Annotated in this window: 49 protein-coding genes and 5 tRNA genes (2 of these 54 only partly in view); 40 read left to right on the top strand and 14 right to left on the bottom strand. The window is 52.4% G+C overall.

Features of this window, described 5'->3' with window-relative positions:
• The 3 genes from ABKA16_RS05380 to ABKA16_RS05370 all read left to right on the top strand — a co-directional run.
• Positions 1-756: the 3' portion of a C69 family dipeptidase gene (locus ABKA16_RS05380; RefSeq protein WP_381000272.1), read on the top strand. 783 nt of this gene lie to the left of the window's left edge; 756 of the gene's 1539 nt are visible here — the last part of the coding sequence; its start codon lies beyond the left edge, outside the window; its stop codon occupies positions 754-756.
• Between the two features lie 168 nt (positions 757-924).
• Positions 925-2784, top strand: coding sequence for a formate--tetrahydrofolate ligase (locus tag ABKA16_RS05375; RefSeq protein WP_381000274.1), 1860 nt, complete (start codon positions 925-927; stop codon positions 2782-2784).
• A gap of 168 nt (positions 2785-2952) precedes the next feature.
• A tRNA-Lys gene (locus ABKA16_RS05370) sits at positions 2953-3026 on the top strand.
• Between the two features lie 1099 nt (positions 3027-4125).
• On the opposite strand, the gene ABKA16_RS05365 is transcribed toward ABKA16_RS05370, so the two are convergent.
• Both ABKA16_RS05365 and ABKA16_RS05360 read right to left on the bottom strand, forming a co-directional pair.
• Entirely contained in the window at positions 4126-5073 is a 948-nt protein-coding gene (locus ABKA16_RS05365) for a hypothetical protein (protein WP_381000276.1), read from the bottom strand.
• A gap of 1 nt (position 5074) precedes the next feature.
• The gene (locus ABKA16_RS05360) at positions 5075-6520 is read right to left on the bottom strand and encodes a DUF4041 domain-containing protein (RefSeq protein WP_381000278.1); all 1446 of its coding nucleotides are present in this window, start codon (positions 6518-6520) and stop codon (positions 5075-5077) included.
• A 1277-nt stretch (positions 6521-7797) separates the two neighbouring features.
• Between ABKA16_RS05360 and ABKA16_RS05355 the strand changes: the two genes are divergently transcribed.
• The 13 genes from ABKA16_RS05355 (at position 7798) to ABKA16_RS05295 (ending at position 25403) form a co-directional block, all read left to right on the top strand.
• Positions 7798-8766, top strand: a complete 969-nt coding sequence (locus ABKA16_RS05355) for a TetR/AcrR family transcriptional regulator (RefSeq protein WP_381000280.1) — start codon at positions 7798-7800, stop codon at positions 8764-8766.
• A gap of 1 nt (position 8767) precedes the next feature.
• Positions 8768-10696, top strand: coding sequence for an ABC transporter ATP-binding protein (locus ABKA16_RS05350; protein ID WP_381000282.1), 1929 nt, complete (start codon positions 8768-8770; stop codon positions 10694-10696).
• A complete protein-coding gene (locus ABKA16_RS05345) occupies positions 10689-12431 on the top strand; it encodes an ABC transporter ATP-binding protein (protein ID WP_381000284.1) in 1743 nt (580 codons plus the stop codon). Before ABKA16_RS05350 ends, ABKA16_RS05345 begins: the two co-directional genes overlap by 8 nt.
• 195 nt (positions 12432-12626) lie before the next feature.
• A complete protein-coding gene (locus tag ABKA16_RS05340; protein WP_381000286.1) occupies positions 12627-13763 on the top strand; it encodes an alpha/beta hydrolase in 1137 nt (378 codons plus the stop codon).
• A 225-nt stretch (positions 13764-13988) separates the two neighbouring features.
• Positions 13989-14765: a YggS family pyridoxal phosphate-dependent enzyme gene (locus ABKA16_RS05335; protein WP_381000288.1), complete on the top strand. Its 777-nt coding sequence runs from the start codon at positions 13989-13991 to the stop codon at positions 14763-14765.
• A gap of 89 nt (positions 14766-14854) precedes the next feature.
• Positions 14855-15658: a fumarylacetoacetate hydrolase family protein gene (locus ABKA16_RS05330; RefSeq protein WP_381000290.1), complete on the top strand. Its 804-nt coding sequence runs from the start codon at positions 14855-14857 to the stop codon at positions 15656-15658.
• A gap of 37 nt (positions 15659-15695) precedes the next feature.
• Positions 15696-16853 carry a homoserine dehydrogenase gene (locus ABKA16_RS05325; RefSeq protein ID WP_381000292.1) on the top strand — a complete coding sequence of 386 codons (1158 nt, stop codon included), beginning with the start codon at positions 15696-15698 and terminating at the stop codon, positions 16851-16853.
• A gap of 13 nt (positions 16854-16866) precedes the next feature.
• On the top strand, positions 16867-18042 hold the full coding sequence (locus ABKA16_RS05320; RefSeq protein ID WP_381000294.1) for a homoserine kinase: 1176 nt from the start codon (positions 16867-16869) through the stop codon (positions 18040-18042).
• Between the two features lie 131 nt (positions 18043-18173).
• Positions 18174-19592: a Maf family protein gene (locus ABKA16_RS05315; RefSeq protein WP_409349291.1), complete on the top strand. Its 1419-nt coding sequence runs from the start codon at positions 18174-18176 to the stop codon at positions 19590-19592.
• Positions 19589-19933, top strand: a complete 345-nt coding sequence (locus tag ABKA16_RS05310) for an MGMT family protein (RefSeq protein ID WP_007148266.1) — start codon at positions 19589-19591, stop codon at positions 19931-19933. Before ABKA16_RS05315 ends, ABKA16_RS05310 begins: the two co-directional genes overlap by 4 nt.
• A 199-nt stretch (positions 19934-20132) precedes the next feature.
• The gene (gene pulA, locus ABKA16_RS05305) at positions 20133-22229 is read left to right on the top strand and encodes a type I pullulanase (RefSeq protein ID WP_381000298.1); all 2097 of its coding nucleotides are present in this window, start codon (positions 20133-20135) and stop codon (positions 22227-22229) included.
• A gap of 30 nt (positions 22230-22259) precedes the next feature.
• The gene (locus ABKA16_RS05300; protein ID WP_381000300.1) at positions 22260-23345 is read left to right on the top strand and encodes a YdcF family protein; all 1086 of its coding nucleotides are present in this window, start codon (positions 22260-22262) and stop codon (positions 23343-23345) included.
• Between the two features lie 732 nt (positions 23346-24077).
• Complete coding sequence (locus tag ABKA16_RS05295; RefSeq protein ID WP_381000302.1) at positions 24078-25403, top strand: FAD-containing oxidoreductase; 1326 nt, start codon at positions 24078-24080, stop codon at positions 25401-25403.
• 18 nt (positions 25404-25421) lie between these two features.
• Here ABKA16_RS05295 and ABKA16_RS05290 read toward each other — a convergent pair whose 3' ends face one another.
• The 3 genes from ABKA16_RS05290 to ABKA16_RS05280 are packed head-to-tail and all read right to left on the bottom strand — an operon-like array spanning position 25422 to position 27853.
• A complete protein-coding gene (locus tag ABKA16_RS05290) occupies positions 25422-26126 on the bottom strand; it encodes a TetR/AcrR family transcriptional regulator (protein ID WP_381000304.1) in 705 nt (234 codons plus the stop codon).
• A gap of 9 nt (positions 26127-26135) precedes the next feature.
• Positions 26136-26909, bottom strand: a complete 774-nt coding sequence (locus ABKA16_RS05285) for an ABC transporter permease (protein ID WP_381000306.1) — start codon at positions 26907-26909, stop codon at positions 26136-26138.
• Positions 26909-27853 carry an ABC transporter ATP-binding protein gene (locus ABKA16_RS05280; RefSeq protein WP_381000308.1) on the bottom strand — a complete coding sequence of 315 codons (945 nt, stop codon included), beginning with the start codon at positions 27851-27853 and terminating at the stop codon, positions 26909-26911. The genes ABKA16_RS05285 and ABKA16_RS05280 overlap by 1 nt, the downstream gene beginning before the upstream one ends.
• A 221-nt stretch (positions 27854-28074) precedes the next feature.
• Between ABKA16_RS05280 and ABKA16_RS05275 the strand changes: the two genes are divergently transcribed.
• From ABKA16_RS05275 to ABKA16_RS05260, 4 genes are all read left to right on the top strand, one after another.
• Positions 28075-28146, top strand: a tRNA-Lys gene (locus ABKA16_RS05275).
• A 349-nt stretch (positions 28147-28495) separates the two neighbouring features.
• The gene (locus tag ABKA16_RS05270) at positions 28496-29809 is read left to right on the top strand and encodes a cell division protein ZapA (RefSeq protein WP_381000310.1); all 1314 of its coding nucleotides are present in this window, start codon (positions 28496-28498) and stop codon (positions 29807-29809) included.
• Entirely contained in the window at positions 29778-30182 is a 405-nt protein-coding gene (locus ABKA16_RS05265) for a hypothetical protein (RefSeq protein WP_381000312.1), read from the top strand. Before ABKA16_RS05270 ends, ABKA16_RS05265 begins: the two co-directional genes overlap by 32 nt.
• Positions 30183-30437: 255 nt before the next feature.
• Positions 30438-30920, top strand: coding sequence for an Abi family protein (locus tag ABKA16_RS05260; RefSeq protein WP_421672016.1), 483 nt, complete (start codon positions 30438-30440; stop codon positions 30918-30920).
• Between the two features lie 11 nt (positions 30921-30931).
• Here the strand turns inward: ABKA16_RS05260 and ABKA16_RS05255 are convergent, their stop codons facing one another.
• The 4 genes from ABKA16_RS05255 to glf form a co-directional block, all read right to left on the bottom strand.
• Positions 30932-31768, bottom strand: coding sequence for an aminoglycoside N(3)-acetyltransferase (locus ABKA16_RS05255; RefSeq protein ID WP_381000316.1), 837 nt, complete (start codon positions 31766-31768; stop codon positions 30932-30934).
• Positions 31769-31907: 139 nt separating this feature from the next.
• The gene (locus tag ABKA16_RS05250) at positions 31908-32396 is read right to left on the bottom strand and encodes an HIT family protein (protein WP_381000318.1); all 489 of its coding nucleotides are present in this window, start codon (positions 32394-32396) and stop codon (positions 31908-31910) included.
• 227 nt (positions 32397-32623) lie between these two features.
• A tRNA-Ser gene (locus ABKA16_RS05245) sits at positions 32624-32708 on the bottom strand.
• A 282-nt stretch (positions 32709-32990) separates the two neighbouring features.
• Entirely contained in the window at positions 32991-34202 is a 1212-nt protein-coding gene (gene glf, locus ABKA16_RS05240; protein ID WP_381000320.1) for a UDP-galactopyranose mutase, read from the bottom strand.
• Positions 34203-34436: 234 nt separating this feature from the next.
• Here glf and ABKA16_RS05235 point away from each other — a divergent pair, with 234 nt between their 5' ends.
• The 10 genes from ABKA16_RS05235 to ABKA16_RS05190 all read left to right on the top strand — a co-directional run bounded on the left by ABKA16_RS05235 (position 34437) and on the right by ABKA16_RS05190 (position 40990).
• Entirely contained in the window at positions 34437-35186 is a 750-nt protein-coding gene (locus ABKA16_RS05235) for a TMEM175 family protein (protein WP_381000322.1), read from the top strand.
• A complete protein-coding gene (rfbB, locus tag ABKA16_RS05230) occupies positions 35173-36222 on the top strand; it encodes a dTDP-glucose 4,6-dehydratase (RefSeq protein ID WP_381000324.1) in 1050 nt (349 codons plus the stop codon). Before ABKA16_RS05235 ends, rfbB begins: the two co-directional genes overlap by 14 nt.
• A 233-nt stretch (positions 36223-36455) precedes the next feature.
• Entirely contained in the window at positions 36456-36752 is a 297-nt protein-coding gene (gene rpsF, locus ABKA16_RS05225; RefSeq protein WP_007148281.1) for a 30S ribosomal protein S6, read from the top strand.
• Between the two features lie 67 nt (positions 36753-36819).
• Entirely contained in the window at positions 36820-37458 is a 639-nt protein-coding gene (locus tag ABKA16_RS05220; protein WP_381000326.1) for a single-stranded DNA-binding protein, read from the top strand.
• 62 nt (positions 37459-37520) lie between these two features.
• Positions 37521-37778: a 30S ribosomal protein S18 gene (rpsR, locus tag ABKA16_RS05215; protein WP_381000328.1), complete on the top strand. Its 258-nt coding sequence runs from the start codon at positions 37521-37523 to the stop codon at positions 37776-37778.
• 8 nt (positions 37779-37786) lie between these two features.
• Positions 37787-38251 carry a 50S ribosomal protein L9 gene (rplI, locus tag ABKA16_RS05210; RefSeq protein ID WP_381000329.1) on the top strand — a complete coding sequence of 155 codons (465 nt, stop codon included), beginning with the start codon at positions 37787-37789 and terminating at the stop codon, positions 38249-38251.
• 119 nt (positions 38252-38370) lie between these two features.
• Positions 38371-38874: a GtrA family protein gene (locus ABKA16_RS05205; protein WP_381000331.1), complete on the top strand. Its 504-nt coding sequence runs from the start codon at positions 38371-38373 to the stop codon at positions 38872-38874.
• 99 nt (positions 38875-38973) lie between these two features.
• Positions 38974-39324: a phenylpyruvate tautomerase MIF-related protein gene (locus ABKA16_RS05200; protein WP_007148286.1), complete on the top strand. Its 351-nt coding sequence runs from the start codon at positions 38974-38976 to the stop codon at positions 39322-39324.
• A 3-nt stretch (positions 39325-39327) separates the two neighbouring features.
• Positions 39328-39987: a histidine phosphatase family protein gene (locus ABKA16_RS05195; RefSeq protein ID WP_381000333.1), complete on the top strand. Its 660-nt coding sequence runs from the start codon at positions 39328-39330 to the stop codon at positions 39985-39987.
• 112 nt (positions 39988-40099) lie between these two features.
• Positions 40100-40990 carry a hypothetical protein gene (locus tag ABKA16_RS05190; RefSeq protein ID WP_381000335.1) on the top strand — a complete coding sequence of 297 codons (891 nt, stop codon included), beginning with the start codon at positions 40100-40102 and terminating at the stop codon, positions 40988-40990.
• 57 nt (positions 40991-41047) lie between these two features.
• On the opposite strand, the gene ABKA16_RS05185 is transcribed toward ABKA16_RS05190, so the two are convergent.
• The 3 genes from ABKA16_RS05185 to ABKA16_RS05175 form a co-directional block, all read right to left on the bottom strand.
• A complete protein-coding gene (locus tag ABKA16_RS05185; RefSeq protein WP_381000336.1) occupies positions 41048-41854 on the bottom strand; it encodes an ABC transporter permease in 807 nt (268 codons plus the stop codon).
• A 33-nt stretch (positions 41855-41887) separates the two neighbouring features.
• On the bottom strand, positions 41888-43057 hold the full coding sequence (locus ABKA16_RS05180) for a DUF805 domain-containing protein (RefSeq protein WP_381000337.1): 1170 nt from the start codon (positions 43055-43057) through the stop codon (positions 41888-41890).
• Positions 43058-43138: 81 nt separating this feature from the next.
• A complete protein-coding gene (locus ABKA16_RS05175) occupies positions 43139-44377 on the bottom strand; it encodes a DUF805 domain-containing protein (protein WP_381000338.1) in 1239 nt (412 codons plus the stop codon).
• 185 nt (positions 44378-44562) lie between these two features.
• Between ABKA16_RS05175 and gltX the strand changes: the two genes are divergently transcribed.
• From gltX to ABKA16_RS05155, 4 genes are all read left to right on the top strand, one after another.
• Entirely contained in the window at positions 44563-46116 is a 1554-nt protein-coding gene (gene gltX, locus ABKA16_RS05170) for a glutamate--tRNA ligase (protein WP_381000340.1), read from the top strand.
• 68 nt (positions 46117-46184) lie between these two features.
• A tRNA-Glu gene (locus ABKA16_RS05165) sits at positions 46185-46257 on the top strand.
• Between the two features lie 46 nt (positions 46258-46303).
• Positions 46304-46378 (top strand) — tRNA-Gln (locus ABKA16_RS05160).
• Between the two features lie 85 nt (positions 46379-46463).
• On the top strand, positions 46464-47855 hold the full coding sequence (locus ABKA16_RS05155) for a serine/threonine protein phosphatase (protein WP_381000342.1): 1392 nt from the start codon (positions 46464-46466) through the stop codon (positions 47853-47855).
• Positions 47856-47889: 34 nt separating this feature from the next.
• Here the strand turns inward: ABKA16_RS05155 and ABKA16_RS05150 are convergent, their stop codons facing one another.
• Positions 47890-48705: an IclR family transcriptional regulator gene (locus tag ABKA16_RS05150; protein WP_029246289.1), complete on the bottom strand. Its 816-nt coding sequence runs from the start codon at positions 48703-48705 to the stop codon at positions 47890-47892.
• A 728-nt stretch (positions 48706-49433) separates the two neighbouring features.
• Between ABKA16_RS05150 and murA the strand changes: the two genes are divergently transcribed.
• The 4 genes from murA (at position 49434) to ABKA16_RS05130 (ending at position 54269) form a co-directional block, all read left to right on the top strand.
• On the top strand, positions 49434-50765 hold the full coding sequence (gene murA / locus ABKA16_RS05145; RefSeq protein WP_381000344.1) for a UDP-N-acetylglucosamine 1-carboxyvinyltransferase: 1332 nt from the start codon (positions 49434-49436) through the stop codon (positions 50763-50765).
• Between the two features lie 50 nt (positions 50766-50815).
• On the top strand, positions 50816-51760 hold the full coding sequence (locus ABKA16_RS05140) for a lysophospholipid acyltransferase family protein (protein WP_381000345.1): 945 nt from the start codon (positions 50816-50818) through the stop codon (positions 51758-51760).
• A gap of 170 nt (positions 51761-51930) precedes the next feature.
• On the top strand, positions 51931-52929 hold the full coding sequence (locus ABKA16_RS05135) for an NAD(P)H-dependent glycerol-3-phosphate dehydrogenase (protein ID WP_381000347.1): 999 nt from the start codon (positions 51931-51933) through the stop codon (positions 52927-52929).
• A 47-nt stretch (positions 52930-52976) separates the two neighbouring features.
• Complete coding sequence (locus ABKA16_RS05130) at positions 52977-54269, top strand: D-alanine--D-alanine ligase family protein (RefSeq protein WP_381000348.1); 1293 nt, start codon at positions 52977-52979, stop codon at positions 54267-54269.
• Between the two features lie 62 nt (positions 54270-54331).
• Here ABKA16_RS05130 and ABKA16_RS05125 read toward each other — a convergent pair whose 3' ends face one another.
• Entirely contained in the window at positions 54332-55738 is a 1407-nt protein-coding gene (locus ABKA16_RS05125; RefSeq protein ID WP_381000350.1) for a mechanosensitive ion channel family protein, read from the bottom strand.
• A 139-nt stretch (positions 55739-55877) separates the two neighbouring features.
• Between ABKA16_RS05125 and ABKA16_RS05120 the strand changes: the two genes are divergently transcribed.
• Both ABKA16_RS05120 and ABKA16_RS05115 read left to right on the top strand, forming a co-directional pair.
• The gene (locus tag ABKA16_RS05120) at positions 55878-56870 is read left to right on the top strand and encodes a hypothetical protein (RefSeq protein WP_434156660.1); all 993 of its coding nucleotides are present in this window, start codon (positions 55878-55880) and stop codon (positions 56868-56870) included.
• Between the two features lie 370 nt (positions 56871-57240).
• Positions 57241-57671 carry the start of a permease gene (locus ABKA16_RS05115; protein WP_381000353.1) on the top strand. Its footprint extends 703 nt past the window's final position, so 431 of the gene's 1134 nt are visible here — the first part of the coding sequence; its start codon is at positions 57241-57243; its stop codon lies beyond the right edge, outside the window.

Here is a 57671-nt window from a genome sequence, read left to right as displayed (position 1 = left end):
CATGTGTACAATACTCCGCGGGCATGGTATATCCAGCGCTGCTTCAACCCTCTGGATGCCTCCTGGGATGGGGAAGATGCTGATTTTACTCCGCGCAGTGATGATATCCCATGGTGCCGCCAGCCTGAACGCAGGATCACTGTTGAAGACGTCAAGTATGCGCTGAGCTCGCATTTCCAGGGGACTGCTTTTGATCCTTACGGAAAGCTGGGCACCGAGGCTACACGCACACAGTTCCGGCCTATCGGGATCAACCGCACGAACCATCTGTGTGTTATCCAGCTACGGCCTTATGCCCCTGAAATTTCGCGGGCTATCCAGTGGACATGTTTCAGCTCCAATGTGTTCAATGCGATGGTGCCGCTGTATACCAACATCACGGAATCCCCCGAATACTACCGTGGCGCGGGCGAGGCTCCGGATACGGGTAATTTCTACTGGGCGAACCGTATTATTGCAGCGCTTGCTGATGCGCAGTTCAACGATAATACGGCGAATATTGACCGGTATGCGGAAAAGCTTGGCGGGCTATCGCACAGGATGATAGCCGATACAGATGCACTGGTGGGGGAACTTATCGGTTCCGGTGCTGTATCTGCTGATGATATGGCTGACAGAAAGGTCCATAGGATCCTGAATAAGGCGAATGAGGATTTCTCCCATATCGTCAAAACAGAAACTGATGATCTGCTTGCTAAGGTGCTGTACACAACGAGTATGGGCATGAAGAACGGTTTCCACCTGTCGGATCATTAAACCTGCTGAAGGCCGGTGTGCCGGCTGATGCTGGAGGCACTGAAAGAGGTAAAGCGTGTCTGGCCTGACAGGATTGCCGGAGATGCCGGTGTGCTGGATGCGTTAAAATCTGGAGGCATTTAGGGACGCCGGGAATTTTCCGGGCGCTGGAAACGTTAAGGAGTGAAAATGGCTGTATCAGATATGGGGCAGAAGCGGATGGATCCGCTTGGCACCGGGACGGATCCGTTAAATGAGCTGTTGGATGCCGGGGCAAAACTGTCAGGTACTGCGGCGAATCCATTGGATACGCCTGCTTATAGGGCTATCTTTTCCAGCTTCCCTGATTTCGCGCGCTTTGTTGTTCCATACGGGCAGCTGGGGAAAATTGATGCTTTCGGGTACCTGGATTTCCTGCGTTCGTCGGACGGGCATGGCCTCCAGCGCAGACGCAAGCATGGCAAAGTCATCCTTGTAACCGCAGACACCCCGCTGAAAGCCTCGCGCGGCGAAGGCAAAACAACGGCTACTATTGCGCTGATCGATGCACTGCGTGCGCGCGGCGTGGATGCAGCAGCCGTACTGCGGCAGCCAAGCATGGGTATTACGGCAGCGGGATCCAAAGGCGGGGCATCGGGCGGCGGCGAGGCGAGCCTTTCCCATGCTGAACTTGCCGATTGGGGTCTGACGGGGGAAATGGCGCGCATCGCTGATGCGCAGAACCTTATTGCGGCATTCTGCGAGAAGGCAGTGGACGATGGTGTGCTTGATACAGTTATGATCCCGCGCGTATCGGAGACGCCGTCACGCTCCCTGCGCAGCATTGAGGTTGATGGCGGGAAGCTCCCTGAGCGTATGGTCATTACACCTGCGAGCGAGCTCATGCAGATCGTAGTACTCTCGCGCAGCGAGAGTGAGCTGAAAACCCGCATCCGCGCCATGCTTGGCGGAGCCAGGGGCGGCATTCCCGTGCAGGTGGGGGATTTCGTGGATGCGGACCGCATAGTGCGTGTAATCGGGAATGCCGTCCAGCCAGCCTCCATGGAGACAGCACAGGGCAGCCCCGTGTATGTGCACTGCGGTCCGTTTGCTAACGTATCGCTGGGTATCCCGGGGCTGGCTGCCGTTGACCTGGCGTGCGCACTGCACGATGTGGTCGTAGTGGAGGCTGGCTATGGCGCGGATGCGGGTGCCCAGAAGTGGCTTGATATAGCGGCGCGTGAGTACGGCGCACCATGGCCTTCTGCCGCAGTGGTGGTTACGCGCGCAACTACGTGGCGTGATGACCCTGCGCTCCAGTGGCGTTACCCGTTCCACGTCAGCCGTCTTGAATCCCTGGGTATCCCTGCTTTCCCTCTGGTCAATCTGTGGGATGGTGAAGACGGCGAGGTCCCTGCCCTTCGTGAAACGGCGGCAGCTCTTCATTTCCGCGACCCCATCATCGGCAACCTGTTCCGCGATGGGGGCGAGGGGATCGAATCCCAGCTTGGCGGTTTCCTTGATGCGCTTGTAATCCCGGGCGATCCGGCCCAATCGGCCCGGTCCGGCCAGCCCGCCAGCAGCCATGCGCAGAATGATCCTCAGCCTGCGGAGCCTTCCTCGTCCCCTGAGCCGTCTTCTAAACTGTCTCCATCTTCCGGACTTTTTGAGGTATCTAAGTTTTCTGGGAATTCCCAGCTCTCCGAGCCCCGCATCTCTTCCCGGCTTTCTGTGCCCGACCGTTCCAGCCGTAAAGGCATACCGCTGCTGGACAATCTCCGCTGGATCATTTCCCATGCCTACGGTGTCCCTGCAGGCCGGGTGATCCTTAAGGATGGTTTTGAAGATTCCCTTGAATCTGCGCGCAGCCTGTGCGATCGGGCCGGTATTTCTATTGATGACCTTGCGGTGTGTGCGGTGAAATCTCCTGCCACGATGACCGATAATGATTCTCTCCCTGAGGGTCAGCGGACAGTCACCCTCAAAAAAGTAACTGTGAATATGGGCGCCGGCATTGTAAGCGTTAACCTCACTACTTCGCTTACCACTCCTATGCCTAAAATCGTGTAGTGCTTTCCGTCCGCAGCAACCCCGTTCGCGGTAAGCCCTGTCTGTGTCTGGCATATTCCGCCTGTGAGGCTGTGCAACACGCACAACACGTGTGATTTTGCGTATGTCAGGATGTTGAGTATAGTAAGAATTCGGTTCTTGATTGAACTGCTGTGACTGTGTCACATTGCCCCTTTAGCTCAGCTGGCTAGAGCAGCGGACTCTTAATCCGCGTGTCCAGGGTTCGAGTCCCTGAGGGGGCACTTTGATAAGCTGTATGAAATCCTTGGGAACGTTAGTGTTCCGGGGTTTTTCTTTTCCCTGTTCCTGTGGTGCGCCCACGTTTTGCCCGCATTTCCCTAATATTATCGCATTCGGGCATGGGTGACTGTGTCCAGATGTCATCGAACAGATCCGTATACACATCAAGTGTCATGGCAGTACTAGCATACCTAACCGATGTTGTACAGCTTCACGTTTGCTCCGGCAGATACCATTAATAATGCTGTAGTACGCCTAAGACCATGCAATGTCATAGGTTTGATTTGATTGGGAATACATGCAGCATTCCACCATGAATTATGCTTAGCATGAATATAGTTTAATATAACTATCCTTGTACGGGTGTCTGGAAACCAGATCAGCTTTCCAATGGTCTTGGATCAGGCGAGAAAAATAAGGCTGTAATAACCTGGGGTACGTTATGATATGTGTTTCCTATTCTTTGGGGTGATTCAATAGTCTGTGTCTCTACCCAATGGCTGAGTGTTGTATATGGATATGACGCCTGTGCAGGTCTATATTTTCACATTATAACCCATCGCATACCTGTACCCTAGAGTGAGGATGAGCGGCTCATAATAACACAGTAGATGCGTATGCTTCTTGGCTCTTTTAGGGGGTAGCTCTACTCTGTTACAGGGGGTTAGTGATAATCCTGCTATCGTCTACTGCATCATCAAGTATGCCTTTGAGCATGCCAACGGCACAGCGTACCACGGTAGCGCTTTTAGTTGACTTAACTGACCAGCCCATTCCTGAATCTCACTATGCCGGATAGACTTTATGCCCGTGCACTCCATACCAGCTGCATATGCGTTCTGTAGGCGATAAAAATGTATCATAATAGGACGGTTTAGGATATCCGTTTTTTGCTAACCATGCGTCAGCCAGATCTTCTGCACTACTATTACCTCGTGTAGGATCCACATACGTACATCATTAAGCGAAGTAAGGTTATGTGCTGCCCAATCCTATACATCTTTCTTACGTTTAAAACCTCGCTTATCTGTACTCGTATGATCCGGCTTACGATATCTTACACGCCACTGTAACTCGCCCTTCGTTTGATACTGCTCAATACTAGCCATTGTTATGCGAGGTCTGATTCCGTCTTAACTGTGTTATCTTTTTATACTGTTTCACTACTCCTATTGTTGAGAATACTGTGATAGTAACGCAGATAAGAAAGGCAGCGATATTAGTTCCATTGAATTGTGACATTAATACCATAACCCCGCCCAATATACCGAGGGCAAATATGACTGCAATAACCGCATATAGGATCATAAGAATGGTGGGGAGCACTATGGAGTTCAATTTGAATTGTGGCTGTTGGAATGATGGTTTAACAGATGACGGGACAGACTGGATCTGATACTTATTAGCTTCAGGAGTGCTCTGAACAGAAGCTATGCGTACATACTGTGACTGTGAAGATTGTACAACAGGTTCTGGGCGAGGGGATTGTCCTACCATATAGACTGGAGACTGTATAGACGTAGATGATGGTTTCATGGCAGGGGTGGGGCTTACCCTCTCTTGTCGATGGGAATGATCAGCGGTGTCAAGTTGCTGCATATTCAGTTTTTCCTGAAACTTAGGGTTTAAAGGAACATGAACAGTATTAGACTGTTTCGCCGGCGAATTTACTGATGGATACTTTTCCGATACTTGGTTCAAATTAGATATTTCTGATGTCCTTGGCAATTGCACTTTCTTTGCAGCGTTATTTACTTCTGTAGCAAAACGCATTGCAATGTTCATATCTTTATTTTTTACTTCGGTCATCCATGCAAAATCGGGACCTTCAATGCACAGGTATTTCTCTCCATCTTTTTTCTTCTGCATGGCAAATGCAAAAATTCCAAGTAACAACAACCGAGTAAAGGTAACTCGTTTCTCAATATCACTACCATTTTCTACGCGCGCAGATACTCCAATGAGTGGATGAGTTTCTTTCTCGCAAGAAATACTATTATCTCTGAGTTTAATAATCTTAAAATCATTTGTTGCAAACATTTTAAGCATGCTATTTCCTTTCGCTCTCTTTTGTGGTGATGGACTGGCTTATACGATATTCTTCTGCTTCGGGTTCAATTTTGTATTCCATGATAGCGACATCTTTTTCTTTTAATTTGTCCAATACCTCTTGTGGTGTGCAATAGAAGAATTCTTTACGAGTGTTAACCTTGTTGACCCTTTTTGCTTCAAATTCGTGATGAAGCATGGTTTCTAGTGTTACGGCATCTTTGGAGAAGAACAAAGCATGTACGTCGAATTTGAAAGGTACACTTGCATCGGAAAGCTCGCGTATTCTGTCCATCGGTTCAAGCCGGCGTGTCATGCCTATCTTCACCATTCTTTCTCCAAAAGCGCCTATATCAGAAATGACATATACGTATCCGGCTCGAATATTAGCAGCTCGGTAGTCAACGTCATCAATAGATCTATTAATGTCGTTAAGTTTTGATTCAAGTTCAGCGGCTTTTACCGTATCTCCAATTTCTTTCATACGATTAAGAGCGTTCTGGTAGTGTTCCTGTTCTTTGCGGAGCCTTGCCATTTCAGCCTCAAATTCTTTTTGTGCTTTTTGTTCTTCGCGGAGTTCTGCGCGTCGTTCTTTTTCTGCCTCTTTTTCTACTTGAACTTGCTGCATATACAGTGCAGTAAGTGTCAGTTCCTTAATACGCAGTTTTTGATATTCACGACTGATCTGGAGGTTAATCATTTTTCCGAACTTTTCGATGCGGTCAGCGCACCTAGTTAATCTCGTAATACTTATATCGAGATTACCTGCTTTTACACTTTTAACAGCATTTTCTGCCTCAGCATTGTATAAGCTTATTGCCATTTGAGATAAATCACGTATAAATTTTGTTCCTGAACTTGCTGAACCATTAAACGTGAATGCGGTAATAGCACGTGTTGCTGTCTTATCCTTTAGCATTTCCTTTTGTCTAGCTTTTATGTCGTCAAGTTTCCATCTAATATCTATTGAATCCTCAGCAGGATTCTCAAAATCATACAAACCTTGATCCTCTACATCGGCTTTCAGGCGTAAGTTAATGAGATTAGCCTGTATCTTTTCCGATTCTTCCTTTTGACGGGAAATTTCCTCCTTAATTTTAGTAAGTTCATTTTTATCACGCTTTAGTTGTCGGTTAGATGCATCTTCGCGCAATTGTAGTCGTTTATCTTGTTCAGCTAGCTTCTGCTTTATCTCGTTATCAATCTTTTTTGCTTTATTCTCACGCTCAACAAAGCTCATGCCACCTATTCGAGCGAATTCACTTTCTAAGTTTTGTATCTGATCTGTTAGTTCAATATTCTGAGCATTTAGTTGATTGATCTGCGCATAAAGCTGTTCAATCAGCTTTTTACGTCCTAAAAATGGTACTTTGGCATCGGGTGCCATGATTCCCTGTGATTGAATTGGAATATTGGACTGCTGCGCGCTCGTGCTAGGAACTGACATAATAACTCCTTTGTGTATATTTCTGATTAATTTCTGTATCGTTTGCTTGTTATATCGAATTTATTGGTACAAGCATAAATGATTCTTTAACCCAACAAGATCTGTAATCTTCTAATACTTGTTCGGTCACGTCCAGCTCGCACGATATAGAGTATAGCTCTCCCGCGTACATATTTTCGAACATGGCATATTCTGCAGGTGAAATAAGAAGAAGCGGTGTTTCTCTCTGAGCCTGCTATTCGATTTATTACAAATAGCGAGACCAGTACTATTGTCGTGATATTTTCAGTGGATTAGTTCATGAGTAAGAGTACAACGTTTCTGACGATAAGCTAATCGTGCGTCAAGAAAAATAATATTCAAATGTTCATTATATAGACCCATTATGTTCTGAGGCAAATCAGCATAGTCAGTATGCACGCCAAGCTTATCGCAAATATTACACATTAATCATATGCTTGACTGATGCCGCAGAATTGGGTGTTATGTCTGAGCTGCAACGGCATGGAATCTGTATCCTCGGGGATACAGATATTATTGGTTTTGATAATGCTCCGGAAGGGGAGTATTCTACTCCCATTACTTAGAAATATCGATCCGCATGTTGAGGATTATGCTGATAAGGCTGTTAACACGCTCATTGAATGCATTGAAAAGTATGCTGGACTAACCCGTACTGTTGAGAGCAGTTTTACATTTGCTGAACGTGAATCTACGAAGTAAGATTTTCTTTATCTTTTGCCTGCTAAAGGCACATTTAAATGAAATATTTGCGTGGTAATAGTGTGAACCAGTTACGTAATTACTAGCAATCGTACCTGCAAATATGCAACTGATAGTAAAGGCGTACCAGACAAACTTACTCTACTGCCACACAAGTATCGACAGTTATCTCCAGGATTGATGATGGTGGTTACAGGTGTGGCAGCGACCGTACATATTCTGAACAAAATTAAAAAAGATAACAGGAATAGAGCAGCAGCAAAGTTGCTGCTTCCTCCACTCCGCTGGTGGTAAAACACGCAGATACAAAATCCGTTTTGCCGGTTTTTCATATTTCCTGTTTTTATATCTGCGTGTTTTACCACCAGGTGTTTCAGAGTGTTTCGGTTCGGCCCATAATTTCTGTAAAAACCCTTGTGTAAAAAACATAACAGTGTTATGATGTTGTCTGTTTCATAACACTGTTATGGACTATTGCATGGGGACTGGTGCAAATGTCCGTAACAGGCTTGTATGGAAAGGCAAAAGTACAGAGCATAAAGGGGCAGGCAGATATGGCGGAACAGCTGGCTGAAGTATATGGGAGTACGGCAGCTGAGAATACGGCGGATACAGTTGCTAGTAGTACGGCGGATACAGTTGCTGGCACTACGGCAGCTACAGCAGCTGGGAGCACAGTATCTGAGCGCATAGTAACTCAAACGGCTTTGGACGGGAATACAGTAACAGGGAGTACAGCGTCTGGGGACAAGGGTACAGCGTCCGGGGGCGGATGCGCAGCAGCCGGGGGCAGGAATGCAGCAGTCGAGAACACGCTGGCCGAGGGGGCACCCCCCAGAGGGACGGTCGCTGAGGGTACGCTCGCCGATGCGGCACGGGAAGAATTTCTGGCATACGGCTATATGAATGCATCAATGCGCCGGATCGCTGCGGCTGCAGGATGCACAACAGGTACGCTGTATTACAGGTTCAGGGATAAGGGCGAGCTTTTCCGCTACCTGGTTGATGATGCCGCGAATGAATTTATGGAGCTGTATAAAAATGCCAATGAAGAGTTCTCCAAACTGCCCCCGTCAAGCCAGATATCCTGTATGGCAATGTATTCGCATCAGCATCTGGATGAAATGCTCGGTATCATATACCGGAATTTTGATGCGTTCAAACTTATTGTGAGCTGCGGCGCCGGTTCCGGTTATGAGGATTATATCGACAGGCTCGCCCGTATGGAAGAGGAGAGCACGGTAGCCTTCATCGGGACTTTGAAAGATGCAGGCAGGGACGTGCCGGAAATCAGGCAGGAACTGTGCCATATGCTGTCGAATGCTTTATTTAATGGGATATTTGAAACTGTTGTCCACGGTTTCTCCTACACGCAGGCACGGGACTATGTCCACGGACTGGAACGGTTCTTCACTGCAGGGTGGTATGAGCTTCTCGGCATGGCTGTTCCGGAGAGTGGCAGGCAGAAAAGTAACGGGCAGGATAATCAGGACAGACAGGACAGAAAGGATAAAGGGGTCTGATATGGCTGATACATCTATGAAAATAGCCGGGGGCAGCAGCGCAGGCCTTCCGCAGGGTACAGGCCTTCCGCAGGGCAAAAAGTCGGCTGCGGGATGGCTTATGTATTTTGCCGGGAAACATAAAATAATGTATAGCGCTTCTGTTTTTACAGCATTTCTGGGAGCATTGTGCGGACTGGCGCCGTACTTCATCATGGGGACCATGGTAGCTGAGCTGCTGCGCGGCAACCGAAATTATCCGTACTACCTGGCCATGTGCCTGTGGATGCTGGCCTTATGGTTGTGCAGGGTTATTTTCCATGAAATATCAACCGGGCTGTCGCATACAGCAACATTCAGCGTCCTTGCCGAGATCAGGCAGGAACTGTGCGATAAATTATACAGGCTTCCGCTGGGGTTTGTGGTGGAACGTTCGTCAGGCGAGCTCAAGAGCACTATTGTAGAGCGTGTTGACAGTATAGAGACCGCTCTGGCGCATATCCTGCCGGAATTTACGGCCAACCTGGCTGGCCCGCTGTGTGTTGTCATCTATATTTTTACCCTCGACTGGCGTATGGGGCTGGCCAGCCTGCTGACTATCCCTGTTGGGGCTGTGGCGTACGTAACCATGATGTCAGGGTATGAAGAGAAGTATAACAACACCATTGTGAAGACTAAGGCGCTCAATGACATTGCCGTTGAATATATCAATGGTGTCCAGGTCATCAAGGTTTTTGGCAAGGTGAGAAGTTCATACAGTAAGTTTGTACGTGCAGCCAGGGAAGGTGCAGACTGTTTTATCGGCTGGATGCGCAGCTGTATCACTTCTTCCAACATTTTTTATATTGCCCTTCCTGCAACGCTTATAGGCATCCTTCCCATCGGAGGCCTGCTGTACCGGACCGGCACTTTGCCCGCATCTGTTTTTATCCTTATCATTATTATGTCTTTCGGCATTATTACGCCGATCATGGCTTGTGTCGCCCATCTTGAAGATATTGCTAAAGTCGGTACGATAGTCGGTGAGGTGGCAGATATACTGGAACAGCCTGAATTGCAACGGCCGATTGAGCTGGATAAAGACGTAAAGGAAAAGCTGAAAGATGCATCTGTTTCGATAGAGCACGTCCATTTTTCGTACAACGACTGTGAAGTTCTCCATGATGTCAGTGCCCGGATGCCGCGGGGAAGCGTCAATGCCCTTGTAGGCCCTTCAGGAAGCGGGAAGTCAACGATTGCGAAACTTATCGCAGGCCTGTGGGATGTGAAAGACGGATCCATAAAAGTAGGGGGAGCAGATATCCGTGATATCCCGCTGAATGATTATAACAGGCTTATCGCATATGTTTCCCAGGATAATTACCTGTTCAATATGAGCGTCAGGGAGAACCTGCGCCTGGGCGACCCTGCCGCTTCAGATGAGCGCATAGAGCAGATAACACGGCTGTGCGGCTGCCATGATTTTATTATGGGGCTTGAGGACGGCTACGATACTGTTGTCGGGGATGCCGGCGGGCATCTGTCAGGAGGGGAGCGCCAGCGTATCGCCATTGCCAGGGCTATGCTTAAGGATGCGCCTATTGTGATCCTTGACGAAGCTACGGCGTACACCGATCCTGAGAATGAAGCGGTTATCCAGGCGGCGCTTGCCCGCCTTGTCCATGGTAAAACCGTTATTATGATTGCCCATCGGCTGTCGACCATCATGAATGCTGATCAGATATTCGTCGTAGAAGGCGGCCGCATCCGCGCCCAGGGAACCCACAACGAACTTCTGGCGGGCGACAGCCTGTACCGCGCAATGTGGCAGGCGCATATATCTGTCCATGATACCTACGATGACCCGTCTCCGGACGGCGGCGGCACGTCTGCTGCGGATGTCGGTACTGCAGCCGGAGGCAGCCTGCCTGATAATGGTCCGTCTGTTTTGGAAGGTGGTAAAAATGATTAAAACTATGCGTAAATTCTTTGCGTTCTGTTCCCCCGAAAACCGCAGGAAGTTTTATATCTCTATCGTGTACGGTGTCCTTCTATCCCTCCTAGAGGCCATGAAAATACCCGCAGCTTACATTATGATTGATGCGCTTGTTAAGGGCCAGGTCACTATTATTACCTGCCTTGTGAGCGGCGGGATAATACTGGCGAGCATCATCCTGTCGGTACTGGGGAAAAACCGCGACGTCATGCTGCAGTGTGAAGCCGGATACGGTACGTGTGCCGATAAGCGCATAGAGATCGCCGAGCATATGCGCTATATGCCTATGGGGTATTTCAACGATAATACATTGGGATATATTACATCGGTAGCTACGAATACCATGGAAAACCTTGCAGGCATTGCTACAAAAGTCATTATGATCATAACGCAGGGCCTGCTGACAACCGCCCTTATCATTGTGATGACTGTTTTCTTCGACTGGCGTGTGGCGCTTATCGCTGCCGCGGGCCTGCTGGTATTCCTCGCCGTCAATGCTCTTCTCCAGAGAAGTTCCGCCGGTATTGCAGAAGAAAAAGAGGATGCAGATACGCAGCTGGTATCTGAAGTGCTTGAATACGTCCAGGGCATGGGCGAGGTCAAAGCTTACTCGCTGTATACAGGTACGAACAGGAAACTGTCAGGATCCATCCGGAGGGCGCAGAAGGCGAGCGTTGCTATGGAGATGAGGTTCCTGCCTATTATGGGGCTCCAGTCATTCGTTACTAAGGCAACGGGTGTGTGCATGTCTGCAGCATCCGTCTACTGGTATATGAATTCTTCAATGTCATTAAGCATGTGCATTATGATGCTGGTCTGCTCGTTTATGTTCTTCTCCAGCCTGGACTCGGCAGGGAGCATGTCTGCGCTGATGAGAACTGTCAATATTGCGGTCGATAAGGCCAATGCGATACTCGCCGTTGAAACTCTGGATACCCGGGGGGATCAGATAACGCCGCCGGACCACACTATCGATATCAGCCATATACGCTTTGCTTACAGAGACCGCCCTGTTATCAATGATGTATCCCTGCATATCCCGGAAAATACAACGACCGCGATAGTCGGCCCCAGTGGGTCTGGTAAAACTACGCTATGCACGCTTATGGCACGGTTCTGGGATGTCAGCAGTGGGACGGTCACTCTCGGAGGCAGCGATATCAAAGATTATGATATGGATTCCCTGATGGCGAATTTCAGCTTCGTTTTCCAGAATGTATACCTTTTCGAGGATACTGTCGCCAATAATATCCGGTTTGGAAATCCTGATGCCCCGATGGATGAGGTCATTGCCGCAGCAAAGAAAGCCTGCTGCCATGACTTCATCATGGCCCTCCCACAGGGGTACGATACCGTTATAGGTGAAGGAGGCGCGTCACTGTCAGGAGGCGAAAGGCAGAGAGTATCCATTGCCCGGGCAATGATGAAAGATGCCCCTGTTGTGATCCTTGATGAAGCCACAGCCAATGTAGACCCGGAAAATGAGCAGGACCTCGTCCGCGCTGTAGAAGCGCTTACCCGCAACAAGACGATTATTATGATAGCCCACCGCCTTAAAACAGTACGTCATGCAGATAATATCGTTGTCCTTGATAAAGGGGAGGTCGTCCAGCAGGGTACGCATGAGCAGCTTATGGCGCAGGAAGGCGGAAACAATATTTATAAGAGGTTCATTGATGACAGGAAAGAGGCCGTGAACTGGAAGATATAAATATGTAGTGTTTCGGATCCCTGCGGCATTCCTTCTAGTGCCCGGTGCGTTTGTCGGGAAGAGGGAGAGGACAGTATTTAGCGGTTAGCTGTCCGGGCTGTTTTATATTACTGATCGGGCTGCTTTGCGTTACAATGGATATTTACCGTACTTACCGGAACAGCCATGCATCAGTACAGGGATCGGAGGCAGCAGATGAAAATATCATGCGCCCGTCGCTGTGCCCGGGCCGTCCTTGCTGCTGCACTATGCTGTGTGTCGGCTTCCTGCGGCGTGCAGCACAGCGGGCCTGCCCGGCGGGTTGCTTACAGTTCGCAAACCCAGGGGGACCGTTCGGCGAAAGCAGAAGAACGGGCCCGCGCTGCAGCCCGGGCACAGTACAACGCTCAGGCTGCACAGATCAATGGACGCAACCGTAAAAACCTCACAGGGGATATAACCTTCCGAGGGACGCCTTCCGGATATTCGCAGCAGGTGCCTGAAAGCCAGCGGGGGAGTGTAGAAAAGGTATCGTATACAGCGACGTATCAGGGCAAAACATATAACAAATCCGCCCTTGTCTATCTGCCGGCCGGCTATGGCACAAATACATGGCAGAAATATAACGTTATGTACATCCTCCACGGGTATGGCGGGGGCTTTACTGCATATCTCGGGGGCGAGGGGCGCAACGGTACTGCGGAGATCAAACTGCTGCTTGACCATATGGTTGCCGATAAGATTATCAACCCTGCGATCTTTGTGTTCCCTGAATACTATCCAGACCGCAGTTTCAAGACGGACAGCTACATCACTGACGGGCCGCTCGTCAAAGCATTTGTCCGGGATGAATTCACCAAAGCCCTTGTACCCGCTGTGGAAAGCCGTTACCGTACATATTTGCAGGCAACGGGCAGTGCAGCCCTGAAGGCTTCGCGCCCGCACCGCGCGTTCGGCGGGTTTTCTATGGGCGGTGCTGCTGCATGGTATGCATTCCAATATGGCCTCGCCTATATACAGTATTTCCTTCCTGCTGCGCAGAGCAGCTGGGCGTTATATCCGCATGGCGGGCTGACTGATTCTGGCGGGACAGCCCGTGCGCTCAGGGATGCGGCAGCTGCCCAGGGTATCGGGAAAGATGGTTTTACTATCGCAGGCGGCTCGGGGACAGCTGATATCACATCGCTGTATATGCGCCGGCAGGTAGATTCGATGAGGCGGTATCCGGACACTTTCACCGCAGCAAACCTTGAATTTGGTGTGGTTGCCGGTGCCGGGCACACCCGTGAGGCGCTGGTCAATGTGCTGTATAATAATCTGCCGTTCATGTTTGTCAATACGGATCCCAAGTAATAAGTAATATAAGGCTTTCAGGTGAGCTGGGATATGGCTCCAATGATATAAAACCTGCTCCTCGGCGCTCCATCACTGCTGCCGTGCAGCAGCTTTCTCTGTCTTTTTGGTAAGGGCCAGGCATCTGGCTCCCGCCACCCTGTTTGCGCAGCCAACCTCTTTGGAGGGAAGGGCAGGCAGGATCAGGGCTGAAGAAAGGCGCCGGCTGGCAGTAAGGTAAATACTATGACCGCATACATGGACCGCAAAGACCTGACGAACCGTGATATCCCGGCTGAACGCAGGCGTCAGATCACGGATAACGTCCGCACGGTACTCGATACCATTGCGGCCGCTGAGCAGCAGTCCGGCCGGCCGGAAGGCGCTGTCCGGCTCCTGGCGGCGGTAAAAACGCGCAATGTTGGGGAAATTATGGCTGCTGTGGATGCGGGCGTGCCCATGATAGGCGAAAACCGGCCGCAGGAAGCGGTAGCTGTAGGCGGTATCCTGGCGGAAGAATTCAGCCGCCGGGGGATTGCGGTCCCTTTCCATCTTATCGGCCAGCTGCAGAGCAATAAGATCAATAAAATACTTCCCTATGTAGATACGGTAGAGTCGGTTGATTCTGCAAAGCTTGCCGGAAAACTCTCGACCCGGGCAGCGGCGGCACAGAAGCATCTGGATATTTTCCTTGAAGTCAATGTGTCAGGTGAAGTGTCAAAATCAGGGTGTGCACCTGAGCGGGCACAGGATATCGCTGGAGAGATCGCAGGACTTCCGGGGCTTGCCCTTGTCGGGCTTATGGCTGTAGGCGCCCATGTTGATGACAGAGCCCAGGTCAGCAGAGGATATGAACGGCTCAGGGCTTTGCGTGACGCAGTTGCTGCCTCCGGCAGTGAGGGTACGGAAACGTGTACGCAGCTGTCAATGGGTATGAGCGGTGATTATCAGCTTGCCATAGCTGCCGGTGCAACTGTTGTCCGGCTTGGGACAGCTATTTTTGGCAAGCGCGCATATAAGTAAATATAAATAAAGTATAGAATTATAAACGAATATCAGTCCATATATATCAGCCGGCACTTGCGTTCGTGCGCTCCGGCTATCCTGTAACCATGAGGATCGCGCGTTTTAACCATGATGATACAGTGTCTTACGCTTTTGTCCAGAAAGACGATAATGACGGCAAAGATTATCTTGTCGAACTTGACGGATATCCCCTGGGTGCACAGCCGGTTTCGCCTACGGGACGGCGGTTTGCTGCCGATGGTGACGGCATACGGCTGCTGGCTCCTGTGATCCCGTCGAAAGTATATGGCCTGGCGAAGAATTATAAGGATCCGTCAGCAAACATAGCCGGCAGCGATGCTTCTGGGCAGTTTCCGGTTATTTTTACCAAACCGGCAACATCAGTGATAGGCCCGGATGACCCTATTGTCCTTCCTGCATTTTCCCGGAGTATGAATTACGAACCCGAGCTTGCCGTTGTCATAGGCCGGATCGCAAAAAATGTTTCTGCTGCGGATGCCATGTCTTATGTGCTGGGGTACACCTGCGTCAATGATGCGACCCTGCTTGATATCCAGGCTGAGGATCCGACATGGACCCGCGCGAAAGGATTTGATGCCTCATGCCCTCTCGGCCCATGGATCGAAACAGACATCAATTACGCGGATGCCCATATATCTTTCAGGCTCAACGGTAGGGAAATCCCGGAAGCAGAGGGGACTACTGCAAACCTGGTCTGCCCCATCCCTCAGCAGATCGCAGAGATATCACGGTTCTCCACGCTGCTTCCCGGGGATGTTATTATGACAGGAACCCCCTGTGCGTCCGGGACGGTGAAGCCGGGGGATGAAACAGTTGTAACGGTTGAGGGGATAGGATCCCTGCGCAATATTGTTGTGCAGGGGGACTAAGTCGTTAAGGCTGATTGAAAGTCACGGGAGGCCAGCTATGTCTTTTGCAGCAGCAATCGCGTCCGCACTTCCATCCGGATCCGATAGAGGGCACGGATCCGACGAGGGGTGCGGCGGCGCTATGCGTGTTGCCCTTCTAGGGGCGGGCACTGTCGGATCCCAGGTTGCGAAAATCCTCATCCAGCAGGGGGACCGCCTCGACAGGCGGATCGGTGCCCATCTGGAATTGACGGGTATCGCCTGCCGACATCCGGAGAAGGCCGCTTTCCCGTGGATCGACCGCAGCCTTCTGACTACAGATGCTGAAAGGCTGTGCGCCGAAGCAGATATCGTTATTGAACTGATAGGCGGGATAGAGCCCGCCCGTAGCCTGATACTCACTGCTTTTGACCATGGCGCATCAGTAGTCACGGCGAATAAAGCCCTTCTTGCACTGCATGGGGATAAGTTGTTCGCGGCTGCTGCCAGGCATGATGCTGATCTGTATTACGAAGCAGCGGTAGCGGGGGCCGTTCCCGTGGTGCGGGCATTGCGGCAGTCTCTTGCCGGGGACGCGGTAAAGCGAATTTTCGGTATCGTTAACGGGACAACGAATTACATCCTTGATGAAATGGCTGTGAAGGGGATAAGTTTTGATGAAGCCCTGCGGTCCGCTCAGGAGAAAGGTTTCGCTGAGGCTGACCCCGTGAATGATATTGACGGGTATGATTCGGCTGCAAAAGCTGCTATTATGGCCAGCCTGGCATTCCATCGGTATGTGTCCCAGAATGATGTAAACATATCAGGGATCCGCAGCATCACACAGGATGATATCAGGGATGCAGCAGATAAGGGGCGTGTGATAAAGCTCCTGGCAGCAGCTGAGCGGTCTGATGCCGGTATCCGGGCATATGTGCGCCCGGTGCTTGTGCCCGGCAGCCACCAGCTTGCGGGCGTCCGCGGGAGCTTCAATGCGGTCTGGGTAGAAGCAGAGGCAGCCGGGCAGCTGATGTTTTATGGGCGCGGGGCCGGTGGTGCCCCGACAGCTTCTGCGGTGGTCGGGGATCTTGTTACTGTTGCGGGCAACCGTCTCCAGGGCAAAGCTGACCCTTCCATCCCCCTGCATTCTAACGTGCCCGTACTGCCGGTGCCCGAAAACCGTTTTCGCCGGGGGGATGGGGCTTTCCCTCTGCTTGAGGATCTGGAACGTATCTGACAGAGGAGGCATAATGGCTATTTCATTCGACGCAGTATCAGTGTCAGTCCCCGCGACGACGGCAAACCTTGGTTCAGGCTTCGATTCCGCCGGCCTGGCCCTTGGCCTTTATGATGATGCGACTTTTGAGCTTCTCCCTTCTGCTGATGTTGAGGTGGATATCCACGGTGAGGGGGCTGATACTCTTCCGCGTGATTCGCATAACCTTATGGCCAAAGCTTTTTATGAGTCATGCGATACTTTTAATATCCCTCCGATGGGTATCCGCCTTGCTGCCAACAACCGTATCCCTCAGAAGCGGGGATTGGGATCATCTGCATCGGCTATAGTTTCCGGCGTGTGCGCTGCCGCAGCTTTTGGCGGGTATGATATAGCAGACAGGGATGTGCAGGATGCCGTTTTCTCCATCGCTTCACGCATAGAAGGGCACCCTGATAATGTTGCGCCTGCAGTCTACGGCGGGCTTACCCTGTCGTGGAAGTCCGGCTGTTCGGTAGGGTCGGATGCAGCCGGTCCCGCCTCTTTCCCTTCTTCTGCTGATCGGCCTGCGGGCAGCGGGATATCGGGTGTATCGGGCAGGTCAGGCAGTCCGGAGGCCGGGCCGTTTGGGGGCTATGGCCTGGACCCTGGCGATGCGGCGCGGGAAGGTAGCTCCCATACCGGCTCCTGCACAGGGCAGTTTTATTCAGTCCGCTATCCCGTCAGCAGCCAGATATCTGTGTATGTTTTTATCCCTGATTTTGAGCTGTCCACCGAAGAAGCACGTTCCGCGCTTCCCTTTTCTGTCCCGTTTTCTGATGCGGCGGCTAATCTTGGGCGTGCAGCCCTCCTGCCTTATGCACTGTCAGATGCGCCCGGCACTGGGGCATTATATCGCAGTGCAGGGGCTCCGGAGGAAGGCAGCAGCTGCGGAACGTCCATGTATCAGGTACTTTTTGATGCTACTGAGGACCGGCTCCATCAGCAGTACCGCGGCGGGCTGATGCCGGAATCATATGGGCTTGTAAAAGCATTGCGGACTCATGGGTTTGCGGCATGCATTTCGGGAGCGGGGCCTTGCGTGCTTGTCCTGGACCGGGGTGATGGGGAGGGCATCGCTGACATCGGGTTCAGTACAGTACAGCGGGACCGCTGGCGTATGCAGAAGATGTCCGTCGCCTCGCGCGGCGCAGTAGTCCGGACAGCATAAATCAGGTATGGGATATAGCATTGGGAGGTTTCGGCATGAAAGAAGACTGGGAAACCCGGGAAAATCAGGATATTAGGCACGGATCCGGCAGCAATACGGTGCCGAAGCCCGGGCAAGGGCTGCCCGGAAGGATTCCTGTACCGGTCATCCTTGCATCCCAGTCGCCATCCCGCAGGTCCCTGCTCCTTAATGCAGGGATACGCCCTGCTATCAGCGTTTCCCATGTTGATGAAGACGCAGCCCTGGATACTGCCGCGCAGGAGCTCGGGACCGGTCCGGGACAGATACCTGCGCCGCAGCGTGTGCAGATACTCGCTGATGCCAAAGCTTTCGCCGTCGTGCAGGTCTATTCGAATATCCATGCTGCTGTGCTCAGTTCAACGGGCGATATCGAATACTGCAGGCCGTTTGGCTCGGACGCGGCAGGAGGCTCCGGCAGTGATGCTTCCGGCCCGGTACTTACCCGGGAGACTCTGAAAAGCTATCTGGATGCGCATCCCGGGCTTGCCGCTTCTGCAGCCCTGTATGGCGCAGGACCGGTCGTTATTGGTTCGGATTCCCTTTTTGAAATCAGCGGGGATATTTACGGCAAGCCGCATACCCCTGAAACAGCAAGGCTCCGGCTTCAACAGATGCGGGGTGCCGGCGGTGTGCTGTGGACGGGGCACACTGTTACTGATCTGTTTACGGGCAAAGTGCAGCGCGCCGTCAGCAAGTCTGCCGTCCATTTTGCGGATTATACGGATGATGATATAGACAGCTATATTGCTACGGGGGAACCGCTGGAAGTTGCCGGATGCTTCACTCTGGAAGGGATAGGGTCGGCGTTTATCAGTTCCGTTGAGGGAAGTCCCAGCGGGGTGATGGGCCTGAGCATCCCCCACGTGAAAAAGCTTGTCAACAGCCTCGGGCTGGAATGGCGGGACCTGTGGAATATGGCGAAAAGCCGGAGTGCGCAGGAACAGGGGTCCCGCGATTATCTGAGCGGGCAGGACCGGCGTGCTGCTGCAGAAGTCCCTGACGATAATATTACTCAACCGGGTGATGGCTGGATACCCTGTGTGTGCGGCCACAAACACTGGGGGCTCAATGGCGCTGCGGGGGTCATGCTTGTGCGTACCGACCCCGGTACCGGCAGGCCGACGCATATCGTTATGCAGCATCGTGCAGCGTGGAGTGCTGAAGGCGGGACATGGGGCATCCCCGGCGGCGCTTTGTCCGACGGTGAGAATGCTGTGGAAGGGGCCCTCCGTGAAAGCTGGGAAGAAGCAGGCATCCCGGCCGGCGATATCCAGGTCATAGGCGCGTATTGCGAAGACCATGGCCCGTGGAGCTATACCACTGTTATTGCGCGCGAAAAACCAGGCTGCCGGGTGGAGCCTTATACCCGTGATGATGAAAGCAGCGAGATCCTATGGATCCCTGTTGATAAAATCCCTGATATCAGGCTCCTCTCAGCATTCAGGCATGACTGGCCCTATTTCTCACAGCTTATCGGCCGGCTGACAGCTGAAGGTACCCATACAGATACACGTGAGGCAGGCGAATGAGCGGGGTTTTTAATGAGCGCGTGTATAAAGAGGTCATGAAGATACCGCGCGGGAAAGTTGCTACATATGGCCAGATTGCTGCGCTGGCGGGTAAGCCGAGAAATGCGCGTGCTGTCGGTTATGCCCTCCACGCGAATCCCCGGCAGGGTGTGGTCCCATGCCACAGGGTAGTGTTCCGGGACGGCTCCCTGGCGCCGGGCTTTGCTTTCGGCGGCCCTGAGGAACAACGCGAACTGCTTGAAAATGAAGGTGTCCGGTTTATCCCTCCTGCAGAAGGCAAGCCTAATGCCGGGGCAGAAGGATGGCGCGTAGATCTGGACCAGTGCCAGTGGGAAGCATAACAGCCTCTGCTTATCCCCGATGCAAGCGCAGCGCGGGGCGGCATCCGGCCGGTATCTGCGCAATCAGCCGCAATAAAATCTGTATCAGGCCGTAATACTTCTGGAAAACTCCTCACAGGGCTGAAAACGCATGGGTATAGCGTATAGTTTTACTCACAGGTTTAATTGGAGTTTAGGTTTTCATAGAGACAGTAAGATCATGGAGCGTATAGATATGCCCGTATCCGCAGATGATATGGCAATCAGCCGTATCGAAGAAGCAGCAGAAACACCTTATCAGGCAGAGCTTTTGGCCGAGGCGGTCAAAGGGAGGTTCGGCAGGGCTTTCGACAATAATTTTTCTTATTATGGACGGCTTGGTTACTCATATAAGAAGCTCGGGACCTCTTTTGCGCTGTGGGCTCCAACCGCGTACCGTGTAACGCTCAACCTATATCCGTCTGAAACTGTATCCTTCCCTGCGCGAACAGTGGAAATGTCCCGCACTGGCCGCGGCGTATGGCGGGCTTACGTGGATGGCGACCTTAACAGCACAGTATATGACTTCAGTCTTGAGTTTTTTGATGGAAGGCATACTTTGTCGCCGGACCCCTACGCCCGTGCTGCTGTTGTTAACGGGCAGAAATCTGTAGTCTTATCCCCGGAGTCAATGGCCCCTGGCGGGTTCCCGTCCCATCCGCGGGAAACCTCCCTCCGCGCCGCAAGATCCATACCTTCTGCAGCTTGCCGGGAAGACACCATCGTTGAAATGCATATCAGGGATTTCACTATATCGGAAACGTCAGGCGTGACCCCATCCCTGCGCGGCACATTCCTGGGCGCTGCAGAACCCGGTACGCGGACCCCTAATGGAAGCCCGACAGGATTTGATTACCTGAAATCCCAAGGTATCCGCTATGTCCAGATACTCCCTATGTATGATTTTGGGAGCATAGATGAAGCCCGGCAGCATCGCAGGTTTGGCAGCCAGTATAACTGGGGCTATGATCCGGTCAATTATAATGTTCCGGAAGGTTCGTATTCCAGTGACCCGTTTGATCCGCGCGCTCGCATCGTTGAGATGAAAAAAATGGTCAATACTTTCCAGAAGGCCGGGATCCGCGTGATCATGGACGTGGTGTACAACCATGTGTACAACGCTGATATGCATCCTTTCGGCCTTACTGTACCCGGTTATTTCTTCCGTACAAACAGTGACGGCACTATGGCTGACGGGACCGGCTGCGGCAATGATGTGGCATCGGAGCGTGCAATGGCCCGTAAGTATATTGTTGATTCTGTGCTTTACTGGGCCAGGGAATACCATCTTGACGGCTTCCGTTTTGACCTTATGGGGAACCTCGACATTGATACCATGAACGCAGTCCGTAAAAGCCTCAGCAGCATTGACCCCACCATAATCGTGCTGGGAGAGGGCTGGGACCTCAATACGCCTCTTGCCGCGGACCGCAAGGCTACGCAGGGTAACGCCCGGACACTTGAAGGGGTATCATTTTTCAATGATACTTTGCGGGATGCAATCAAAGGGGATACATTCAACTCCCATTCACGAGGATTCGCTGCCGGACGTGAGGGTGCTGAAAAAGTTATCGCCAGCGAAATGCTGGGCGGGTATTATAAGCCGCATTATTTCCGTGATGCCTCCCAGCGTGTGCAGTATGTGGAAGTCCATGATAATTACACCCTTTTTGACAAGCTGCAGCTGAGTATGCCGCAGGAAGATATATTCCGGCTGCATAGGCGCTGCGACCTTGCAACATCGATGGTGCTCCTGTCTCTGGGGATCCCCGAGATCCAGCTTGGCCAGGAATTCCTGCGCACAAAGGACGGTGTCGGGAACAGCTACAGTTCTCCGGATACCATCAATTCCGTTGACTGGCTGCGGGCCGAAAAATTCCGCAGCAGCGTAGAATATATCCGCGGACTGATCAGTTTCCGCCGGAGCTGCCCTTATTTCCGCATGACGGATTACGGCGAGATAGCCAAACATGCCCGCATCCTCAAGCAGGATGAGGGTGTTGTAGCACTGGGGTTTTTTGACAGCACAGGGAAGTATGATTCGTACGTCCTTGCTTTTAATGCAAGTGATGAGCGCAGGCGCATCCCCGGCATTGAGTCCGGCGCATGGCAGATCGTAGCAAGCGGGGGAAAGGTATGGGGTTCCGGATCTGCGCCGCATATCCCCCCTGCGGGAAGGTATTATCTTAATATAGATAATACCTGTATTGCAGAGCCCCTGGATACGCTGATCCTGCGGTCGGCTTTCAAAGCGGCTCGCGGCAAGGGCAGGAAGTAAGATTTTCCCAGGCCGGCAGAATGGGGTGATATGGGCATAGCAGTAACTGTCTGGTGCATTATCGGTGCAGCATTCATTGCAGCATTCATCGCCATGTCTTTCATTGAGCGGCGTACGCCGTTCTACGGATTTTTTGCTGCATCAGTACTGGGGGTAGTACTGTTGGTATACAGTATTGTGCTTCTCAATTATGATCCCCGCAGTCCCTGGATCAACCCGGTGAGAATTCTTTTCGTCATACTGGTCATAGCTGTATCCATTGGACCTGCAGCTGTGGGGATCACATGTATTATTTCAGGGATAAGGCTGATCCGGAGAGAAGGGGCAAACTGGCATAATTTTCTTTCCATAGGGCTTGGCGTGGCAATTGGCGCAGATTTTGCCCTGATATTTGCGCTGCCCCAGTTAAGGGGCTGGCTTGCTGAAAAAAGGTGGCTGGCTTTTATCCTTAGCGGTTTTGAAATTGTCAGTTTTTATGTAGTCATGGTCGTCATCTCATATCTGATTACTTTATGGCTCAACAGCATCAACATCCCCACACATAAGCTTGACTATATTATTATCCTGGGGTGCGGTGTGATAGGCGGCGCGGTCCCGCCGCTTCTGGAATCCAGGATCAGGAAAGGCATCGCAGTATTTGAGAGTAATCCGCACAGCATACTTGTGATGTCAGGCGGCCGCGGCCCGGGGGAAGATATTGCTGAGGCGGAAGCCATGCAGAAGTGGGCTGCAGCCCATAATGTTGATCCTGCGCGCATACTGGTGGAGAACAGGTCGAGGAATACGCAGCAGAATATCAGGTTTTCCAAAAAGCTTATCAGCGAAGACGCTGCAATAAGGTATCCGGGGAAACAGCTGGATCCAGGCGCGAGGCGCCATACGAAGATCCGGGTTGCCGTGGTCACCAGCAGATACCATTTGCTGCGCGGGCTGCTTTTGGCGAAGGATGAGCATCTGGACTGCATTGGTTATGGGGCGCGTACCAGGCTGTATTTCTCCATAAATGCTTTTGTGCGCGAATTTGTGGGGTATCTGAGTATCCATAAAAAATTCCATCTGATCACAGTATCTGCACTGGTGCTTCTTTATGCAGCGTTCCTGCTGATTTCCATGTAAGGGCCCTGATAATTTTCTCATATTGGCTGTTGGCTATTTGCTGCTGGCTATCTGTTATTGTGCCGTTGCTGTACGTTCTATATATCAGGATCACGTGTTTATCCGTTTTGTGTTTTCTTTCTTTTCGATGCTGGCCGTTATCTGGCTGGGGAGGCTATATGCGTGGCTGTTTTCAGCGGGACCGCATTCACAGGAAAATTTAAGGGAATTGAGGATAATAGAAGTATCAGACCCCCAGTCTGATGTAAGAAATTATACGCACCGACCCTCTTTGTTTTACTCTCTTATGGTGCGTTTGGCCCTTCTGTCTGGATAACAGCCAGAAGGGCTTTTTATTTATGTCAAGTAGAGCCTGATTTATACAGAGCAGTTCCCTCAGCCCTTATGCTTCTGCGAAGCTATAGTCCCAGGCAGGCTCTTGGCGCCCAATGGTCCATAGGACTGCTGGCCAGATCCCTCTCCATATTTCTGCACCTCTGTGGTCTGCTTCCTGGCCTTCTGGTGGTAAAACACGCAGATACAAACTCGATTTTCCCGGTTTTCTGCAATTTCCATTTTTGTATCTGCGTGTTTTACCACCAGGGTCCTTGTGGCTTAAAACGGCAGGCCTCAATTTCGGCGGCAGCGAACACTGCAATATATGCTGTGCCGGGAAAGTTGACTGTATTGCGGCATTTCGCCCGGTACTGATAAAACCAGCTACTGATAAAACCATGGAAAGGTACTTGTGCTATGCGTGAATACGACCTCATCGTCATAGGGTTTGGCAAAGCAGGTAAAACACTGGCTGCCAGACAGGCTGCGGCCGGCAAGAAGGTTGCCCTCATTGAAAAAAGCTCTGCGATGTATGGCGGGACGTGCATCAACATTGCCTGCATCCCGACTAAAACTATGCTTGTTGCTGCCGAGAAGGGGCTGGGGTTTGATGAGGTCATGGCTCAGAGGTCTGCTGTGGTTTCCCGGCTCAATAAGAAGAATTATGCCGCGGTATCCGGTACTGCTGACGTCATTGACGCACGGGCGCGGTTCGTATCCAACAAGGTAGTTGAGATCTCCGCAGGGGCAGATACGGAGCTGCTCACCGCTGCGGCTATCGTCATCAATACCGGCGCTGTCCCTGTGATACCAGATATCCCGGGGCTGGCAGGATCCGCGTATGCTTACGATTCCACTGGGATACAGGGCCTCAGCTCACGTCCCGGCAGGCTGGGGATCATCGGCGGAGGGCATATCGGCCTTGAGTTTGCAGGCATTTTCAATAAGCTTGGGACCGAGGTGACGGTGTTTGTTAACGGTCCCGGTATCCTCAGGGGGACTGAACCTGAAATCGCCGATCTCGCATATTCGTATATGAAGGAAGACGGGATCCGCTTTGAACTGGACTCCGCTGTTGCATCTGTGGAAGACTCACGGGGTGCCGCTGTGCTCTCAACCAGCAAAGGCGATTTTACGTTTGATGCAGTGCTTTATGCGGTCGGCCGGCGTCCTAATATTGACGGGCTCGGGCTTGAGACTACAGATATTGAACTGACTGACAGCGGGGCGATCAAAACTGACAGGTTCCTCCAGACAGCTGTTCCCGGGGTGTTTGCCGCTGGGGATGTCAATGGGGGTCCGCAGTTTACGTACATATCCCTTGATGATTCCCGGATAATCAACGCTTATCTCAGCCGGGCAGGGCAGGACGGGCAGACGTACAGCCTTGCTGACCGGAAGAATATCCCCACATCTACTTTTATTACCCCTCCGCTGGCACATATAGGCCTTACCGAAGCGCAGGCGCAGGGACAGGGGCTTGATTACAGGGCAAAAACGCTTCCTGTTGCATCTATGCCGCGCGCGCACGTCAATAATGATCTCAGGGGAATATTCAAAGTTATTATCAGCAGGGGAGACGGGCATATTCTTGGCGCAACGCTTTTCGGCAGCCAGGCGCATGAACTTATTAACCTCGTCAAGATGGCGATGGACAACAACATACCGGCAGAGTATCTCGCCAGCCAGGTATTCACCCATCCTACGATGGCTGAGAATTTCAACGATCTTTTTGCGGCCTGATGCAGGAGCTTAGGTAAGTTACACTGCGTCCCAGCCGTGCAGCAGGGCATTGAGGCCGGTCTCAAACAGGTGCGAGAAAGACCATCCGGCTGTATCCATGGGTTTCAGCAACTCTGTAAGGGTTTCCTTTTCACGCGGACCGGCAGCAGCGAGCATCCCGGCAAGGCCCTCATCTATGTCCTTTGCAGCGCCGCCCGCAGGAGGGGCGACTACAGCGGCAGCAACACCGCCCACGTACATAGTGACCATATTGATCATTCCGAGTGCATTGCCCGGCAGGGGGACTCCCAGATCGGCTATCTGTACCAGCAGCCGGGCGGCGGATTCGAATTCGTTCGCTGTACTCATCGGATGTGTCAGGACAAGGATAACTGCGTTGGGATGGCTGTGCAGGATGTCCATGAGGCAATGGGCATACAGGCTGAAAACCGTTTTCCAGTCCGTGTCCCCGGCAGTAAAGCTCCCCTCTGACAGGACGGATGTGCACCGGTCGAAAACCTCCTGCCAGATGATTTCTACAACCCCGTCCAGCAGGGCAGCCTTATCCGGGATATGGCGGTAAAAAGCAGCCTGGGAAACACCAAGCCGCTTGCCGAGCGTGCGGAGGGAAAGGGCGTCAAAACCTTTCTCATCAACGAGGGTGAGCGCCTCGCGGAGGATGCTTTCACGCGTCAGATGCCCGCGTTTTAAACCGCTGCCCTTTCTTTCCCCTGTACCGCCCATGTTGCGCTCCTATTCCATTTTCCTGGTATCTACTCCCATGACGCATCTTATCACACAGACAGCTACGAGGGCAGCAAGGAATATCAGCAGTATCCCGATCTGCCCGCCAACATCGCCTATGCCTGCCGAATCCAGGCTGACCTTATGGACTGCGTCAAGCGCCCAGTATGCAGGGGATATTTTTGACACCGGCCGGGCCCAGTTGGGGAACCCTGAAGTCGAGCCGATAGCGCCGCCGATCCCTGCCATCAGCATCCCGACAAGGCTTGCCAGGGCTAGTGCTGTGTTTTCGGACCGGATCCACAGGGACAGCACCACTCCGAAAGTGGTGAGGACTGCAGAGAATACAAGTGCCACTATGACAAGCGCTGCTATGCTCCCGTTGGGGCGGTAATCATACAGAAGGCTTCCCGCAGCCAGTACTACAATAAGCTGCACAGCCTGGATCAGATAAATAACTGCCGTTTTCCCCATGATGATATCTGCCGGTGTGGCTGCGGTTGACCGGAGCCGGGGCCATGTCCCCCAGGTGTGTTCATCAAAGAATGACTGGACGATGAACTGCACAGAGAGGAAAGAGAACAGGACCGCCATCCCGGGGACTACCTGTTCCGCACCCGTTGCTGAAGCATACCCCTCTGAGATAAGCAGGGTTTTGGAAGAAGGTATCAGGAACGGTGTAAGTATCAGCGGTATTATGGTCATTAGGATTGTAGGTATGGGATCGCGCAGCTGGATCAGCAGGTTGAGCCTGGCTATAGCCATAAAACGTTTGATTTTCATTATTTCTCCTTTATTTCTTCGTCTGCAGTTTTTTCTGTACCGACGATATTCAGATACACGTTTTCCAGCGAAGGGCGGACTATACGGATGTCGCTGACTGCGGAATCGTCAACCTGAGGGTCTGCGAGCAGCCTGGCGATGGCGCGCCCGGGATCCTCTGCCGGCCCTTCCAGTGACAGGTGCCCTTCTTCTTTGCGCCATCCGCTGACATTAGGCAGAGTGCCGGAAGCGAAGGAAACGTGTATCGAAGAATCCGAATACCTGCTGATGAGGTCGGGGATAGTGCCTGAAGCAGCTATCGTACCTTCGTTGAGGATGGCGATAGCCGCATTGAGCTTTTCAAATTCGGTCAGGTAATGCGACGTGTACACGACGGCCGTGCCTTCATCCGCAAGGGAGCGGACCATGTGCAATATCCTGTTGCGTGCTTCGACATCAGCACCTACTGTAGGTTCGTCGAGGAAGGCAACGCGGGGATGGTGCATTAATGCCATGCCTGTGTGCAGCCGCCGCTTCTGGCCGCCGGACAGGTCCCCTGCGTTTTGCTTCGCCTGGTTTCCCAGCCCCAGCACCTCAATGACCTCGTAGGCCCGCTGTGCTGATTTTGCGGCAGATATCCCCTGTATCCTGCCTATACTGGTGAGGTTCTGCTCAACAGAAAGGTGGGGATAAACTGCGATGTCCTGTGGGGCGTAGCCGATATACCGCCCGATACTCCTGCGGGAAGGGTCTTTGCCGCAGATGCGGATCTGCCCCGAGTCGGGGCGGAGCATCCCGCACATAATGGTGATCAGTGTGGATTTGCCGGCGCCGTTCTTTCCCAGCAGGCCGAGTATCTGTCCGGGACGGACTTTCAGGTCCACGCCGCGCAGGACTTTTGTGCTCCCGTATGACTTCTGTACGCCTGTAAGGCTTATGGCTTCATCCGATGGATCTGTATCCATGTGTCTGGCCTCCAATCAATGTTTACAGTGTTAACTTATGTAGTTAACGATGTTAACATTGGTAGTCCCGATACGTGCGCTGCCGGCGTGTCGCATGTTATGAGAATGAGCCGCAACTTTCCCAAATGCAGCGGTAATGTGCCTGGATCGATAATAAATTGGCATGCCCAACTCGCCATAGTGGCAAAAATCGCAAGTGCGATGTACAATGTTTTCCTGTTGCCCCTCTAGCTCAACGGCAGAGCAGCGTCCTTTTAAGTCGTGGGTTCAGGGTTCGAATCCCTGGGGGGGCACTTCGATAAGCTATATAAAAGCCTTGAAGATATTAGTATTCCGGGGTTTTTCTTTTATCTGATCATATGGTGCCCGAATTTTTTGCCCATATCCTGCCCCCTCTCCGGTATTTGCTGCAGTCCTGTAACTGTAGGTGTGTTGTACTTCCCTCTGTAACTGTTATTGGATCCGGAAACCTTGGGAAATATATAAAATCCGGGGGGGGGTTATTGTCAGTTTCATATAAAAAATGTAGCTATTTTTCACTGATTCTCCAAAAAAGTGCGGGGGTTAGGCTATACTGATGGATACAACTTAAGAAACAACTTAAAATATCGTGTTTACTGACACATGATTATAAGGAGAGTCATGTTTTCTAGGGATAACAAAGTAAGCATGAAGCGCCGTGTTTTCGTTGCGGCTGCTGCAATGCTTGTTACCAGTGCACTGGTAGTTCCGGCTGCTGCTTATGCTGCCGATAACGATCAGTACACTCCTGCTGACGTACCGGACGAGTTGACAACAGCTGTTGATGAGGCAAAGAATGCTGGCATCACTGTAACGCAGTCTGAAGATGTCAAGCAGCCTGACCAGTCCGCATCAGATAAGGATTATGCCGCTCAGGTAAAAGCTTTGAAAGCACTTATCGAGAAGGCCAAGGCTAATGCTGCGGCCTGCACTCAAGCCCAGGGTCTTGCAAAGAAGATCAATGATCGGGTTGATGAGCTGAAGGCACAGTATCCGAATGCCAAGGTTACGACCCGCAGCATCACTACTTCCGATCTTGCCGAATATGAACGTCAGGCGAACAATGCCGGCGCTGAGAATGAAGCCGCCCTGAACAAATACACAACAGAGAAGGCTGAAGTTGACCGTCATAATGCTGATACCAAGCGTGTTGAAGACAATCTGAAGAACCACTCCCTGTATAAGGATGAAGCTTCCGGGCTTTATGTTACCGGCCAGTGGAACCCGACAGGTCATGGCCTTGGCTACTACAGCAAGCTCACTGCACACCTGGTTGATGCTGCAAAGAAAGGTACCGTACTGTTCAAGGAAACAGGATGGGTGCCGGGCTCTTCTGCAGTCAAGGATGCTAATACCCAGGTTATCGTCAATCCGACGAAGGCAAGCATCCCCAACGGTGTGAATGATTCCACGATCAGCTCCGGTACTCCTACAGCGCTTCTTACCGACGTTAAGGTAGGTACTTCTTTCACTATTACTGATGCTGCCGAAGACGATAACGGTACTATGTATGATGTGAAACTTGAAGTTACTGCGATTGACCGCTCCAATCTCCTTCCGGGATCAGAGATCGCAGATAAGACCGTCAACCTAGTTGTCGGTTATGAGAACGGCTCAGGCAAGCATCGCGGTATCCTCTTCGACTATATGAACGCAAACGATATCACTGTTAAGGCTACGTTCCTCGACAAGAGCGGAAACCCGGTCCGCTCCCTGCAGGCATTCGCTGTTGGTGATGTGGATTTCCACCAGTCATCCACGGTTAACTTCAACCAGAGCAACCTTGACGTTATGAATCCGCCAAACAGCCAGCTTACCTGCTCAGGCAAGCGCTGCACCGCTAATTTCATGAACAACGTTGATGGTTTCAATGAGGCCCCTAAGGGGACTTTCGCAGCTTCCGGTGTCGGTTACCACACTGACATACAAGCATGAAGCCCCGAATGCCAATGCCCGTGACCTTACTGAGTTCGGCCTCTTCGGTACTGGAGCAAGCCTTGCATCTGATAAGATCGAGTATCTCCCGGATCCTGACCTGAACCTGGTCAAGGTTTCTGAACCGACTTGCCCGTCTGCCCTCACTGCAGCATGGCATAAGAACCTGGTCAAGGTCCCTCCAACCCCGCCAACACCACCGACTCCTCCAACGCCGAATACTCCGCCGGCTCCTCCTGCGACCCCAAAGAAGCCGCAGAAGAAGCTCGCCCGTACCGGTGTCGGTACCTTTGGGGTAGCAGCGGTTTCGGTTATCCTGCTCCTTGCAGCTGCCGGCGTACTGACTGTGAAGATCCGCGCGGCAAAAGAGTAGAATACTCGGCATATATATCTTGGTGGGATGCCCGACCTCAGTAAAGAGTGGGGCGGGGCATCCCCGCAGGGTTGATGCAAAACTTAATATCTAAATTAATTTAGGAGACTAAAACAACCTCTCCTTATATAGTTGGGGCTTCGCCAATCAGGCGTTGCCCCAATTTTGTTTTTGGGATATTTTCTTATCTGGAAATCTATTAATAGCTGTTTCACTGGAACTTGGCGTGTTGCAAGTTACCTGGTGATACGATTGATGTATCACGACCAGTTCCGCCTCTTTGGGGTCCAGGGCTGGTCTTCTATTTTGGGGTGGAGGAATTGTTTCATCAATGAAACCATGGATTGGGGCGAGCTAACTCATCTTTATAAGATGTGTCCGAAAATAGTTCGTGAAAAGGTAGCGATGCGGTTAGATATCACGCCCTCACAGCTTACTTCATGGTTAAAATGCTTGAATATACTCCGTAATAAGTCTGCGCATAATGCTCGTATGTTTAATAGTGTTTATGTTCTTACTCCCAAACTTCCCAACAGTGCGATATTTAGCCAGATAAAGGGTATAAAAGGCAAAATATTCGAGCAGATATCATTAATCGAATATATCATAAAATGGCTTAATCTAGATAAGATACATCTCCTTCCGAAAGTATTGCAAACATATCCAGACGATAATTTGGTGCCATTTGAAGTTACTGGAGCTCCCAGTAACTGGAGAACGCTCGAATTGTGGAAATAGGCAATGAATACTCATAGATTCTGCATTTCGCGGTCTTTGTTTCTGTAGTACTCACGCGCACGGCTGATTAGTGTGCGAATAGGGAAAGTGAGGATGCGCGCACCATTGAGTTCTATGGAGCGGATAGCCGAAGGGTCAGTATCCATGAAATGGTGTCCGAACGCAGTGAAATCGTCATACTTATCAAGATCAACGCTATCGTATGTTATCCACTCTACCGAGGCTTTGCGCTGGTCAGGGTCTGTTTTGCCCACTGGCGCAGTCTCCCGGATAAGAGGCCTTCCGATAGTGGATTCGGCATAATGGATAGCGGTGCAGGTATCGAAGCCTGTGCCGAGGAACAGCACTTTTCCATCCAGCTGATAAAGCTTATCAAGCGGGCTGCCTTCGCCAAACGGCATATCATATGTGCGAGTCTCGCATATCCAGTCGGCATGTTTGCCCCAGGCAGCCATAGAATACAGAGGGTGGAGGCTGCGCCTGGTATTGTGGAGCGCACGGAAGTATTCGGGTATCCTGCCGAGGCCATGCACCGGTGTAAGATCCGGGTCAAAGGCGGGGAGTGCGTCATGCACAGAGGATATAAGCGAGGGGTCAACCGGCGGAAACTCCCACCCTCCGGGATCGGACAGGTCAGTACTTTGCGCAGGCATGATAATGTCGCCGTCAGCCAGTACCTCCTTCAGTACGCTGATAACAGTCTGCTCCCCTCCGGGGATGAATCCGAAAGCGCTCATCCTGGTATGTACGATGCACGAATCGGTCGGCTGCAGGCCAATAGACAGAAGGGCTTTATGCAGCTGGCTGTCGGAGGTTACGGTAGTAATAGTCTGCTGTTCCCACGCCATGCTGGCCCTCCTTTTGCCCGGTACTTATAGGTACGGTTAAAAATAGGTGAATAACTGGCCGGGTATGCCGATACCGGTTTAGTTTATCAATCAGTCTGATAACCGTAACCCTTATACTACACGGATGCCTTGTATATATTCAGGCGGTCCTATTCTTAATATTCTTAATATCGCGAATTATATTGCGCAGGTTCTCTGTAATCGCCTTTCGGACCGATTCGTATTTCTTTTGGGTGAAATTATATTCATCGCTGGTCCAGCATTCCGCGGGATAAAACCATACCGGCATTTTGAGCCGGCCGGGTTCCTCCCATGAGTAACGCGGAAAAACATGGGCGTGAAGATAAGTATCGGTATTGCCCAGGATATCGTAATTAAGCCTGACGATTGGTGCGCACGCCTGTGCAACAGCATCGCCCAGGATAGTCATATCACGCAGGAAAGCTGTCCTTTCCTCAACAGGCAAATCGTTGAGCTGCCCCACACAGCGTTTGGGAAGGAGGACAGAGTAGCCGGGCAGGAACTGGGTATCTGCAATAACAGCATATCCCGATTCCATCTCGGCAAGGAAAGTGGGGTTCGTCCCATCCAGTATTGACTGGATTCTGTCTTTTTTCCATGTGTCCATAGGGTAAGTATAAAGTATGAGCCCGTCATGCGGGGGAGGGGCAGCAGGATTTTGTGATGCAGGGATCAGGACGGTCCTGGCTCTCAGGGGCCTGAATAGCCATACATTTATACGTTTTTTATACATTTTTATCGTCATAAAAACGTGGCCAAATTGATATCAGGATACTGCCCAATGAGCTATAAAGAAATCCGGGAGCCGCCGCTGAGCAGTTCCCGGATCAAGCGCGGAGGATACGAGATTCGAACTCGTGAGGGCCTGCACCCAACACGCTTTCCAAGCGTGCGCCATAGACCACTAGGCGAATCCTCCATGTCTGTGCGACCTCTAAACTTTAACACACGCCGTCGAATTCGCCAGCGAGTTTAAGGCATTCGTGTCTTATGCACTCGTAGGGGATAATCATCCTTGCAAGGCCTTGCCCGGCAGCCTTTATGCGATTTTTGCCATGCTTGCTTCCGTACCGGTCTTTTAAATTTATCGTTTATACCCACCTTCCGGCGGTAAAACAGGCGGCTCCAGCGAAGCGCAGGCAGACCACGACGGTAACCGCATCCGCGTATTACCGCTCCCCGTGCCCGTGGATCCTCGGGCCTATTTTGCCAGCAGCGGCGCGACCTGCTCGTCATAAGCGGCCAGGGCGCTGCTGATCACCTGATGCATATCGTAATATGCATAAGTACCGAGCCGCCCGCCGAAAACGACCTGAGGCTCTTCGGCCGCCTTTGCCTTGTACTGCGCGTAGAGAGTGCGGTCTTCATCGGTGTTGATGGGATAGTACGGCTCATCGCCGCGCTTAGCAAAGCGCGAATACTCTTCCCAGACAACAGTCTCATTATGGTTCTGCCTGTCGTACCGTTCGGGGTTGAAATTCTTGTATTCGATAGCGCGGGTGTACGGTACATCGGAATCAGCATAGTTCATTACTGCACAGCCGAAGTGGTCATCTTCCGCATAGCGTTTTTCCTTAAAATCAACGGTACGCCACTTGAGCTCACCAAGCTCATACTCGAAATAACGGTCAACAGGGCCTGTGTAAATAACGGGGATGCGGCCTACGAGCGCTTTCTTGTTATATGGCTGGCTTTCATCGAAGAAATCAACAACAAGCGACACGGTGATGCGGGGATCGTCGATCATGCGCTCAAACCATGCGGTGTACCCGTCAGCCGGCAGCCCCTCCCACGTATCTTTGAAGTAGCGGTTATTATAGGTGAACCGTACAGGCAGCCGGCGGATAATAGATGCGGGCAGTTCGCTCGGATCTGTCTGCCACTGCTTGGCTGTGTAGTTGCGGATGAAAGCGTCATACAGCGGCTGTCCGATAAGCTTTTTGCCTTGCTCATCAAGGTTTTTCGGGTCAACATCAGCGTATTCGCCGGCCTGCTTTTCAATCTCAGCCTTTGCTTCTGCAGGTGTATACGACGCATGGAAAAACTGGTTGATGGTCCCCAGGTTTACCGGCAGGGGGAAAACCTCGCCGGCATGTGTGGTATATACACGATGCACGTAATCGGTAAACTCAGTAAAACGGTTTACATATTTCCATACGCGTTCGTTGCTGGTGTGGAACAGATGCGCACCGTATTTGTGGATCTCGGCACCGGTCTTTTCATCGAAATATGAGTAGGCATTACCCCCAATATGGCTGCGGATATCAATAATATGTACTCGTTTGCCGGTATGCTCCACCACCTGCTGGGCTATCGTCAGGCCAAAAAGCCCTGCCCCTACGATCACAATATCAGCGTTAATTCCGTCAGTACCCGCTGCGCCAGCGTCAGCAGTATTTACATCATGAACCATATTGGGTGCCTTCCTTTTCATGTCGGTTAAAGGTCTGCCATCATTCTAGCTTATGCGATGTATGCGCTGTGCCGGGGCATGTGCAGGTGAGGATGCGAAAAGCTGCACGGTGGTTGCACGGTTGCCGCCTGGCGTAATCGGCATGAGGAAGTTGTAGACTTGTAAGGGCTGATACGGCCACGTACGCAAACTAAAAAACGTCATAAACTGTTGAGCTTATTAAGGAGGCCGGAAGTGTCAAAAGAAAGGCTGGCAGCTTTCACAGATGCAGTCCTTGCAATCATTATGACGATTATCGTGCTTGAACTGCCTAAGCCTGATCCGGTAACGCCTGCAGGGCTGTGGAGCCTCCGGGCGAGTTTTTTCTCCTACGCCCTGTCATTTTTCTGGCTGGGTGCCATGTGGGCCGGCATACACAATGAGTGGAATTCAGTTAAAGAGATCACTGATGCAATAATATGGCGGGTTTTGATACTCCTCTTTTTTGCTTCGCTTTTCCCCTATGCCACGCTGCTTGTAGCGGGCAATTTCTTCAACAGGACAGCGCAGGGGTTTTATGGCATTGTCGTGGTCATTGCCACCCTGGTGAATATGTGGCTGAGCAGGGGCCTTGCTGCCATACCGGCAAATGCTGCGATCACAGACAGTGTTGATTTCCGGCTTAGCTGGCTCAGCATCGATCTGGCAGTCAAAGCGCTTGGCTTTGTTCTCGCAGTAACAGTTTTTCCGCCGGCAATGATGGTCGCGGTGCTTGTGACTTCGTTTATGATTGCTATGCCCGTGCATTTCTGGGAGGGGCGTCAGCGCAGGAAGGCCCGCGAAGGGGTAAAGGGAAAAGCGGGGAAAACAGCAAAATCCTGGAAGGCCAATAAAAATGCGCAGGAAGTGCCGGAGGAAGATACAGGGGCCGGACCGGCAGCAATAGCAGGGATAGAAGGGATAGAAGGGAACGGGACAGGGGGCCGGCAGAATGGGGTCGGATAAGCAGTTCCGCCGTATCCTTGTGACGGGCGGGGCAGGATTCATTGGCGCGAATTTCGTCCGGCATGTTGCAGACAGGCATCCTGAAGTGGAGATCACAGTCCTGGATGCGCTTACTTACGCCGGCAATATCCATAACCTTGACGGCGTGCGCGGGCAGATCACTTTTGTTGAAGGCGATATCCGCGATGCAAAAACGGTGGATGAGGCGGTAGCAGGCCAGGACGCAGTCGTCCATTTTGCTGCCGAATCGCATAATGATAATGCCATCTTCGACCCTCAGCCTTTTATCTCGACGAATATTGAGGGCACTTTTAGGCTTCTGCAGGCTGTACGTAAATATGATGTGCGGTTCCACCATATTTCTACGGACGAAGTATTTGGGGATATGCCGTTGTCCAGTACAGCGAAGTTTACTGAGGACAGCCCGTACCGGCCGTCAAGCCCCTATGCGGCGTCAAAGGCAGCTTCCGACCAGCTCGTACGCGCGTGGGTGAGGACATACGGTGTAAAAGCCACTATTTCCAACTGTTCCAATAATTACGGCCCCTGGCAGCATGTGGAAAAATTTATCCCCCGGCAGATCACGAATGTGCTGTGCGGGCTCCCGGTGCAGATCTACGGCGACGGACATGCTGTGCGCGACTGGATCGCTGTGGAAGACCAGTGTTCTGCTGTCTGGGCAGTGCTGGAACGCGGGCGGATCGGTGAAACGTATATCGTCAGTGCAGACGGGGAGCGTTCCAATATTGAGATAGCCCGTATGATCCTGCAGACCATGGGCGTGAGCGGGGGCCGTGCCGATACGGGTATTGAATTTGTCAGGGACCGTCCGGGCGCGGACCAGAGGTATGCCCTGGATGCATCCAGGATCCGCCGGCAACTGGGATGGGAACCGCAGTCCACTGATTTCGGGCAGGGGCTGGCGAAAACGGTAGAGTGGTATGAGGAGCACCGCAGCTGGTGGGAGGCTGTGAAAGGCGAAACCGAACAGCATTATGCGGATATGGCCCGCTGTCAGGATGGCAGAAGACAGTGATACCCTTGCCCAGACAAGGGCTGCAGAGGCTGCAGTGCCTGCCGTACCGTATCACTGCATAGTCGCGGTATGCAGGTATAGTAAATAAGTTGCTGACACAGGCATGGAGACCGTGTCCGGCCGGCCGGATCAGAGGCTGGCGGAAGACTGTAGTCTGCATAGCCCGTCCGGCAAGCGTAAACACATCTTCTGCTGCAGAAAGCCTGCAGCCTTTAGTCCGAAGGAGGTGGGTGATGTCTGCGCATAAGTATGAATTAATGCTGATCGCTGATCCGGAATTGGATGATAATGCTTTGAAGAAGCTTATTGATCAGTATCTTGAAACAGTCACCAATGAAAAGGGCACTGTAGAAAATATAGATATCTGGGGCCGCCGCAAGCTCGCATATGAGATTGACGGCAAAACCGAAGGCGCGTATGCTGTCGTTGAATATACCAGCGAACCTGCATCAAGCGCTGAGCTGGATCGTCTTCTTAACCTTAATGAATCCATTGTCCGTACGAAAATACTTCGTAAGGATGCCGAGTAGGTACTGCCGGAAACAGATATACGCAAAGTAAGCATACTAAATAATTCGCGAATAGAGGTAAGTCATCATGGCTGGAGAAACGCCGATCACAATAGTTGGCAATCTTACTGCTGATCCGGAGCTCCGCACAACGGGCAATGGCGGTACAGTAGTGAACTTCACTATCGCATCAACACCTCGGACCTACAACCGCAACAGCGGGCAGTGGGAAGACGGGGATGCGCTGTTCCTGCGCTGTTCCTGCTGGGATTCCCAGTACAGCCCGATGGCAACGAATATTTCCCAGTCGTTGTCCAAAGGCATGCGCGTTATTGCACAGGGCAATCTGACCCAGCGTTCCTATCAGACGCAGTCAGGTGAGAGCCGCACGGTCGTTGAACTCCGCGTTAATGAGATCGGGCCTGCGTTGAGCCGCAACACAGCACAGGTGCAGCGCAATGCAAGCAGCAGCGGTTTCTCCGGCGGCAGTTCCAACAGCGGCGGCTTCAGCGGCGGGAACCGCGGAGGATACCAGGGCGGTGCTACCCAGGCGAATGCTTCCAATGCGAATTCCGGTGATTTTTCAGGCAACGGCGGCGGTTTCGCTTCCCAGGGGGGCGATCCGTGGGCAAATTCATCTGATACCGATTCATTCAATTCCGGTGCCGCTTTCGGTTCCGGTAATGATTTCGGATCAAATGATGAATTCGCAGATCCTGAATTCTAAGGTTTACGTCCAGGAATCCGGGAATTTAGATTTTATAAAGTTTGATAAAAAGGAGTGTGTAAATGTCACGCAAAAGGCCTCATCCTCCAGTAAAGCCTTTTAAGAAAAAGCCGAACCCATTGAAAACGGCTAAAGTTACTGAAATTGATTATAAAGATGTAGCGCTTCTGCGCAAGTTCATCTCTGACCGCGGCAAGATCCGTTCGCGCCGTATTACAGGGGTAACGGTCCAGGAGCAGCGTAAGATCGCACGTGCGATCAAGAATGCCCGTGAGATGGCTCTTCTTCCATACAGCTCAACAGGCCGTTCTTCAAGGTAGGTGATCACATGGGAAAGAATGTAAAAGTTATCCTGCGCGAGGATGTGTCCGAACTGGGTCAGCCCGGGGATACCGTTGAGGTAAAAGCCGGTTATGCCCGCAACTTCCTGATCCCCCAGGGTGCAGCCTTTATGTGGTCTGAGAAGGCGGGGAAGCAGATCGAGCAGATGCAGCGTGCCCGTCGTGCCAAAGCCCTTCAGACCCGTGAAGATGCAGTTGCAGCAAAGGCAGCTATTGAAGGTACTGTTGTTGAGATTGCTGCCAAGGTATCTGAATCAGGCAAGCTTTTCGGCGGCATCAGCACGGATAAGGTTGCGCAGGCGCTGTCTGCAGCAGTTGCCGAAGCCGGTTCTGTTGACCCTAAGGGTATTACAGTCGAAAGCATTAAGGCAACAGGCGAATACCCTGCATCCGTAAAGCTTCATCCGGAGATCTCCGCGCAGTTCACAGTGCGTGTGACCGAGGAAAAGTAAACGCGGTTTATCCAGCTGACGCAGCTGGAGATATGGGGCTGTCGGTACGTATATCGGCAGCCCCATAATTTATGCCGGTTTTATGTATTTGCTCAGGGGGTGGTGCTTGAATAATATGTGTGAAAAAGTTTGAACAGATCATAAAGTTCGGGATCGTCGGAGTCCTTGCTTTCCTTATTGATGCAGGCCTCCTTTATGCCCTGGTGCGTTTCCTGTACTGGAATGCAGTCCCGGCTTCAATAGTATCTTTTACTGTATCGCTGATTTTTAATTATCTTGCCAGTATGAAATATGTATTCGTCCACCGCGATGATATGGCCCGGTGGATGGAAATCGTGATATTCGTCGTATCGTCTGTTATCGGGCTGCTTATTAATGCATTCATCATATGGATAGGCACCGCAGTAATCATCAGTCCCTCAATGCAGCAGACCGACCCTTTGTGGTATCAGGTATATACTATGGGCAGCAAGCTCGTAGCGACAGCAGTAGTCATGATATGGAATTTCGTTATCCGCAAGTGGCTTTTGGATGCGCCCGCACCGGGTGCTGAAATCAACAAGAATTCTTTTGCGTACAGGATCGGTCAATGGTCTTTAAGCCATGGGCCTCAAGGCCTGTGACTGATGCCTTATAATTGATACAGGCGTCTGGCTCCGGATGTATCGGCAGCAGCTTTGCCGGTGCTTCGTAGCAGCCAGCAAATCTATAAAGGAGGCAATATGCCAGTGATCCATACACACGTCAGCGTGACGACAACCCCTGAACAGCGTGAAGCATTGAAAAATGCTTACGGTGAGGCTATCTCCATCCTTCCGGGCAAATCTGAGGGATGGCTGATGTGCCCGTTCGAAGACGGGATGCCGATCTATTTTGCCGGTGATGATAAGGAACCGGCAGCATACGTGGAAATCAATGCTTTCGGGCGGTCCCCTGTCAGCTCTGATACATGGGAAAGGCTCGGCCAGGCTGTGATGAAAGCTGTACATGAGACGCTGGGGATCAGCGAAGACCGTATGTATATCAGGTATACTGCAACCGCAGACTGGGGATGGAACGGCGGTAATTTCTAGCCTATGGCATATACAACGATCCATCTGGTGCGCCACGGGCAGGTAGACAATCCCGGACATGTCGTGTATGAGCGTATGCCCGGGTTCCACCTGTCCGGCCGCGGCAGGCGCATGGCGGAGGCAACAGCCCGGTTCATAGCATCCCGCAGCGATATGTGCGCTGCTGCTGCGATATATTCCTCTCCGCTGGAACGTACGCAGGAAACGGCTGAGGCTATTATTGCAGCGGTCAATATGCAGCGCCGTACCGGCTCTCTGCCGCCTTTGCACCTGCATACAGACAGCCGCATTATTGAAGCAGGGAATGAGTTCCGCGGCAGGCGCATAGGCCATGGCGAGGGTGCCCTGTGGAAAAACGGCAACTGGCGGCTGATCCTGAACCTGTGGCGCCCCAGCTGGGGGGAATCGTATAAGGCTATTGCAGAACGTGTCTCGGATTTTGTTTATGAACAGGTTGACAGATATCCGGGGGGCAGCGTGATCGCTGTAACCCATGAATCGCCGATCTGGTCATTCCGGCATATGCTTGAAAAAGGCCGGCCTGAGCATAATATGCTCCTGCGCCGCACCGCTTTGGCGTCGGTGACATCACTGACCTTTGAGACAGGGACGCACCGGGTCATGAATATAGCTTACTGCGACCCCGCTGCAGGCATCGGCTGAGCGGCCAGGCGCTGAGGGGAGCAGATGGGCTGCTGGCGGCAGCGGGCAGGACAGCCGGCAAAACAGATAATACACGTATACATATGGTGATGCAGAAAATATGGAAAACAGGATGACAGAGCACTATACAGGGCAGACAGCACAGGCGAATCCCCTGTGGACAGAGGCCCCTGCCGATATCATACAGAGTCTCAGCGCGCAGGCATCTGTGAAAAAGGCTGCTGAAAACGGTGAAAGGCTGGAATCGCTGTGGCCGCTTGCCAACAGGACCCAGCTGGACAATGACGTAAGATATAACGAAACGCTGCGCGTGCGGCAGACCCGTGAATTTGCACAGCTTCTCGTCAGGGACTGCGATGTGACTGTCGCGGATGCTGAATATGTTTATGAAGGCGCTGATGAGATCCCGGGCCGGCCTCAGCAGGCAGTGGATGCGCTTATCCTCGCGAATGATATTTATGATGATACCGCTGAGTTCAGCGAAAACCCTGATCCCGCAGTATTCCGTACTGTGATAGGGCGCATGGGCAGCCCCTGTAATGATGGGGACCGGGATGCCCTTGATATGGCAATTGATAGGTGCGAGGCTCTGATGGAAGGCATAAGCAGGTCTGAGGGCCGCAGTTTTGCGCAGCGGTTTGCCGTATCCCTGTATGCATATACACAGGTCAGGCAGTGCGTTGCGGGCTTTACTCCGGATGATACTGCCCGGACTGTTGCGGTGCTTTTTGTCAATGAGTTCAATGAGCAGTGGTCGCTGCCGCGGATCTTCGTGAAATATGAATATCTCATGGTGCCGTTCATGCATCCGCAGGAGTCATGGGATGCGCTTTCCCTGGCAGCAGCAGATGAGTGGGAGAAACATACTGCAGATATCCTGTGGGACCCTGTTGAGGCTAAACGTATAGCCGGGGAAGAGGATGAAAAGAAAAGCAGGGCTGCGCTTGCTGAGAAGTTTGAGCATGTCAGGGATGATCCCGGCAAACCGGAGGTTGAACTTTAACCCAGGCTGACTTGCAGGTCTGCGGGTCCGTTATGCGGTACCATCAGACTTTTGCGGCTAATCGATGCTGTCAGATCCGGGAGGCCCCAGGGCAAGCCATTCTACGGCCGCGATGATGCTGAGTATAATACCTGTGAGAATAAGGATCACAAAAGTGGCGGCAAAAACCATAGGGGACTGGCGGGAAACATAGGCAGACTGGATCCATATCCCGATCCCTGCGCGGGCGCCTACATATTCTGCTGTCGTCGCTGTTATGAAAATATACGTTGCTGATATCCTGATCCCGCTGAATATCTGGCGGGCTGCGACACGCATCTGCACATGCCATAAAGCCCAGCTGCGGGTAGCGCCGCAGGTCAGGGCAACATCGCTGAAATACTGCGGTACAGCCATAAGCCCGCGGCATGTCTGGACTGCAATGGGGAAGATACTGAATATCGCAACCAGTACTGCTTTCCCCGGGGGTTCATACCCGAACCAGATAACAAATAGCGGTGCTATAGTGATCAGAGGCAGGGCCTGGGCGCCTGCCAGCAGAGGGAATAATGCTGAGTACAGTATTTTAGACGTATAGAGGCCAACCCCGCCGAGGATGCCCGCTATGATTGCAATAGCAAACCCTGCCACGGCCTCTGAGGCTGTAATATATGCTGCATAGGATAAAGAATCCCAGTTCAGCACAGCAGATTCCAGGATCCGTGATGGTGAGGGGATATCGCGTCCCGGCAGGCTTCCCCAGGATACTGCTGCCTCCCATACAGCCAGCAAAACTGTTACTACGATAACCGGAGGTATGCATGCCGACAGCAGCGGGTGCTTTTTTGCTGCCAGTTTGCTGGAAGGTTTAATTGTAGATGTCATAAAGGGAAACAGTATTAAAACTCAGATAGGCTGTCAGCGGATATGTGCTCCGGAAGGGGAATAGACATTCTGAGGGGGCTGGAGCGGAGTCACAGGTGCAGGATACCCGTATCCGGGCTGCTGCAGGGGCTGAACAGGCTGATTCCCCGCGGCACCGTGCTGTATGCCGGCAGCCGGCTGGGAAGAAGGCTGCTGCGCATAACCGTACTGGGTGCCTGCGGGCTGCCCCGCTCCGGCAGTATACGGCGATGGTGCAGATGCCGTGGAAGAAGCACCACCGTTGGCCGAGGCAGCGGAAAAATTGCTGTAGGCCTGCCGGCCGTCCGTGCTGTATACAGGCATCCACCCGCCAGCGTTCTGTTGGGCAGGCCGGGGAGCAGCATCTTTTACTGTAGGCCTTGCCATCAATATCACATAGATAACTGTCAGGACCAGCATGAGAGCGAGGACGGCCAGCAGGCCGTCAGCAATCGCCCGGTACCAGAATGCCATTACGGAATACTCGCCAAACCCGCGTGAATATGACCCGCGTGAGTACGAGGAGTATGAGCTGTATCCGTAATAGCTGTCTAAACGTGATGTTCCCATGCTGGATGTATCTGCAGCAGCCTTTATCAGGACGCTGAATAAAGCTATATCAAGAAGGAAACGGCATACATAGTACGTTATAGGGACCCAGTTATGGAGCCCGGAATCATGTGCGCGGCGGAATGTCAGGGTCAGGCCGGGTATGAGGGTACCGAGATGGTACAGCACAATCAGCAGGAATATGATATAGCTTAATGGCTGTATCCCCATTGCCGGGATAAAAACGCTGAGTAAAGCGGGCAGTACAGCCATAGCACATACAGCGAGGAAATTGAACAGATAGGCCCACCAGAATTCTGAACGGGATGCCCTTCCTGAAATAACAGCGTATTTTGTAAAGAACCTTTTAGCCGCGTAATACATTGACACTCCGTACCACGGCTGGTTCCTTTCCGGTTCCTCGGGGAGTGCCCGCGAGGCGGAAGAGCCCGGTGCTGCATTGAAGGGGACATATGTCCCCTGCGGTTTCTGCACCGGGAACGGTGTATAGGATGATGGATATGGATAAGGATCCGCAAAAGCAGGATTATGCAGCCCATATCCCGCTGGTGCTGATGCCGGCTGTGATGCAGCCTGGCCGTATGGCCGTAACGGTGCCTGTGGTTCAAACGTCATAGCATAGCCCTTCTGTGAAATGATAATATTGTGGAATCTCTATCCATATCCGTTTTGTTGTGTACCGGTTGAACAGTTCAGCTACTGCTGGGAACTTTCTGCATCCGGATCGGCAGTCTGCCCTGACCCGGTATCAGTATTAGGCCCGGTAGATGATGGCTGCCCATACTGGTTCTGGGAAGGCTGTGCCGTACTGCTCAGCGGTGAAGGTGCAGATACCTGCTGGGAGGAGGGGGAGGGAGCCTGAGACGGTTGTGATGCCTGTGCCTGAGAGGCCGAAGCCTGGGGCTGCTGCGGAGAGAAGCCGGAGAAGCCTTGCTGTCCCTGCTGCTGAGCGGGCTGCTGCCTCTGTGCTGCCTGCTGGCCGAAGTTCTGCCCGTATCCCTGATACCCGTACTGTGCCTGGTTCCCGGCAGGCTGCTGGAAACTCTGCTGCCCTGCCGCAGGCTGGTATGCCTGCTGCCCATAACCGGCCTGGGCGCCTGCCGGCGATCCGGCTGCCTGTGCGTGCGCAAGGAAATACTGAGGGTTGTCTTCAGGCTTATCGAAACGCTGGCCTTCAGCCTTTGACGGCAGGCACATGAAAACGATATAAGCGATGCGCAGGGCAAAGAGGAGGAGCCCGACTATTGCGGTATTCCCTGTAAAGCCCAGCATACTTGCTATAAATGGGGCGGTAACATCAATTGAACGGGCATACCCGTAGTAGCCAAGAATGGATGCCAGGGTGTTGATCGTTATGATAAAAATGATGATGCCGAGGATAATCTCTGCACACCAGTATCCCAGGAGCCACCATCCGCTGTGGTTGCTGTCATGCAAACGCCTCACGGTAAGTGCCAGATTGGGGACGAGGATAGCAAGAAGGTAGATCCCATAAAGCATTATACCGCCAAGCCCCAGGACGCCCAAAGAAGTATAATCATAGTCTGGTGTCATGGTTGAAGCAATGATGCTGATAATCATCCACCATGCAAAAGAGACCAGTATGTTGAAAAGGACAATGAACCAATATTCCGAACGCGAAGCCCGCCCCGAAAATGTTGCATACTTCTTGAAGAAGCGCGCAACTGCCTTGGGGAAGGGGATGCCGTACCACGGCAGCCCCAATGCAGGCTCAGCCTTTGGAGGGATATAAGTATTGTAATTATAATTTGCCGGATATCCGGTATGGGATGCACCAGGTGCACCTGCCCCTGTATTCGTGCCCGTACCGGTGTTCTGCTGCGGCTGCTGGGCGTATGAAGGCTGGCCGTAAGGCTGCTGGCCATAAGATGGCTGGCCGTAAGGCTGCTGGCCGGCAGGCTGCTGATAAGTCATAATTTTTCCTTATTGGTTGGGTATCGCCCGTATACATGATCTGTATGTAAGGATATGTATATAAGGCGTATGAAATTTACACCAGCATTATATAAAAGGCGCACAACATTCGTCGAAGCGCAAAGGCACAATAGATACGTTGTACAGTCACTATTCACAAAAGATAAAGGTTTGGCAGGGAAATAATGTCAGAAATTTTGGAAAACACCGGGAGTGGGAAGGCTGATGGGGATAAGGCACGGCCTCAGATGCCTGCAAATATCCGTGTGCGTTTCTGCCCTTCCCCTACAGGGATCCCGCATGTAGGGATGGTGCGTACTGCGCTGTTCAACTGGGCTGAAGCCCGGCATACCCACGGCACTATGGTGTTCCGCATTGAAGATACCGACAATGCAAGGGACAGCGAGGAAAGCTATAACCAGATCATTGAAGCGCTCCAGTGGCTCGGGATCGACTGGGACGAGGGGGTCAATGTGGGCGGGCCGCATGCCCCTTACCGCCAGTCTGAGCGTATGGATATTTATGCTGATGTTGCCAAAAAACTCCTTGACGCAGGGTATGCCTATGAATCTTATTCCACCCCGGAGGAGACCAGGGAGCGTAATATTGCTGCCGGGCGTCCGGCGGAGTTCGGTTATGACGGCTATGACCGGACCCTTACTGATGAGCAGAGGCAGGCGTTCCGTGAAGAAGGGCGGGATCCGGCTCTGCGTATAAAAATGCCTGATGAAGATATCGTTTTTAACGACCTGATCCGCGGGGAGATTACCTTCAAAGCAGGCTCAGTGCCCGATTATGTGATTGTCCGCCCTAACGGCGACCCGCTGTATACCCTTACTAATCCAGTTGATGATGCCATGATGGACATCAATGTGGTGTTGCGCGGTGAAGACCTTCTCAGCTCTACGCCGCGCCAGATCGTCCTGTACCGGTATCTTGCGGAACTGGGGATCGCCGGGCAGGTACCGCTGTTTGGCCATATGCCGTATGTTATGGGCGAAGGGAAGAAAAAGCTGTCGAAGCGTGACCCCGAATCCAACCTTTTCCTCCACAGGGACCACGGCTTCATCCGCGAAGGCCTTTTGAACTATCTTGCTTTGCTTGGATGGTCCATTGCTGCAGACCGCGATGTCTTCTCCATGGATGAATTCATAGAGAAGTTCGATGTCCGTGATGTTAAAGCGAACCCGGCACATTTTGATCTGGATAAAGCTACTGCTATCAATGCTGAGCATATCCGCATGCTTGATCCGCAGGATTTCCTTAACCGTTCGGTACCGTACCTTTACCGCGACGGTGCTGCCAGCGCCGGTTCATGGGACGGCCTGACTGAGCGCGAACGGAAGATATTGGGCGCTTCTGCAGGCCTTGTACAGACACGCGTCCGCCTGCTTGGCGAGGTGCCGGGAATGATGGAAGGCCTCCTCTCCACTGAGGAATATATGGAGCCGGATGATGATGCCCGTAAGCAGCTTAAAGATTCCGCTGGTGAAGTACTCGACGCTGCAGCTGCCGCCCTGAAGGGGATAAACGAAGCTGACTGGCATGCTGAGAAGATCCATGATGTGCTTGGCAAAGTTCTGGTTGAAGAGCTGGGATATAAGCCGAAGCTTGCTTTCGGCCCCGTGCGTATTGCCATTTCAGGGCGCAGGGTGTCGCCGCCGCTTTTTGAATCTATCGAGATCCTGGGTAAGGGGCTTACCCTTGCGCGACTCGCCCAGTTGCGCAAGCACCTCTAAGTGTGTATACTCTCTTTCTGTGCCTGATGGGCAGCGTTACTGCTGCACACAGGTGCTAAAACTGAATCGCCCCTGTCGTATAGCGGTCTAGTACGTCGCCCTCTCACGGCGTTAACACCGGTTCAAATCCGGTCAGGGGTACCCGTTTGTACATACCTGGTTCTAAAACTGATAGTGTACAAACCATTGGGGTATGGTGTAATTGGCAACACAGGTGATTCTGGTTCATCCATTCTTGGTTCGAGTCCAGGTACCCCAGCCATTCAGCTTAGGCTGCACAGGCTTAAGCGGTTTTATAAAGATAAAATTGCCTCCACGCCGGAGGCTTTTTTGATACCCTATTAATTATGGTCAGCGATATGGCGGTTGTATCAGATGTTTCTCAGGCTGCAGGAGCCCCGGGGCAGCTATCGGACGGCTCTGCAGCACCATTGTGCGATGCCTCTCACCTGTCTGTTTCTGCACGCCTTGGCCGGCTGCAGTTCCACAGATCCGGGAAATTCCGCATCCTCCAGTTTGCGGACATACAGGATGGCCCGCATGTCAATAAAGATACTGTTAGACTTATCGCTGCCGCATGCGATTCAGCACGTCCCGATATCGTTATTTTTTCCGGCAACCAGATCGCGGGCTATGATCCGGCGTATGCCGGCACTTTTATCAACCGGCCATGGGCTGCGAACTGGAAGGAGTACTCACTTTCCGAGCGGGAGAGGCAGCGTAGCCTGGAAAAGGCATCCGCCCTGGTGCGGTCCAGCATCGCGCAGTTCCTCCAGCCCCTTATTGACCGCGGTATCCCTTTTGCTGTGACGTATGGCACGCATGATTTCCAGTGCGGGCTCAATACTGCGGCACTTGATGCTATCTACCGCGAATTCCCGGGATGTCTCAATCCGAAAGCTGTTGTTGCGGATCTCCGTGACCCTGAGCCTGTCCATGCGCAGGGTATGGCCCATCAGCATGTGTATGCATGCGAACCGGGGACCTTTGCGCTCACCGTTTCGGATACTGAAGGTAATGATACTTTAGGCATTATGCTTGTCGATTCCGGTACATATGCGTTAGGCGGGGGGTATGGTTCCCCCTCGCTGGATACTTTGGAGTTTATGCGCGGGTTTGCGCATCAGACTCCGGCAAAGTCAATAGTTTTCCAGAACATCCCTATACCGCAGTATTACGAGCTCCTGCGTGAAACTGCCCCTACGCGCGCCCATGCAGTCAGGGGATACAGGGCTTTCGACCATGCCTATTATGAGATCGATCCTGATAAAACGCTTCCCGACAGCTACCTGGGGGAGGGGATAAGCTGCCCGGACAAAGATTCGGGCGAATTCGACATTATGGCCTCTTCTCACAGCTATTGTGCGATCTCAGCGGGACATGACCACCGCAATGGATTTGCCGGTGAATACAGGGGCATCCTTATGGTAGCCAACCCTACATGCGGTTTCGGGTCTTACGGGCCCGCGCCGCAGAAACGCGCAGGGCGGCTGTTTGAGTTCGATATAAGGCACCCTTATGAGCCTCGGATACAGCTCCTTGAATTCGGGCAGATCGTGGGCAGGCCGTCATCTAGGAAAGCGTATTCTTTTGGTCCAAGCTATGTGCCGAGTTATGGACGCAGGGCTTATGATCTGCTGGGAAGGCATACGGGCTGGAAGAAAGCTGTACAGTTTATCAGGGATATTTTTTTGCGGGGCAGCAAGAAAAACGGCGGGGAAAAAGGCAGCAGCAAATAGCCGATACCGGAGGGCCTGAGCTGAGGGAGAGGTGTCACAGGCCGGCGTGGGAGATATCGTCGCTGAGATGCTTTGCTGCGCTTAATACGACAGGGGCATACAGATGCCCGGGATGTTCACCCATACGCTCTGAAGGCCCGGAAAGGTTGATTGCCGCTACGATCTGCCCTGACGCATTGCGGATCGGGGCAGCAACTGATGAGACGCCGGTCTCCCGCTCGTCAACAGACTCGGCCCAGTCCCTGCGGCGTACATCTGCAAGCGCCTTATTGCCGAATCTGGCTCGGGACAGGAACCCGCGCAGGTTTTCGGAAGGCTCCCAGGCAAGCAGCACATGTGACGCCGCGCCTGCCGCAAGGGACAGGCGTGTCCCTACCGGGACGCTGTCACGCAGCCCTGTTGTCCGTTCGACGGATGCGATGCAGATACGCTGCCCTTCATGCCTGCGGTAGATCTGTGCGGATTCCCCCGTCCTGTCATGCAGGGACTGGAGGATAGGTATCCCCGCAGCAATAAGGCGGTCATTGCCGGCGGCAACGGCAAGCTGGGCAAAGCGGGCACCCAGGACGAACCGCCCGTCATTATTGCGGTCAACGAAATGGTGCACTTCAAGTGCAGTGGCTATGCGGTGCGCTGTGGGGCGCGAAAGCCCGCTGCGGTTAGTAAGCTCTACGAGTGTGGCCGGACCCGTTTCCAGTGCTGCCAGCACTATTGCCGCCTTGTCAATGACTCCTACGTTTGAGTGCAGGGCTTTGGCGATCGCTACAGTATCGGTATTCTGCAGTGTGCCCGCAGATGACAGTGATTTTTCGCTGTGCCCTACCTGCTGCGGGTCCTGGAAAATTGACAGCGCTGCCCGGGAACGCCGGAGATTAGCCCCTGCGCGGGCTTTTTGCGGGATATTGCCGCCCTCATCTTCATCTTCACCGGCCAGGCCTCCATTATCCGCTGCGGCAGTTTCCCCTATGCTGCTGTGCAGGTCCGATATAATGCGGGCGCCAAGCGACCTTCCGTCATTCCTGTCAGACGCAGAGGATCCGGAACGCCTTCCGGGAGCTTCCCCTCCCTGCCGGTTTTCAGCAGTTTCTGACGGGATACTTTCTGCGGGGGTTTCCGGAGAGGGGGTTTCTGTGCCGGACAGCCCTTTTTCCTCATCGTCATTGCCAAAATGGATCTCATAAACGGGTACAAAAGTTGAAGGGATAGTCCAGCCTGTTGTATTTGGGCGTAAATTGCGCATCGGTTTCCCGACAGGCCGCAGTAAAGCTACATCATCGTCGATCTCAGCACGCCCAGTAGCCTTGTGAGGTTCATCAGCACTCATAGGTACCTCGTCAGATATAGTGTATCAGCTGTCTTCCTTAATCTTGTCTCATAATGCGGACAAAATGCGTACAGAAATGTTGCCCGATTTATTCCAGTTTCACGAAGTGTGCACAGCGTATATGGCACAATAAAAATAGTGTGGACAGCTGCTGTTCCCATTTCGCCTGCAGACGCATAAATGTGGATCCAGGAATACCCCCATTCCGGCAGATGTTAAAACAGATAATGTGTGAATTATTATAAGGAGCGACAGTGAGTGCTGTAGAACCCGAGAAAGATGTCCTGCATGTTGTTGGCGGACGGCCGTTGAACGGTACGATCAAAGTACGCGGAGCCAAAAACCTCGTCAGCAAAGCGATGGTTGCAGCGTTACTGGCACCCGGAAGATCGGTCCTGAAAAACGTCCCGGAGATCCGCGATGTCCAGGTGGTCTCAGACCTCCTGCGGCTTCACGGTGTCAGCGTGGATGTCAATGGGGACACCGGTGAAGTAGCTATTGACGCCCACCATGTAGAAATGCCTGCAGTATCGGATGTGGAAACATTATCCGGCGCCTCGCGGATCCCCATCCTTTTTTCCGGGCCGCTCCTGCACAGGCTCGGTGAAGCATTCATCCCCTCATTGGGAGGCTGCCGTATTGGCGACCGTCCCATTGATTTCCATCTTGAGACCCTGCGCAAGCTCGGTGCGGATGTTGACAAGGAGCACGAAGACGGCATCCATATCACAGCACCGCACGGCCTGCAGGGGGCGAAAATACATCTCCCATACCCCTCGGTCGGTGCTACTGAGCAGACTATCCTTGCAGCAGTCCTTGCAGAAGGCAAAACAGAGCTTTCCGGTGCAGCTGTTGAGCCTGAGATCATGGACCTTATCGCTATCCTTCAGAAAATGGGTGCGGTTATTTCAGTTGATGTTGACAGGACTATCCGTATTGAAGGTGTCAGGGAACTCAAAGGGTATACCCATACTGCTCTGACGGACCGTATTGAAGTTGCCTCATGGGCTTCTGCCGCGCTGGCGACACGCGGGGACGTGTTCGTTAAAGGCGCTACCCAGCCTGAAATGATGACTTTCCTCAACATATACCGCAAAGTGGGCGGCGAGTTTGACGTTACGGATGAAGGCATCCATTTCTGGCATCCCGGCGGGGACCTGCACGCTGTAGCCCTTGAGACAGATGTCCATCCAGGCTTTATGACTGACTGGCAGCAGCCGCTTGTAGTGGCGCTGACGCAGGCGAAAGGCCTGAGCATCGTGCATGAAACTGTTTATGAAAACCGCTTCGGGTTTACTAAGCCTCTTGTTGATATGGGGGCGACGATCCAGCTGTATAAAGAATGCCTGGGATCGCTTCCGTGCCGATTCAAACAGCGCAATTTTGAGCACTCTGCCGTGATATTCGGGCCAACGCCGCTGGCAGGCCAGGATATTGATGTCCCGGATCTGCGCGGCGGATTCTCCCACCTTATTGCAGCCCTCGCTGCGCAGGGCGAATCCTCGGTGCATGGCATATCGCTGATAGACCGCGGATACGCAGATTTCCGCGGCAAGCTGGCTGCCCTTGGCGCAGGGATCGACTAGGGGATAACCGCCCGGCTGGCAAATTCCTGCCCGCAGCGCACAATAAGAGTATGGTTTCTCCAGGAAAAGTTTCGCCCGGAAGCAATGTCAGCCCGTTAAGCGACGAGCAGGTAGGACGGCTGGCGCGTACCCACAGGCTTGTAGATCCTACGCATCCTCTGCCGACTGGGCGGCGTACCGTCAATACCGTTGAAGTCAATGGGCAGAACCCCCGCGCAACTGCACGCCTGCTTACCGGCACAGCATGGGTGGTCCGCGGGCGCACCAAGCTCAAAGCATGGGGTTTGGACCATGTCCCTGAAAATGGTGTGTTCATCACTGCGGCGACCCATGTAACGCAATTCGATGTTTTTATCCCGATGATGTCGCTGTTCCACCAGGGGCGCAGGCCGCGGTATATGGCAAAAGCGGAACTGTCCAGATGGCCTGTCCTGGGCAGCTGGTTCAGGCTTGTAGGGATGCAGCCTGTAGAACGTCACAAAGGCGAGGCCCGTGCGATCGAAGAGGAATCCATCAGCATACTTTCAAGTGGGCGCCCGCTGACCGTGTGGCCCGAGGGGACAGTGACCCGCGACCCGTTCAGATGGCCGATGAGCCTCAAACCCGGCCTGGGGTATATTGCTCTGGAGGCTTCGCGCAGGCTTGGATATGAAATACCTTTGTACTGCGCGGTTACATGGGGTGCAGCCAGCATCAACCATTTCTGGCCATGGCCGCGTAAAAATGTTGTTATGTGCTTCGACTGCAGCCTCCCTTACGGGGACCTCCTTAAAGACGCAGATTCCTGGGGCGCTCAGCCTCCCAAAGGCCTGATCATGGAACTGGTCAACCGCGTGCGCCAGCGGATGGAAAATATTATGGCCGAGATCAGGGGGGATCAGCCGCCTGAAGAAGGCATGTGGGATTATCGGACGATGTCGCGCGTGCCCAGGCCTGAGCTGGGGATAGATGTATCCCTTGATGCGCTGCCTGATGATGGGGCTCCTCTGCGGTAGTGGTGCTTTCCTGCACAGCGCCAACTTTGTGGTTATGGTGTAGCAGTGGATGTTTTTCAGGCGTTATGTATGCAGCGTACTAAAATTGCTACAGGATATAAGACGCAGCATGGAAGCCTTTCTGTGGGCTCTATGCGCGGGAATTATACAGAATGAGGTGGTATGACGGTATGGCATCAGTAACAGTTTTAGGTGCAGGCGCCTGGGGGACCGCTTTCGGACAGGTCCTTGCAGATGCAGGCAATGACGTGACTATGTGGGCTATCGAGCCTGACATAGTTAATGCGATCAATACATTGCATCAGAACCCTGTCAGGCTGCCTGTAGTAAACCGTCTTCCTGACGCTATGCATGCTACCCTTGGCCGCGAAGAAGCAGTGAAGGATGCTGAAATCATTATTGTTGCGATCGCAGCGCAGTTCGCACGGCAGGCACTGGATGGGTTCAAAGGCCTGATCCCCCCGCACGCTGTTGTCGTTTCCCTGATGAAAGGCATTGAGCGCTCAACGGATAAACGTATGGACCAGGTCGTGCGCGAGACCCTGGACCTTCCCGCAGACCGTTTTGCATGCCTGTCCGGGCCGAACCTCAGCAAAGAAGTCGCCCAGAGGCAGCCTGCTGCTGCAGTGGCTGCCAGTGAAAGCCACAGTACAGCGGTCAAAGTTGCGGGGATCGCGACAACTGGCTATTTCAAGGTATTTGCGTCAACAGATGTTATCGGTGTCGAGATGTGCGGATCGCTGAAGAATGTTGTTGCCCTTGCGGTAGGGATGTCGCGCGGAGCGGGTTTCGGCGAGAATACAGCAGCGATGATCGAGACGCGCGGCCTGGCTGAGCTTACACAGCTCGGGGTAGCTGCCGGCGCGCAGGCACAGACCTTTGCAGGGCTTGCCGGGGTTGGCGACCTTGTTGCAACATGCGGGTCCCCATTAAGCAGGAACTATACTTTTGGCGCCAACCTTGGCAAGGGCATGAGCGTGGACGAAGCAACGAAAGTCAGCAATGGCGTGGCTGAGGGCGTTCCTACGACCGCAGCTGTTGTGGCTCTCGGCGAAAAATATGGGGTCGATACGCCGCTTGCTTCCGCGATGTTCCGCGTGCTCAATGAGGGCATCTCCTGCGAAGAAATGCTTGCAGACCTTTTCGGCGATGATATGGTCGATGAATGACCTCAGGGATATACAGGAATCAGTAAAACTACAGGAATCGAGGGAAAATGTCGTTATCTCAGTCCACCCAGCCAGGCCAGCCGGTCCCGCCGGACCAGCCGCAGAGGCTCCCGTCCCAGGATCCATCCGCGGGTTATCCTTTCGCGGAACCTCCATTTTTACCCTCATCCTCCGGGCGTAAACGGATAGCTGTCCTTTACGGCGGGCGTGCAGAAGAGCATCCGATCTCGTGTATTTCAGCCGGGTATGTTCTGCAGCAGATGGATCCTGAAAAATATGAGGCTGTCCCCATTGGGATCACCCGCGAAGGTATCTGGATAACCGGCGGGGATGACCCCCGGCAGTGGAAACTGGGGGCAGGGCAGCTTCCGGCTGTGGAAGAGGCCTTCGGCTCCCGCAGGGTGGTCCTTGACGTATCCCTGCAGGGGGACGGTTTTTTCGCCAGGGATGCGGGAACCGGCAGGCTTGGGTCCCTGGGTCATATTGATGCTGTATTCCCGGTACTGCACGGCGCGTATGGGGAGGATGGGACCGTTCAGGGGCTGCTGTCAATGATGGGCGTGCCGTTTGTAGGCTGCGGTGTGCTTGCGTCTGCAGTATGCATGGATAAGCATTATACGAAAGTCATACTTGAACAGGCCGGTATCCCGGTTGCCCCAGGGATCACTCTTGATACCCGCAGCTATGATGCCGGTTCCCGTTTTGAGCAGAACGGGTTCGACCTGCTTATGCAGGTTGAGGAGGCGGGGCTGGAATACCCTCTGTTCGTAAAGCCGTCGCGTTCAGGGTCGAGCTTTGGAGTTACGAAAATCGATTATGATGATGACAGCCAGGCCCGTACACGGAAACTTGTTGAGGCGGTCTATGAAGCTTCGCAGCATGACTGGCGGGTGCTTGTGGAGCAGGGGATAGATGCCCGTGAAATCGAATGTGCGGTATTTTCCCCGCGCAGAGGGCAGGCCCCGCAGACAGCATTCCCGGGGGAAATAGTCCTTGACAAACCTGAAGAGGATACATTCTACGATTTTGACAGCAAATATATGGATGCCCAGGCTTCCCATGTTGAGATCCCCGCCCATCTGCCCCAGGATATCCTTGATAAAGTAAGGCAGGTTGCAGCGAAGGCTTTTTTGGCAGTTGACGGGGAGGGGCTGAGCCGTGTTGACACATTCGTTATGCCTGACGGCACAGTCATGGTCAATGAGATCAACACCCTGCCCGGGTTTACGTCAATCTCCATGTATGCCAAGGCCTGGGAAGCTACCGGTATCAGCAGCCGTGAACTTATCGGTTCCCTTATTGAAGGGGTCCTTCAGCAGCCTGTCAGTAAATCGGCATAATGCATAACGGGCATAAGCATATAAGCCCGGGAGGCTCTGACATACATATTAATTAGCATACATTAGTTTTCGTGCCGGTCGGTGCGGTTTCCCCTGGCGGGCTCTGCAGTATGGCCTTCCTGTTCCCCTGCCTCCCGGGGGCCGGAACTGCTTTTTGCCTCTAAGGACTTCCGCAGCGGCCGCCCTGATGATGACGATATCTTCCTGCTTGAGCGTTTCCCCCCAGCACCCCTGCGCTGCCTGCGCACCTGTACGTGGGCGTCGTTGGGGATGATCCCTACTTTCTCCGGGTTAGCGTTGACTTCTATCTGCTGCATAACCTGGGGATTGGTATCGGCAACGGGGGCTCCCGGCATATCAGGTGCCCGACCGCTTTCTGTGCTTGCTGACCCTGAGGCGGGGTAGGGGTTCGTCGGGTGCTTCCTGCTGCGTGACTCCGCTGCAGAAACAAGTTTTTTCAATATCCTGTTGACATACGGGCCATTCCGGGCATCTTCGGAATTATCTACTGCAACATGCCCGTCTTCTTTTCTGATGATCCCCGTGCCCGGATGCACATCAGTTGCATCTTTCACAGCCTTTTCTGACGTGACAGGCCGAAGGGCGATAGTTTCCTGCCTGTCTTCAGCAGGGACGGGGACAGCCCTCTCATCATCCCCGCTATCCATAATGTAATCTTCACCTGCAATCGCACGGCACGCAGTGTCGGTGATCTGTGCAAAGCCCACCCCGCGCGCTGCATAAAGCACGATTTCGCCTGTGATGCCGTCTGAAGTAAACCCTGTAAAGCGCACCGAAGGGTTCGTCTTTTTAAGGCTTATATTTGCTGTCGCGCGCCCTACAAGCTCAAGGATGCGCTTGGTTGCCATAGATATATCAGTACCATTGCGCAGGACGAACGGGACAGTTGTGCACGCTGCGTTGTTTGCAGGAAGCTTTTCCAGCTGTGTTGAGTTGAGGACCGAGTTTGGTATCCACATCTCGTTGCCGCCGCGCTCTTTGATGATCGTATGGCGCCATGTAATATCCCTGACGCGCCCTGACGCATTGCTGACTTTTATGTTGTCCCCCGGCGAAATAACATGGCTGACCATCAGCGTAAAGCCGCCGATAAGGTTGGAGATCGTATCTTTCATACCAAAAGAAAGTGCAAGCCCTCCAACTCCCAGGGCTGTAAGGAGCGTACTCGGCGTAATGCCGAAAACCGGTTTGAGCACAACGAGCACGGCAAGGAACCATAATAATATGCGCAGGAAATTGATGAACAGCGATGCGCTTGGCAGGTTCGTTTTATCGAAAGCCTTAGTTGCAAGCCTTGCCGCAATTTTAATGATGAAAAATGCGACAATAAAAGTGACGGCAAGATAGATGATTTTTGACATATTCGCCCTGAGCCATCGGGTGATCGTCTCCCATGGCAGAGGAAGGTTCGCCGCTAATGCTGCCCGGGTATGCTCAAACAGATCCATACCGGTATTGTGCCATAGTGCGGCAGCCCGCGGGTAAAAGCGGCTTGAATGTTTGCCAAGTATCTGCAATTGACCGCATGGAATAATGGTGCAGGACACGCTGTGAGCAGATTATTGCCCTCTTAGAAAAAAGTATATAATGTCAGCAAGGAAGGATGGTCGTGATAGTATGAAGATCGGCTCCTCAGTTTCTATCGTATTCAAATATTTCGTGACCGGGATAATGATATCTGCTGTCCTTTCTGCCACTGCCTGTACTCCCGCCCCTCCTGTAAAGGGTTTCAGCAATATCACGTTAGAGGGAGTTGTGGCGGCAATATCTGTTAATCCTCAGGCTTTTGGCCAGGGGATCGAAAATGTTAAGGAGGGCTATGTTGCGCTGATAAAGGAGAATGGCAATTATACAGTTATAAGGACCTCAGGCATGGCAGCTCAGGAACTCTTATGGACAAAGAAAGGGCTGTATTTTTCTGATCGTGACAGCGATTATTTTATTGGAAAGAAATCGGATGGCGGGTGGATGAGCAAGAGGAAAGCTGATGGAAAGGTACCGTATCAGAATTTTCTTGTTGAGGACCGTGAAGGAGGCGCAGTAGCGGCTTTTGACTTGGGCTTTACTGATAAGGTATCGAATCAGTTGAAGATCATACCAATGTTTTCCTCTCAGAAACCTTATACCATTGCGTCGCGTATCCTCAGTGCAGCTGCATTTTGCGGACCGAAACTTGTAGGTATTACTGCAGAAGAGAATAACTCTGACAAGGTCCATCCGGATATTGAAGCCAGAGATTATGTGACATTAAAAGATTTATCAAAAGATTCAGGGAATATCTCAGTTTATGATAGCGGCGGCAGGAGCTTTAACGTTATTAGTTACGGGAATGCAGTGTGCCGTACTTCTCAGCTTTTTCCATTCTTTCAGAACGTGTATCAGAGACAACCGAAAAACTGTTCCTTCTTAAATGGAATATTATTTCTGATGAGAAACAGCTTATTCCTATTATGTATAAAGACGGGCGCCAGCTTAATCTGTCTAACGCCGGTATTTTCCAGGACAGATATTCACTTGTGGATAACGATACTTTCGTGTTCTCTGCGCGGCAGACAGGAAGTCTTTTCAGCATCGATGTGAATACCGGTGTTGTTAAAAAAAGGTTTAGCCCGGAAACCTCCCCCTGACACGTGAGACTACAGATGAGGGAAATATTGCCTACTCCCTTCGTATAACGAAAAAGTATTTTTATATTTTGTTCGTGGGGTTTGGGGAACGGAACGGGCGGGCGCACATTACCGTTATCAATAAGAAAAGCTGGAAAATTGAGCGTACCATTACTTTTGATCAGACTTTATCTGATTTGCTGAGAGGGGGAAACCGTAAAATGTCGTATGCTGATGGCTATGCGGTTGATCCTGAGCTATAGTGTGTAAAGCACACGATCCTGATATGGATAAAATAGGGGAGCCCGATATAGAATTGTGCGGGACACTATCGGAGGCACGGTATGGCAGGCACATCGCATAACCCTCTGAGGCCCTCACGGCCGCTGAGGCAGTCAACTGTTTACCTGCTGTTCCTTCTTGTGCTGGCGGTACTGGTCTTTGCAATTACCCAGGTCTCATCGTCACCCGTTACAGGCAGTACAGCAGTGGCCGTGTTTAATTCTTTTATCGGTATCATGCTGCAGGGTATAGCTTTCCTGATCGTGGGGGTCCTGCTGTCGTCGGCGGTGCGGATTTTTATCCCGGTCTCATTTTTTGAGAGGGTATTCGGAGCCCATGCAGATAATTCCCGGCGCTCTGTGCGGTATGTGCTGCGCCTGGTATCAGGTATGTGTGCTGCAGTTTTGTGCGGACTGCTTCTGCCTGTCTGTGACTGCGCTGTTATCCCTCTTTTCGCAAGCCTGGTCAGGAAACGGGTGCCGCTTCCTGCAGC

Origin of the sequence: Scardovia wiggsiae, from assembly GCF_051045985.1 — a bacterium.
Taxonomy (GTDB): domain Bacteria; phylum Actinomycetota; class Actinomycetes; order Actinomycetales; family Bifidobacteriaceae; genus Scardovia; species Scardovia wiggsiae.
Note: the sequence above shows the minus strand (reverse complement) of the source record. Positions and strands in the feature narration are given on the sequence as shown.

What these genes read in the sequence shown, in the direction of transcription:
- ABKA16_RS05375 (WP_381000274.1), top strand. Translation starts at nt 925, where the DNA reads ATGGCTGTATCAGATATGGGGCAGAAGCGGATGGATCCGCTTGGCACC.
- ABKA16_RS05365 (WP_381000276.1), bottom strand. Translation starts at nt 5,073, where the DNA reads ATGCTTAAAATGTTTGCAACAAATGATTTTAAGATTATTAAACTCAGA.
- ABKA16_RS05360 (WP_381000278.1), bottom strand. Translation starts at nt 6,520, where the DNA reads ATGTCAGTTCCTAGCACGAGCGCGCAGCAGTCCAATATTCCAATTCAA.
- ABKA16_RS05355 (WP_381000280.1), top strand. Translation starts at nt 7,798, where the DNA reads ATGGCGGAACAGCTGGCTGAAGTATATGGGAGTACGGCAGCTGAGAAT.
- ABKA16_RS05350 (WP_381000282.1), top strand. Translation starts at nt 8,768, where the DNA reads ATGGCTGATACATCTATGAAAATAGCCGGGGGCAGCAGCGCAGGCCTT.
- ABKA16_RS05345 (WP_381000284.1), top strand. Translation starts at nt 10,689, where the DNA reads ATGATTAAAACTATGCGTAAATTCTTTGCGTTCTGTTCCCCCGAAAAC.
- ABKA16_RS05340 (WP_381000286.1), top strand. Translation starts at nt 12,627, where the DNA reads ATGAAAATATCATGCGCCCGTCGCTGTGCCCGGGCCGTCCTTGCTGCT.
- ABKA16_RS05335 (WP_381000288.1), top strand. Translation starts at nt 13,989, where the DNA reads ATGACCGCATACATGGACCGCAAAGACCTGACGAACCGTGATATCCCG.
- ABKA16_RS05330 (WP_381000290.1), top strand. Translation starts at nt 14,855, where the DNA reads ATGAGGATCGCGCGTTTTAACCATGATGATACAGTGTCTTACGCTTTT.
- ABKA16_RS05325 (WP_381000292.1), top strand. Translation starts at nt 15,696, where the DNA reads ATGTCTTTTGCAGCAGCAATCGCGTCCGCACTTCCATCCGGATCCGAT.
- ABKA16_RS05320 (WP_381000294.1), top strand. Translation starts at nt 16,867, where the DNA reads ATGGCTATTTCATTCGACGCAGTATCAGTGTCAGTCCCCGCGACGACG.
- ABKA16_RS05310 (WP_007148266.1), top strand. Translation starts at nt 19,589, where the DNA reads ATGAGCGGGGTTTTTAATGAGCGCGTGTATAAAGAGGTCATGAAGATA.
- pulA (WP_381000298.1), top strand. Translation starts at nt 20,133, where the DNA reads ATGGAGCGTATAGATATGCCCGTATCCGCAGATGATATGGCAATCAGC.
- ABKA16_RS05300 (WP_381000300.1), top strand. Translation starts at nt 22,260, where the DNA reads ATGGGCATAGCAGTAACTGTCTGGTGCATTATCGGTGCAGCATTCATT.
- ABKA16_RS05295 (WP_381000302.1), top strand. Translation starts at nt 24,078, where the DNA reads ATGCGTGAATACGACCTCATCGTCATAGGGTTTGGCAAAGCAGGTAAA.
- ABKA16_RS05290 (WP_381000304.1), bottom strand. Translation starts at nt 26,126, where the DNA reads ATGGGCGGTACAGGGGAAAGAAAGGGCAGCGGTTTAAAACGCGGGCAT.
- ABKA16_RS05285 (WP_381000306.1), bottom strand. Translation starts at nt 26,909, where the DNA reads ATGAAAATCAAACGTTTTATGGCTATAGCCAGGCTCAACCTGCTGATC.
- ABKA16_RS05280 (WP_381000308.1), bottom strand. Translation starts at nt 27,853, where the DNA reads ATGGATACAGATCCATCGGATGAAGCCATAAGCCTTACAGGCGTACAG.
- ABKA16_RS05270 (WP_381000310.1), top strand. Translation starts at nt 28,496, where the DNA reads ATGTTTTCTAGGGATAACAAAGTAAGCATGAAGCGCCGTGTTTTCGTT.
- ABKA16_RS05260 (WP_421672016.1), top strand. Translation starts at nt 30,438, where the DNA reads ATGTATCACGACCAGTTCCGCCTCTTTGGGGTCCAGGGCTGGTCTTCT.
- ABKA16_RS05255 (WP_381000316.1), bottom strand. Translation starts at nt 31,768, where the DNA reads ATGGCGTGGGAACAGCAGACTATTACTACCGTAACCTCCGACAGCCAG.
- ABKA16_RS05250 (WP_381000318.1), bottom strand. Translation starts at nt 32,396, where the DNA reads ATGGACACATGGAAAAAAGACAGAATCCAGTCAATACTGGATGGGACG.
- glf (WP_381000320.1), bottom strand. Translation starts at nt 34,202, where the DNA reads ATGGTTCATGATGTAAATACTGCTGACGCTGGCGCAGCGGGTACTGAC.
- rfbB (WP_381000324.1), top strand. Translation starts at nt 35,173, where the DNA reads ATGGGGTCGGATAAGCAGTTCCGCCGTATCCTTGTGACGGGCGGGGCA.
- rpsF (WP_007148281.1), top strand. Translation starts at nt 36,456, where the DNA reads ATGTCTGCGCATAAGTATGAATTAATGCTGATCGCTGATCCGGAATTG.
- ABKA16_RS05220 (WP_381000326.1), top strand. Translation starts at nt 36,820, where the DNA reads ATGGCTGGAGAAACGCCGATCACAATAGTTGGCAATCTTACTGCTGAT.
- rpsR (WP_381000328.1), top strand. Translation starts at nt 37,521, where the DNA reads ATGTCACGCAAAAGGCCTCATCCTCCAGTAAAGCCTTTTAAGAAAAAG.
- rplI (WP_381000329.1), top strand. Translation starts at nt 37,787, where the DNA reads ATGGGAAAGAATGTAAAAGTTATCCTGCGCGAGGATGTGTCCGAACTG.
- ABKA16_RS05200 (WP_007148286.1), top strand. Translation starts at nt 38,974, where the DNA reads ATGCCAGTGATCCATACACACGTCAGCGTGACGACAACCCCTGAACAG.
- ABKA16_RS05195 (WP_381000333.1), top strand. Translation starts at nt 39,328, where the DNA reads ATGGCATATACAACGATCCATCTGGTGCGCCACGGGCAGGTAGACAAT.
- ABKA16_RS05190 (WP_381000335.1), top strand. Translation starts at nt 40,100, where the DNA reads ATGACAGAGCACTATACAGGGCAGACAGCACAGGCGAATCCCCTGTGG.
- ABKA16_RS05185 (WP_381000336.1), bottom strand. Translation starts at nt 41,854, where the DNA reads ATGACATCTACAATTAAACCTTCCAGCAAACTGGCAGCAAAAAAGCAC.
- ABKA16_RS05180 (WP_381000337.1), bottom strand. Translation starts at nt 43,057, where the DNA reads ATGACGTTTGAACCACAGGCACCGTTACGGCCATACGGCCAGGCTGCA.
- ABKA16_RS05175 (WP_381000338.1), bottom strand. Translation starts at nt 44,377, where the DNA reads ATGACTTATCAGCAGCCTGCCGGCCAGCAGCCTTACGGCCAGCCATCT.
- gltX (WP_381000340.1), top strand. Translation starts at nt 44,563, where the DNA reads ATGTCAGAAATTTTGGAAAACACCGGGAGTGGGAAGGCTGATGGGGAT.
- ABKA16_RS05155 (WP_381000342.1), top strand. Translation starts at nt 46,464, where the DNA reads ATGGTCAGCGATATGGCGGTTGTATCAGATGTTTCTCAGGCTGCAGGA.
- ABKA16_RS05140 (WP_381000345.1), top strand. Translation starts at nt 50,816, where the DNA reads ATGGTTTCTCCAGGAAAAGTTTCGCCCGGAAGCAATGTCAGCCCGTTA.
- ABKA16_RS05135 (WP_381000347.1), top strand. Translation starts at nt 51,931, where the DNA reads ATGGCATCAGTAACAGTTTTAGGTGCAGGCGCCTGGGGGACCGCTTTC.
- ABKA16_RS05130 (WP_381000348.1), top strand. Translation starts at nt 52,977, where the DNA reads ATGTCGTTATCTCAGTCCACCCAGCCAGGCCAGCCGGTCCCGCCGGAC.
- ABKA16_RS05125 (WP_381000350.1), bottom strand. Translation starts at nt 55,738, where the DNA reads ATGGATCTGTTTGAGCATACCCGGGCAGCATTAGCGGCGAACCTTCCT.
- ABKA16_RS05120 (WP_434156660.1), top strand. Translation starts at nt 55,878, where the DNA reads ATGTCAGCAAGGAAGGATGGTCGTGATAGTATGAAGATCGGCTCCTCA.